Genomic DNA, 57,671 nt, shown 5'->3' on the forward strand with positions numbered 1-57,671 from the left:
GTAAAAGAAATTAGTATCGATATGAATGAATCGTACCGCATGGAAATTCGTAATGTTATTTTTTTGCAACGCCGCTTTTAATGGCGTATGGATGGCGTTGGTGTCAATGGCTACGGGTGGTATTTTTTGGGTGGCCACCTGTGGCTTGATGTTTGTCATCAATGGATGCATAAAACCACTGGCTGCCCATAATAACACCGGTATGGCAATGATCAATGATAAGGTACGGTGCAACCCGTATATATTCTTACGAAGCATTATTTGTAGATAGGGTATTTGTGTTTTAGCCGTATTAATGTTTTCCAAACTTATAACCTACCCCAATATTAAATTCTCTTGGGTCGCCGAGGTTATAACTTAATGCACTGCCCGATTTGCTGGCATAGGTTGAATAATACCTGTTGGTGGCGTTCATGGCATTTACCCATACTTCAAAAGAGTGGATAGTATATCCGGCACGTAAGTTCAACAGATCATAACCACCATATTGTTTGGTATTGGCATTGTCCATATAATAAGGACCGATATGTTGCCATTCGGCACCTACGCGCAATCCTTTTACAAAGACAGGTTTATAGGTTATTTCCGCATTGGCTATAAAACGCGGACCACCTGCCAGTTGGTTGTTGTTATAAGCAACTCCTTTTTCAACATAATCGCCAAAGGTGTGTTTGCTGGTGGCGCCACTGAAACGGACTGACAAGCTATTTACCGGACGATAGGTAATGCCATATTCAATACCGGTATGTTTTGTTTTTCCGGCATTCTGGTTTTCGGTAGAACCGTCGGGGTTCTTCACGCTGATGATCTCATTGGTGCCATTTAACAGGTACCAGCTCCAGTCGGCATACAGCTTATTTTTTAACAAGGAAAACCAGCCGCCCACTTCATAATTGTAAAAGGTTTGCGGGCCCAGGTAAGGCACCTGAACGCCGGTATACAATTCACTGATCTGTGGGGGAACAAAACCCTCACTGTAGTTTGCATACAGGCCGGTTCCTTTATAGTTATAGGTGGCGCCTATTTTGGGGGAGAAACGTTTGAAATTATTTGTAGTAGAAGGAGCGCCCGTATAAGCAGAAGGTGGCAACGCATTGCTGAAGTTGTAATGATAGAAATCATATCGCAAAGCTGCCGTTAATTTCAAACCCCTTACCAATTCTGCTTCATAGTGAACATAGGATGCCAGGTTGTTGATGCGTGTTTTATATTGGCTAAGTACAGAGTCGGTAGTGTTATAGCTGACATAATACCCCCGGTTGTCGCGCTGGATGTAAATGAAATTGGCATTATAGGATGATGGACTGTTGTCGACCGTTATGCCCGCAATTAACTTACTGTTCAGAAAGTTGAATGATTGCTGGTGTTGTGCTACCACCATATATGTATTAAATGCGCTTTCGTTTATCTCTCCATAAGCCAGTGACGGATCACTGGTCACATTCTTCACCCGGTACGATGGATTTTGTTGTACCGAGTTATCGCGGTACACAAACGAAACCTGGGTGCTGCTGTTGGCATTCCATTGATGGAACAGCTGCGATTTATAACGAATGGCCGGCACTTTGCGGTAGGTGAATGTTTGGGGGGTACTGTAATCTTTATTGGCGAAATGCGTGCTGTCGAGAGAGCCCAGCATATCGCTGTAATAATTTACATAGGTGATGTCGTTCACCCATTTGGTTTTATCGCTGATGGCATAATCGCCCCGGACGGTAATGCCGGTTTTATGAAAATCGCTGTGGTCTACGGGACCGTTATGGCGCTTGGCGTAATACCCGCTGATCAGCAAACCAAATTTGCCGAACGTGTTGCCCACCTGTACATCTGTTCTTTTATATCCGGTATTGGTGAGCTGTGCACTTACCTGTCCGGTAAATACAGCCGGTGGTGCCTGGGTAATGATATTCACCGCGCCGCCAATCGCTTCAGCGCCGTATAGCGAAGAGGCTGGTCCTTTTATGATCTCGATCTGCCGGGCTGCGGGCAGGTTCATTTCCAACAAAGCATTGTGATTATAAACACCTGTTGTGCGAATGGGAATACCATCTTCCAGGTATAAGAACAGGCTTTTGGTGGTCATGGGTTGGCGAATGCTCATTTGGTGTTGTTCATTGCCCAGGTTCACCATGTTTACGCCACTCACTTTGTTCACCAGTTGATCAATGCGAATGGCTTTGGAGTCTTCCATGGTTTGCTTGCTGATGGTGGCAATGGCTACCGGTGCTTCGCTTCGTTTCTGCGCTGTTCTGCTGGCGCTGATCACTATTTCCTGTAAGCTGTTATTGTTGCTTTGTAAGTTTACCAGTAGTGAGCTTTGCGCACCTGTGCGGATGGTTACAGGCTGGTATCCCAATGAAGTGATGATGATTTCGGTCGCGGTATCTGCCAATGGGAGGGTGAACTCGCCATTCGTATTGGTAATAGTTCCTTTATTAGTGTGCTTTATTTGTACGGAAGCCCGGGCTATCGGTTCATGCGTGGCGGCGTCCATCACTTTGCCAACGCAATTGGTTTGTGCATTGGAATGGAGGCTGGTAAATATGATCAATAAAGCAGTCAGCCAATTTATAAAAGGTCTCATAGTTGTAACATATTACACATGCAGGTAGCCAATTCAGGCAATACAATGCCTGCTATGCTTACGCATGCTTAAGTTGAAGTGGAATAGGTTGCTGGGAAAGGTTTATTACATTACATACTGTAAAGGGCATTCCTGTATGGACATACCTACAGCAGGTAAGCTAACAACTAAAAAATGAGAATGATTAAAGTGTGTGGTAGCAATTACACTTGTGGAGGATGGAAAACAGCGTCTATTACTTTTTGTGAGATGGGTTCGGTGTACCGTGATACATGTACCAGTTTTTCGTTTATTACCAGGTAGTGCGTTTCAGCCTTCTTTTCACTGTACAATACTACTTCGAATTTTAGACTGGAGCCCCCATTCAGCGGAGCGTCCTGTGATCTTTCGTCTTTATTCAGCTGTTTGGTCAGGTAACATGTACCATGACAGCAGCTCCTGGGTTTATTGCGGTTCTCACACAAATTAGCCGCAATCGTCTTTTGATTAACCTTGAAATTCAGGACGATAAGGCTTTTGCTGAAGGTTTGCCCCAGCATGCCTATCAAGAACACTATCGTCCACCATTTATTCAAGTTTCTAAATTTCAGGCAAAGATATCTGGTTAACGCTTAAAATGCATGAAAATTATCAGTTTAGCGCTTGATATATGTCATGTTATGAGGAAAAGGCAATGGGCAATGGGGAATGGGGAATGGGCAATAGGCAGTAGGCAATGGGCTATCTGCAGACGGCAAACGGCAGACGGCAGACGGCAAACGGCAGATGTGAAAAAAAAAGTCAATCTATTCTCTTCTGCTCAGGACTCTCAGCGCTCGCCTGCGGCTCGCACAATCATCACTTTGTATGTTGCCTAATAACTCAATTCTTACCTCAGGCTCCTTCATCAGAACACTACGAACTATATTAACCCTATCAACTTCCATTCCTGGTCAACTGATCAACTGGTCAACCCAATCAACCATAAACGTGACAACTCTATCAACCTTCTTCCTGATCAACTGAATAACTGGTCAGCATGCCTATTTCCTATATCTTACTTCCCTTATCAACCTTGTTAACTCTATCAACTTCCATCTACCCTCTTTTGACAAAAAAATTGCTATTTCAAAAAAAACTATACCTTTACCTCACTTTAGGGGTGTCCATAACGGACTGAGATAATACCCTTTGAACCTGATGCAGTTCGTACTGCCGAAGGGAAAAGTGAAAGTCTTCTATTATTTCTTCTTTCATTTCTCTTTTGCTGCATGTTCATTCCCTGAAGTGATTAAAAAAGTAGGTATGAACATTTTTATCAATCAACAACCAAGGGATATTCCTGATCAATGTTCGTTGGAGCAATTGCTCACCCAGGTATTAGGCATACCAGTGGCCGGTTTGGCGGTAGCAGTAGACCAAACTGTTATTCCCAATACCCATTGGCAATCGTATGTGCTACAGCCAGCCGATAAAGTAATGCTGATCAGAGCTACACAAGGCGGGTAAGGCTGGTTGCCAGGGTTGATCAGTTGCCAGTTAAACGGGGCGATTGCCGACTGCCTATTGCCGATTCACGAATGACCATTCACCAAAAAAATATTATGAAAAAAGAAGCTATTCCCAATCAAAACAAAATAACTACAGAACCTTTTCCTGCATCGAAAAAGATCTATGTAAAAGGACAACTGCATACTGATGTCGCCGTAGCCATGCGGGAGATCTCGCTTACCGATACGCAATTACATGGTAAAAAGGGCGCTACAGAAAAGAATGCTTCTGTTACCGTATACGATACCAGTGGCGCTTATACCGATCCCAATGTGACCATCGATGTAAAGAAAGGCTTATCACCCTTGCGTGAAAAATGGATCATCGACCGGCAGGATACCGAGCAATTACAACAGGTGTCTTCTTCGTATGGCCTTGAGCGATTGAACAATGAAAAACTGGATGCCTTCCGTTTTGAGCATCTCCGCAAACCACGTCGTGCCAAAAGCGGTTATAACGTAAGTCAGTTACATTATGCCCGCAAAGGCATTATTACACCCGAGATGGAATACATTTCCATCCGTGAGAACCAACGGTTCGATCTGTTAAAAGAACAACTGAATGGCAGCTATGGTCTGTTGTCGCAGCAACATGCCGGCCACAGCTTTGGCGCCAATACTCCCAAAAGTTATATCACGCCTGAATTTGTACGACAGGAAGTTGCCGCAGGGCGTGCCATTATACCCAGCAATATCAATCACCCGGAAAGTGAACCCATGATCATTGGTCGCAATTTTCTGGTGAAGATCAATGCCAATATTGGTAATTCGGCTGTGACCTCCAGCATAGAAGAGGAAGTGGAAAAAGCTGTATGGGCATGTCGCTGGGGCGCCGATACCATCATGGACCTGTCGACCGGTAAAAACATCCATGAAACCCGTGAGTGGATCATTCGTAATTCGCCTGTGCCCATTGGTACTGTGCCTATTTACCAGGCATTGGAAAAAGTGAATGGAAAAGCAGAAGAACTGACCTGGGAATTGTTCCGCGATACTTTGATAGAACAGGCCGAGCAGGGGGTAGATTATTTCACCATCCATGCAGGTGTGCTGTTGCGTTATATTCCATTAACTGCTAAACGCATGACGGGTATTGTATCCCGCGGTGGCAGTATCATGGCCAAATGGTGTCTGGCACATCATAAGGAAAGTTTTCTGTATACACATTTCGAAGAGATCTGTGAGATCATGAAAGCGTATGATGTGGCCTTCTCCTTAGGCGATGGCTTGCGTCCCGGTAGCTTGGCCGATGCCAATGATGCCGCACAATTTGCTGAGCTGGAAACACTGGGTGAACTCACCGATATTGCCTGGAAGCATGATGTGCAAACAATGATAGAAGGCCCGGGTCACGTGCCGATGCACCTGATAAAGGAGAATATGGAAAAGCAATTGAAGCATTGTAAAGAAGCGCCTTTTTACACGCTCGGACCTTTGACCACAGATATCGCACCTGGCTATGATCATATTACATCGGCCATTGGCGCCGCAATGATCGGCTGGTTTGGTACCGCCATGTTATGTTATGTAACACCAAAAGAACACCTGGGTTTACCCAATAAGAAAGATGTAAAGGACGGCGTGATCACCTATAAGATTGCCGCCCATGCGGCTGATCTGGCGAAAGGGCATCCTGGTGCGCAATACCGTGACAATGCATTGAGCAAGGCCCGTTTTGAATTCCGCTGGGAAGACCAGTTCAACCTTTCGCTCGATCCGGATACCGCACGTGAATTCCATGATGAGACGCTGCCGGCTGATGGCGCTAAAGTGGCACATTTCTGCTCTATGTGCGGACCGAACTTCTGTTCTATGAAAATTACACAGGATGTTCGGGAATATGCAGCCGAAAATGGATTGCAGGACGCCGATGCCATACAGAAGGGGATGGACGAGAAGTCAAAGGAGTTTGCTGAGAAAGGAAGTAATATTTATTTATAGTCCTGAGCGGAGCTCTGTAACATACAACAACTTGTTCACTATGTTTACGATAGCCGTTATATCAAATGCTACTGCAGTGCCAAATGAAGCCACCATCATTCAGCAATTATTTGCCGAAGGGCTGGAGGTGTTTCATTTGCGTAAACCTGAGGCCGATGAACAAACAATGCGGCAATTGATAGAAGCTATTCCGGCTGTTTATCATGACCGTATAGCCATGCATGGGTTCTATCATTTGATGGAGGAATACAATATCCATCGCTGGCATTTCAGGGAAGAACACCGGCAGTCAACCACTAAAGAAGAGTTGGTGAAACTGAAAGATAAAGGCTATACGTTGAGTACTTCGGTGCATGAGTTGCCGACGTTACAAAGATTGACATCGCTTTTCTCATATGCCTTTTTTTCGCCCGTGTTCGATAGTATATCAAAGCACCAATACAAGGGCATTGCCGGAGATGATTTTTATTTGAAAGCGGAGCAAAAGCCGGTGCCGGTACTGGCATTGGGCGGCGTTGAAGCGAATAACATTCATTCTTTGGTGACAATGAATTTTGATGGTGCTGCTTTATTGGGGGCCATCTGGCAGGAACCGGAAATGGCAGTTGAAAATTTTAAATTATGCAAACACAACGTCCATACGTATTGACCATAGCGGGATTTGATCCTACCGGCGGTGCAGGGGTGCTGGCCGATTGTAAGACCTTTGAACAGCATGCTGTTTACGGGTTGGGTGTTTGTACTGGCTGGACAGTTCAAACCGATGACAGCTTTTTTAATATTCACTGGCTAACGGCCGAACAGATCATTGAGCAATTGCAGCCGTTGATGAACAAATTTGTTGTATCGGCCTGTAAGATCGGGATCATCGACTCGTTGGAAACTTTGCTGGATGTGCTCGTGTTCTTAAAAGAAAACAGTCCGGCCATGCAAATTGTGTGGGACCCGGTTTTAAAAGCCAGTGCTGGGTATGATTTTCATGCAGTAGAAACCTTTCACAGCCTGGATGCGGTATTAGCAGGGGTTACGTTGATCACCCCCAATTACAATGAATTGCAACAGCTGCAATCCATTTCCGATGTAGCGCTGATAAAAGACGAACAGGCTATGTTTTGTTCCGTGTTGTTAAAAGGCGGTCATCGCCCTGATGCGTTGGGTACGGATACCTTGTATGAACCCACCGGACATACGATAATAGAAGCCGGCGTTGAACAGGTATTTCCCAAACACGGATCGGGTTGTGTATTATCAGCCGCCATTACCGCCCGGCTGGCCCAGGGTCAATCAATGGTGGAAGCTTGCCGGGGCGCGAAACATTATATAGAATCATTTTTAAATAGCAACCAGTCATTACTGGGATATCATACAATATGTTAGAACGGGTATATTTTATTTCACAACAAACCGCCGCAAAAACACATCTGGCGGCCATTGAGGAGGCATTGGAAGCCGGCTGCCGTTTAGTACAACTTCGGGTAAAGGATCAACCGGAAACAGAAGTAATGGCGCTGGCAAAAACAGCCAAAGCCCTGTGCGACCGGTATAATGCAAAACTGATCATCAATGATTATCCGTTGGTGGCCCGGTCGGTAAATGCATGGGGCATACATGTTGGGTTGCAGGATATGGCAGTGCAGGATGTGCGGGCCATTGTTGGTAGCAACATGATCATTGGCGGCACTGCCAATACGTTTGAACATATTCAACAGCGTGTACTGGAAGGGGTTGATTATATTGGTCTGGGGCCTTTCCGTTTTACCACCACCAAAGAGAAATTAAGTCCTGTTTTGGGGCTGGAAGGCTATCAACGCATCATGGAACAAATGCGGGCCGCCTCACTATATACACCTATTGTGGCTATTGGCGGAATATTACCTGATGATGTGCCGGGTTTACGGGACGCTGGAGTGTATGGCGTTGCTGTTTCCGGAGCAATTTCCAATTCTGTTGATAGAGGATCTGCCGTGAAAAAGATCAATGATTGGTATAGTTATTAAGCTAACGGTGCCACGGTTCCAAACCGTGGCACCGTTAGCAAACTAAATTAAACACTATGTTAACTATAGCGAATAAAGTATTTAAATCCCGCCTGTTTACAGGAACAGGGAAGTTCAGTTCAACCGAGGTGATGGAAGATGCCCTGCTGGCATCGGGTTCAGAGCTGGTAACGGTTGCATTGAAACGGGTTGATATGAACAATCCACAGGATGATATTCTGCGTCACCTGCAACATAAACACATCAACCTGCTGCCCAACACCTCAGGGGTGCGCACTGCCAAAGAAGCCATTTTTGCTGCACAGTTGGCACGCGAAGCCTTGCAGACAAACTGGTTAAAGCTGGAAATACATCCTGATCCCAAGTACCTGATGCCCGATCCGGTGGAGACATTACGGGCAACCGAAGAACTGGTAAAGATGGGTTTTGTGGTAATGCCTTATATTCATGCCGATCCGGTATTGTGTAAAAGACTGGAAGAAGCAGGTGCTGCCGCCGTAATGCCGCTCGGTTCACCCATTGGCAGCAACAAGGGGTTAAAAACAATCGACTTTCTGGAGATCATTATAGAACAAAGCAAAGTGCCGGTGGTGGTTGATGCGGGTATCGGTTCACCTTCAGATGCGGCCAAAGCATTGGAGATTGGCGCCGATGCTGTACTGGTGAATACTGCCATTGCTGTAGCCGGTCAGCCGGTACAAATGGCCACCGCATTTAAAATGGGGGTAGAAGCAGGCAGAATTGCCTATGAGGCCCGGCTGGCCAAACCATTGAACACGGCTATTGCAAGTAGTCCATTAACGGCATTTTTAGATGAAACGTCCATGGAAAAATTTTCATTATGACATACAGGGCAATGAAAATTTTTCCATGGTAAGTTCCATCTGGCCAAAACAAAATTGATATTCACAGATGAATAGCATGGATAGTTTTATCAGCATTTTCAATCAGTATAACTGGGACGAGATTAAACAGCGTATCTATAGTAAAACATCTGCAGATGTAGAAGCGGCCCTGGGCCGACAAAGCAGGACCCTGGATGATTTTATGGCGTTGATCTCGCCCGCCGCAGCAGCGTACCTGGAGCCCATGGCCCGATTGAGCCAGCAACTCACGCAGCAGCGTTTTGGAAAAACGATACAGATGTATGTTCCCATGTATCTTTCCAACGAGTGCAATAATATTTGTACGTATTGTGGGTTCAGTCTCGATAACAAGGTGCGGCGCAGAACGTTGTCGGCTACTGAAATTGTACAGGAGGCAACGGCCATCAAGTCGATGGGCTATGAACATGTGCTGCTGGTAACGGGTGAAGCCAATCATACCGTGCATGTGCCGTATTTTAAAAATGCGATCAATCTGTTGAAGAAACAATTTGCACACATTTCTATGGAAGTACAACCGTTAGATGAAGGGGATTACAGTGAGTTGATCGCAGAAGGGCTGCATACGGTGTTGGTGTACCAGGAAACCTATCACCGCGAAGATTATAAAAAGCATCATCCCAAAGGAAAGAAATCAAATTTTCAATATCGCATTGAAACGCCCGATCGCCTGGGTAGGGCAGGGGTGCATAAGATCGGTTTGGGTATACTGATAGGTTTGGAAGACTGGCGCACCGATTCTTTCTTTACCGCTTTGCATTTGCAATACCTTGAACGTACTTACTGGCAAACAAAATACAGTATTTCTTTCCCCCGCCTACGGCCTTTTTCCGGCGGACTGGAGCCAAAGGTAGAAATGGTTGACCGGGAACTGGTACAGTTGATCTGTGCCTGGCGCATCTTCAACCAGGAGGTGGAGTTGTCATTATCCACTCGTGAATTACCCCGGTTCAGGGACCATGTGATGCAGTTGGGCATTACCTCCATCAGTGCAGGTTCAAAAACAAATCCAGGTGGTTATGCCGTGGAACCGGAATCGCTCGAACAATTTGAGATAGCCGATGAACGCAGTCCGGCCGAAATGGCCCGCGTTATCTCCTCCATAGGCTATGAGCCGGTTTGGAAAGATTGGGATGGGGTGTTAACAAGTTGATCAGTTGATCAGGGAGGGCAGAATGCTAAGGGCAGAGAAAGGAAAACAGCGCTGCTTTTTGCTCATTTAATGTCGTTTAGTTAATGTTTGTTTTAAGCAATCCCCTCCTGGGAGGGGCGAGGGGTGGGTTGCCTTACGCACCCTCCAAGGGTGGCTCTCCCTTTTTGGGGATCAGTTGATCAGGGAGGGCAGAATGCAAAGGGCAGAGAAAGGAAAACAGAGCTGCCTTTTGCTAATAATGTCGTTTTAGTTAATGCTTGTTTTAAGCAATCCCCTCCTGGGAGGGGCAAGGGGTGGGTTGCCTTCCGCATGCAAGGTGATAATTGTGCGAGCCGCAGGCGAGCATGTGAGTGGTGGGTGTTACCGTTTGCCGTTTGCCGTTTACCGTTTGCCGTCTGCCGTCTGCCGTTTGCCGTTTGCCGTTTCACGATAACCCACTGTCCATCCCTACTGCCCATTGCCTATTGCCCATTCCCCATAACCTACCTGATCATAATCATTCCTCCCGCTAATAGAGGTCATACCATAAAGCCCGCCAGCAGGATAGCTTTGAATTAAAATCAAGCACCATGAAAAAGATATTACTAGTACTCGATGCTGCACACGTCGATACCGAGATCATCCAATTCGCCTGCAATTTTGCAACACTTTCTCATTCCTCACTGACCGGTTTGTTTGTTGGTAATTATGAAGAAGAGGTGCCGGAGGTAAATATAGAGTTTGGAGCACCCTATATAGAAGAGCCGCCTGTTTACAGTATAGGACCTAATATCACTTTAAAACGACTGGAGGAGCATATAACGCTGTTTAAAAAAGCATGCGCTGTAAGAGGTGTGCGTTGCCAGGTCGAATTCAATAATAATAGCTACGGAGCTGAATCCGTTATTGAAGAAAGCCGTTTTGCTGATCTGCTGATCATAAAAGCTTCTGTAACGCAGGAGAGAAAATTAAAGGATACGCCTACTTCTTTTGTTAAAGATGTGTTGGCCGCTGCAGAGTGTCCGGTATTGGTGGCGCCTAGCAGTTTGGCAGAGATAAAAGAAATTGTTTTTGCATATGATGGTAGCCGTTCGGCTGTTTATGCTATCAAACAGTTTACTTATTTGTTTCCTGAGTTAGCGGAGAAAAAGGCTATTGTATTACAGGTAAATAAAGACGAAGATATGCCGGTTACAGAACAGGCGCACCTGGGTAAATGGCTCCGGTTGCATTATTCAAGCATCGGTTTTCAGGTGTTGCAGGGTAAAGCTTCAGAAGAATTATCTGCTTACCTGTACGACCGGCAACATACCATTGTAGTGATGGGCGCGTATGGCCGTAATGGGTTGTCGGAACTGGTAAAACCAGCAACGGCAAGTCCTCTTTTAAGAAGTATCGATCTGCCTTTCTTTATCACCCATTGTTAGTAGTAGCTTAAACGTCTTATCTATCATGTTGTTATGCGTGTTCAATGAATTGTTCCCTGTTTGAACAACAAGTGTTAAAGCCAATGCTGTCGTGTGTTTTATTGCATTTATAATCGTAACTTAGGATATACAATACTTTATATGGCATTCCGATTTGAGTCAATGATTATTGAGATTCATGCCCCGCATTCGGATGTAAATGAATCCATATTAAAACCAGTAAAGGAGAAGGTACTTTCTTTTTCCCATCTTATTAAGGACATTGTAAAAGCCGAAATTATTCTGCGTGATGATGCTACTGCCTCACCACAGGAAAACAAGGTCTGTGAGATGAGGCTCACGTTGTATGGCGATTCGTTATTCGTGCACCGGCGATCGGGCAGTTTTAACGAAAGCGCCTGTCTGGCGGTTGATGAATTGGAAAAGGCAGTTCAGCAGCAAGCCAAACAGCAACAAGGGTTACCCGATCAAATAACGAGTACAGTGAAGGTGTGAATGGCGGTAGGACTTTCAACTGAGAACAGGGAACTGAGTGAATTTATTTCGGTGGACTAAGCATCGTTATGACATCCTCATCGCTTACCTGAGTAAAATCTGAGTAGAACTCACCTACTGAACGGAAGTGAGAGGGGACCCATGCACAAACAAATTCATCAACCACTTCGCTTAATTTTTGTGCGGCCTGTTTAGAGGCTACGGGCACAGCTATCACCATTTTTTTGGGCGCTTCATTTTTTATCATTTCGATTGTGCTTAGCAAGGTGTGCCCGGTGGCAACGCCATCATCGACAATGATAACCACTTTGCCTTTTACCGGCGTTGGTGGTTTATTGCCCATGAACTTTTTATACATGGCCCTTAATTGCTCTCTTATGTGTAGTGTTTCCTGTTGTATGTATTCGTCCGATGCAAAGGCGTTGGGTGAAATAACCTGACCTGTGAGGCTTACAGCGCCAATGGCGAACTCCTTATGCATGGGATGGCCGATCTTTTTGGAAAGAATGAGCTCAAGGGGCAATTGTAATATTTTGGCAATTGGTAATGCTACCGGCACACCACCGCGGGGAACTGCCAACACAATGCCATCCACATTTTTGTAATGTTGTAAATGCTGGCATAAAGCGAGGCCGGCATCAATGCGGTCCTGGAATATTGGCTGTGAACTCATGTAGTTATTATGGAACAATCATGCCAGCGGTTTGGTTCCTGTTTTTATTGATTTGCGTGGAATGGCTTTTGCAGTTCTGCCCTAAACGAATACTATGGCCAAAAAAACAAATCCTGATAAACCAACCGAAATACCTACACCCGAAAAGCCGGAAATAACGCCCGAAACAGTACCTAGTAATCCACCAGGGCCATTTGAAGAGCCGGAAATAGTGCCTGAGGACGATCCTGGAGGAACATCGCCCAGCGAGATCCCTGTTCCGGAACCGGAGGAGGAACCTGGAAAACAGGATGATCCAAAAACACCGCAAGGGTGAGGTACGGCAGACGGCAGACAGCAGACGGCAATGGGAAATAGGCAATGGGCAATGGGGGAAGGCAGAGGGCAGTAGGCCTCGTGAAAGGGAAAATATCAGTTGTGAGTGGTCAGTTGTGAGTGGGCTCGCCATTACTCGGGATTCGCAAATAATTTTGAGTTCACTCACCACTCACTGCTCACATGCTCGCCTTCGGCTAGCCTATTATCACCTTGCATACTGCCTATTAACTCATTTCTTACCTCAAGCTCCATCATCTGAACACTATAAACTCTATTAACCCTATCAACCTTCTTCCTGATCCCTGGTCCCAATTATTAGGCCTTTTAAAAGTTAGCGAGCCCACTCACAACTCACAACTAACAACTCACCTCATAACCCCCTATTTCTCAAAAGAAAGCGATAGGAAATTAAGTCGTCATTACAATACTAAAACGGGTATTTACGTTGTATACAGCGCCTAAAGTACCAATACACGAGTAATCGAAGTTTAACTGGGGGATTTTTGCATATAGTATTGATACTGTTGCTGATTTCACATATTGAATAATGTAAATATAAAGATGATCTGAATGACGGCTGGTAACAGGCCAGTGCGCATTTATTTTATTTTTTAGCCAGACTATTAAAAAATATCCAATGAAAACCCTTTGTATCCGTTGTATCCTATGGGTCTTTTCTGTGTTGTTTATCCAACGTGCCGCAATGGCGCAGGATGTTCCTACACCACAGACAACCACGTCAAGCACCGCGTCGCCATTGATAACGCTTGAAACCGGAAAACAAAAAAAGCCCAAGGTTAAAAAGCAATGGAAGTTTGCAGTTGACATCGATGCCGGTTTTGCAAATCCTGGTGCAGATCTCGCCGAAGCCTTCAAAGGCGGTCTCAATGTTTCTATAGGCGTTAAAACGGCTTTCTTGAATGATAAATTATGGGTACGGCCAGTAGGTGGTTTGAAATACTACTGGAAGAATGGCAACCTGGGTGAAACCAAACGGGAAGCATTCCGCACTTATAAAGCAGGGCTTGAACTACAATACAAAGCCTATACTGTTAATAAATTTACCTTCTTCCCCATATTAAGAGCTGATAACAACTGGTCGGTAAACCAGGTTACCAAAAAATCTGACGAAAAAACATCTACGGCGCCTTTTACATCAAACGGAAAATTATTGACCGGGACCGGTTATTCGTTTGATGCCGGTATTATGGTAGTTCGTTCAGGTGATCTGTATGTTAAACTGGATTATGAATATTATAAACCCGAACTGACAGTAACTCCTGAACTCGCACAGGAAATGCTGACGACCGGCATGCTGATACAAGAGAAAAAAGTATACAACTGTAGCTCAATAAACCTGAGTGTGGGTGTTAATCTGAATTTCAAAAAATAACTATGAAAAACTTATACTTGCTTTTGGTTATGGGTGCTGTGGCATGGGGTTGTGGTGATAAAGATAGGTTTATGGTGACGAGTATGCCTACAACACCAATACTTGATTCAAAACTCAAAGGATTAATTAAGGACAATAGCATTCTCAATGTGCGGCTCGACAGTACTGTCGGCATCAGAGGTTTTTCTGATAAGAACTATTTTGAAACAGCCGACCAGTTCCTGAACTTTTCTAGCGGTGTTGTTTCGTTCCCCAAAACCAGATTGACCCCTCTCAATTACAGCAGGAATTTTGTTGTATATGCTTCGGGTACAACTGCGTCGCCGGTAATAAACTATTCCCTGGATTATGGAAAAACCTGGGCGGCTGTGGCCCCTAAGTCTATGACCCCGGCGCTTAATACCACCACTTATTATAGTACCGAACTGGTATATACTGCCTTTATAGATAGTAACAATATCATGCTGGCTTATCAGCAAAAAGCAACTACTGATGCAGACAGCCGCCAGTATTACAAGTTTAATATTGCTACCACTGCGGCACAAAGGGTGATTTATTTCGATGATGCCTTTCAGCCGTTGAACATGCAATTCGCTAACAATAAAACTGGCTGGATGTTGCTGTACAAGCCCAGCGCCTTCAGTACTTATATTTCCAAAACAACGGATACAGGCCGTACCTGGAGCGAACCGGTGGTCATTGATAACCACGTGATCAATGGATTGCAGGTTGGTACAAAAGGCAATGTGGCTGCTATAGAAGATGCTGGAAAGGTATACATCTCGCCCGACAGCGGGGTAACCTGGAAGAAACCTGCTGTTGAACTGAAACTTACCCATGCATACATGGTGAACAAAGCGGTTGTATACGGGGTTACCAGCGAAGGTTTCGTAAAAAGTACTGATACCGGCGTTACCTGGAATACGGTTTCCGATAATTGGTATGAATACCTCAATATGAAAAAGATCCATTTCCAGGATGAGCAGAACGGCATCATGTACGGCGATCAGAAGTTGTATATAACTGCTGATGGCGGTGTTAACTGGAAAGTGCTGTTGTATCCTTACCCATATATGTTGGAATGATCAGGCTTTCACTGATCTCCGTTTAATGAATTTTTCCAGCTCCACTGCATGAAAGGTAATGGCGGAAACCAGTACGCAAAATCCCAGTTCCGTAAGTGTAAGTGGAGCTGTATTGAATATTTTGTTCAGGAAAGGAAGATATATTATAGCAATTTGTAAAAGAGAGGTGAGCGCAATGGCGCCAATAAGCGGTCGATTGGTAAATATTCCCATGCGGTAAATGAATTCATATTCGCTGCGTGAAACCAGTGCCTGCGCCATTTGGCTAAAACAAAGTACGGTAAACACCATGGTTTGCCAGTGCGCATCACCTATGTGAATGGCCCATGCCTGCATAATAAGGGTAACGGTAGCCATTAAAACACCCACCCAAATTGTATAAAACCCCAATCCCTGGGCAAAAATGCCTTCACCAGGGTTCCGTGGCGGTCGTTGCATAATTTTAGTGTCCGCCTTTTCACCCGCCAAAGCCAATCCAGGTAAACTATCCGTCACCAGGTTGATCCATAAGATATGGATCGGTAATAACGGAATGGGCAAACCCACCACTGGTGCCATAAATATGGTGAGTATCTCCGCAAAATTGCAAGCCAGCACATACCGGATAAACTTCCTGATGTTATCATAGATACGCCGTCCTTCTTCTACCGCTTTTACGATGGTGGCAAAATTGTCGTCGAGCAGGATCATATCCGCGGCTTCTTTTGATACGTCGGTGCCGGTTATACCCATGGCCACGCCAATATTGGCACGTTTTAAAGCGGGCGCATCGTTCACCCCATCACCGGTCATGGCTACAAACTGATCCTTTTTTTGCAGGGCCTTTACAATGCGAAGTTTTTGTTGAGGCGATACGCGCGCATATACTTTTATATGGGTGATGTTGTTGTCGAGGTCCTCATCGGAGAATTTCGCCAGCTCGGCGCCGGTAACGGTCCTGTCGTCCTTGCTTTGCAAGATGCCCATATCCCGGGCTATGGCTGATGCCGTGGCGGGGTGGTCGCCGGTTATCAGCACCGGTACTATACCGGCTGTTCTACAGGCTGCAATGGCCTGCCGGGCTTCCGGTCGGGGCGGGTCGATCATGCCTGCCAGCCCACAGAAATATTGCTCGCTTTCCAGCGTCTTCTGATCCGTCTCTTTCGGTAATTGTTTGATCAGTTTGCAGGAGTAGGCAATGACCCGTTGACCCGTTTCAGCCAGTTTATTGCTTTGTTCCGTGATGGGTTGTTGATCGGCTGTGTTACATATTTTTAAGATCGATTCCAGCGCACCTTTGGTGATCACCAGAAACTGATCATTGATTGTATGCACCGTGGTCATCATTTTTCGGTCTGAATCAAAGGGTAGTTCCTGCTCCCGGGGATACGCCTGCTGCCATTTGTTGTCGTATCCCTTCTGCTGAAAGGCATATTCTACGAGGGCCACTTCGGTGGGGTCGCCTTTTCGTTTGTTGTTATCGGTATGATCTTCCTGTGAATCGTGATTCAGGCTCATGGCCAGTAATAAGGCTTGCTCTTTCGAAATGCCAGGGATGGCAAGATCAAATTGCCCGGGTTGCCAGATCTCCTGTACCGTCATCTGATTTTGAGTAAGGGTACCGGTTTTGTCGGTACAGATATAGGTAACGGAACCAAGCGTTTCAACTGCGGGCAGTTTTCTGATCAATGCATTTTTACGTACCAGCTTTTTGGCGCCCAGGGCCAGCGCAATGGTAATAACGGCAGGCAGCGCTTCGGGGATGGCTGCTACTGCCAGTGAAATAGTAGTGAGCAACATGGTTAGCGGGTCCTGGCCACGCAACATGCCAATGCCATATAATACCAAACAAATGGCCAGCACTACAAATGATAACTTTTTACTGAAATCGGCCAGGCGTTGTTGCAGGGGAGTGGTAGGTTCTTTTTCCTGCAGCATACCGGCAATTTTCCCGATCTCGGTTTCCATGCCGGTTGCCACCACCACCCCTGTGCCATTACCAGCTGTGACCAGGGTGCTTTTATAAGCCATATTGGTACGGTCGCCCAGCGGCGCATCGTTATCCGCTAGCGGTTGAGAAGATTTATCAACAGCCTGAGATTCGCCCGTTAGCGATGCTTCTTCGATTTTTAAGGCATGGGCTTCCAGAATGCGGAGATCGGCGCCTACCATATCACCTGCCTCCAGCAATACTACATCACCGGGCACCAGCTCGACTGCAGGGATTTGCGTTACTCCTTTGTTTCGCCGCACTCTTACCATGGCTGCCGACAACTGCTTTAAGGCATCGATCGCTTTTTCAGCGCGGAACTCCTGCACAAACCCAACAATGGCATTGATGATAATAATTATCAATATTACGATGGCGTCTTTCAGGTCACCGGCAATACCCGATACAATGGCGGCCACCATGAGTATCAGGATCATGACGTCTTTAAACTGCATGGCAAACAACAGCCATACCGGTCTTTTCTTTTTTTCCTGCAACTGGTTGGGGCCGTATTGCTGAATTCGTTTAGCGACCTCATCGGCCGGCAAACCATCCGAATTGCTTTGAAGTTCCTTGAAAACAGCATCAGAAGTAGAGGTGTGCCAATTCATTTTATAACAAGGTTTTTTTACCAGTAATCTTTATTTAATTTGCTAACGCCTTAAATTCGGTACTGATTTTAAACTGTATGTGAACACATGCAATATTCCGGCCTCGTCCAAACGGTTGTAATCACGATAATCACCTTTCCTGCATATGAAAAATACTATTTTACTGCCTGTTTTATTGCTTTTTTCGATTGTTATTTCCGCGCAGGTAAAAAAAATGCCTGCCTACCCATTGATTACCCATGACCCCTATTTCAGTGTATGGTCATTTACTGATGATCTTACCACCGGTTCTACCAAACACTGGACGGGCGCCGACCAGCCATTGACCGGCTGGTTGACGGTAGATGGACAGTACTATCGTTTTATGGGGAAAGGAGATGCTGCCGAGGAGGCTTCCATCTCAAAACGAAATGTTGCAATGAAGTTTCCGCCAGTGGCCATTGCGCAACAGAAAGAAGTAACAGTAACTGCCACCCGAACCACTTACCGGTTTGTTTGTGGCCCTGTTGATCTTCAATTGCAGTTCACCTCTCCCTTGCTATTGAACAATTGGACGGTGCTAACCCGGCCGGTTTCTTATATAACGGCAATTGTACAGTCAAACGACGGTAAGGTACATACCGCACAGGTTTATATAAGTATACCAACTGCTTTGTGTACCAATAAACAAGAGCAGGATGTGTACATGTATCAATATGTTACACCCGAGGGACTGGAAGTGGTAAAAGCCGGCACAAAAGAACAGCCAGTATTACAAAAGAAAGGCGATGACCTGCGTATTGACTGGGGATATGTATACCTGGCCGCAAAACAGGTGCCCAACACAACGGTGGTTATCCGAATAGATTCAACAAGTTTAATACCCGATGGTCCCAAACCGCAACCAGGTGATCCGAGGTACATTCGTGGTCAGGCAGGCCGGGCCATTTTGCCGGAAATTAAGACAAATGCAACGCCTCAGGAGCAATTCATAATGATTGGCTATGATGATGTATATGCTGTTCAGTATTTTGGTCAGAACCTGCCGCCGGTTTGGCGTACCGAAGGCCGCACTATAGAGAAAGAACTGGCGCATGCCGCCGCAGAATATAAAAGCGTGATGAAGCAATGTACGGCTTTTGATCAGCAGCTTTATACGGATGCCGTAAAGGCCGGGGGCGAAAAGTATGCGCAATTATGTGTGGCAGCCTATCGCCAGAGCATTGCCGCGCATAAGATCCTGAAAGACCCAAAAGGGGAGATCTTATTCCTGTCGAAAGAGAATTTCAGTAATGGGTCTATCAATACGGTGGATGTGACCTATCCCTCGGCGCCGTTGTACCTATTGTATAACCCTGACCTGTTAAAAGGTATGCTGAATGGCATTTTCTATTATACGGAAAGCGGCAAATTTACCAAACCCTTTGCGGCGCATGACCTGGGCACCTATCCATTGGCCAATGGTCAAACCTATGGGGAAGATATGCCCGTAGAGGAATCGGGCAATATGCTCATTTTAACAGCTGCCATTGCCAAGGCGGAGGGGAATGCCAATTATGCCAGAAAGCACTGGAAAACGCTTACAACGTGGGTAGATTACCTGGAGAAGGAAGGGTTTGATCCGGCCAACCAATTGTGTACCGATGATTTTGCCGGCCACCTTGCGCGCAACGCGAATTTGTCGGTAAAAGCAATTGTCGCAATAGGATGTTATGCTATGCTGGCAGAAATGATGCATGATGTGCCTACCAGTATGAAGTATCGCACCACGGCCATAAACATGGCAAAAAAATGGATGCAGCTGGCCAACGATGGCGACCATTACGCCCTGACCTTTTCAGATAAAAACACCTGGAGCCAGAAGTATAATCTGATTTGGGACAGGGTTTTGAACCTGCATTTATTTCCGGCCGAAGTTTATAATAAAGAGATAAAATACTATCTCACCAAACAAAATACCTTTGGGTTGCCATTGGATAGCCGGAAAACCTATACCAAGAGCGACTGGATACTATGGACTGCTTCCCTTACCAGCGATACGACTGCGTTTAAAGCGCTGACTGACCCGGTATACACTTATCTTAACGAAACGCCAACGCGGGTGCCCCTGAGCGACTGGAGCGAAACTACCAATGGAAAACAGGTAGGGTTTCAGGCGCGCAGTGTAGTAGGTGGGTATTTTATGCGCATGCTGGATAAGAAATGGAGGGGAAGAAAGGCCATAGGCAATGGGCAATAGGCAATGGATAGCCAGTTCTTTAGTTATTGAGTTTTAAGTTCAAAGTTATCGCGTCGTGGGTTTGCCGTCTGCCGTTTGCCGATTCACGATTATTCCATTTTCAAATTTGCTAATTTTCACATTAATGAACCGTCGTCATTTTCTTAAAAACACTACACCGGTGCTGCTGTTACTTACAAATGGTAATATGCTGTACCGTTCTGTTTCAGAGCTGGCTTCGCCACGAAATAAAGTTAAGTGTCGCTTTGCGGTGGCCAGCGATGGGCATTTTGGTGAGCCCAAAACTACCTGGGAGAGTAATTATAACAGTATCATTTCCCACATCAATCTTCAGCATAAGCAAAGTAAACTGCAGGCCTGTATCATTAATGGCGATATCATTCATAACGATCCCGCTATGATGCCATTGGCCAAACAGCAGCTCGATCAATTAAAAATGCCCTATTATGTTACGCAGGGCAATCACGACAGGGTGAATGAAGAAGCGTGGCGCAAAACCTGGAACATGCCTTTCAATCATTCTTTCGAAATAGGGAAGCAGGTATTCCTGCTGGCCACTACCTCCAATGAAAAAGGCGATTTTCTTTGTCCGGACCTTGACTGGATGCGAGCCCAGCTGGAAAAATATAAGAAGGCGCCAAATGTGTTCATTGCCATTCATATTACACCGGTTAAATGGACAGAATATGGCGCAGACTGCCCCGAGTTCATTAGCCTGTTGAAAGATTATAAGAACGTTCGGGCGGTTTTTAATGGCCACGATCATGACCAGGACGATATGAAAGAAAGGGAAGGTATCCCGTTTCTGTTCGATTCACACATTGGCGGTAGCTGGGGAACAGCGTATAAGGGTTTTCGTATGGTAGAAGTGATGGATGACAATACCGTCGCTACTTATATTCTGAATCCGGCAGAAAAGATGAATGAACATATGTTGCAGGACCGACAGGCTGCAGTAAGGGCAATAGGCAATGGAAAATAGGCAATAGGCAATGGGCAACTGGGTAAATAGAGAGTTGCCCTTTACAAGGTGCCGGTTATTTAGTTATTAGGTTGGTAAGTTATTAAGTTCGTAAGTTGTCGCGAGTCCTAAACCCAATAACCCAATAACCCAATAACCCAATAACCCAATAACCCAATAACCCAATAACCCAATAACCCAATAACCCAATAACCCAATAACTGATAAACTGGTATCTGGTGTTTTTCTCGTCAACTGATTAACTGGTCAACTGATCAACTCCCTACCAGTACCTTTCAATTAACAACTTATCTATCCCTTTTTTACGGGCGCGGCGGGCGGTGCTTTTTATAAGCGGGTTGAGCAGTGATAGCATACCGGGCAGTCTTGTATCAGTAAGGTCTAACAGCAGGGCCAGGTGAGCAAACTTTTTAGGGATGCCTTTTTTAGAGGTAAGCCCGTCGGATGCAAGTCCATACCCGATAGACAATCCTTTTAGAAAATTATCTTTAGGCGGAACTATCTTTACATGAAACCTGATCACTTCATGGCCGGGGTTATAAAACCGGTGTAGTTGATTAACAGGAGCAATAGCCTGATTGCCGGGCAGCAGCCGTAATTGTTTCTTACCCACATCAATACCAAGGATACCTTCCACTGCTGTAAATTCTTCATTGAACGTTGTGTGATAATGCATGTCGTTGCCTCCACCAGGTTGCAATTCTACTTCCACCAATACATACTGTCCATTGGTTTCGCTGGTAGTTTTCAGCACGGTTACCTTGTCTTTGATCAGGGGATTTTCAAATACTCTTTTTTTCATGGCGAGTTGTTGAGATTACAAATGTTGCGTTTGTTGCCAGTCTGTAAAAGCAGTCAGTGTATGAACTGAGGAATAATGTGGGTGAATTGAAAATTACGGAAATTGCCAGGTAAAAAGGCCATATAGTGCTATAAGACTATAGTTAATAAATTAATATAGTGCTGGAATACTATAATTAAACATTATAGAGCTGTAGTACTATATATATAAACGAAGTTCTTATCGTTATATGAATACATTTTAAAAATAGATCCTTTTTACTATCTTCAGCCAAATGCAAGACAAATCGAATAAGCTGATAATTTTTGATCTGGATGAAACATTGATTCATGCGGATGTTGCAGAGTTGAGTTATCCTTCTCATTTTATGTTTGATACATATTTTGTTTACGAACGGCCAGGCGTGCGTTCATTTCTAAGTGATATTGCTCAGCACTTCACAATAGGCATCTGGAGTTCGGCAAGCGATGATTATGTGGCGGAAATAGTTGGTCATATTATGCCCGCTACAATAGAACCGTTGGTGGTATGGGGTCGTAGTAAATGCACTATGAAGAGGGATTATGACTATGACAATTATTACTACGAAAAGAGGCTCGATAAGCTCAAGAAAAAGGGATTTCCTCTTGAGCAGATCCTTATAGTAGATGATTCACCGGAAAAGGCAAGGACCAACTATGGAAACGCTATTTATATAAGTGAGTTCACCGGCGATGCAAATGATAAAGAACTTCAATTCTTATACAATTACCTGTTGACCTTTAAAACGGTAGCCAATGTGCGGACCGTAGAAAAGCGTGGCTGGCGGCAGTTTCCATCATAATAGAAACATTTACCCGATTCAATCTTCCTGAGTTATAAACCCGGTTAGCCTGGGTATTTTTTTGCCAGCCATGTTGGCGAACCGCTATGGTACGGTTTTTTAAGAATTGTTTAAAATTGTTTAAAGCAAATAATAACAATTAGTTATGGAAACAGTAGTGGACAATATCGCCGGCTACGACTATGGTGCAAATGAATTGGCCACCTCACCGGTTACTATGAAAGACCTGGATCTGTTAAAACAAACTATTACGATCGATTCAGACGATCAAAAGTATTTACGCATGGCGGGTGATGTGTTGGAGGCGCAAACGGAGTCGATCGTAAATATGTGGCGCGGAGTGATCAGTTCAATGCCGCACCTGGCGTACTATTTTAAAAATGAAGCCGGTAAAACCGATGAACAATATAAACAAAAAGTAAAGGAAAGATTCAAACAATGGATCATGGACCTTTGCTATAAACCATATGACCAGGATTGGTTGAATTATCAACACGAGATCGGTTTACGGCATATGTCGGCTAAAAAGAATAAAACGGATGATGCCGATGCGCCAGCGTACATCCCTATGCGATATGTGATTGCATTTGCCGCTGTTGTAAATGATTCTATAAAGCCTTTTATGGCCAAAAATGGACATAGCCTCGGCGTTATTGAAAAAATGCACAAGGCCTGGTGTAAAGCCGTTTTATTACATGTTACGTTATGGACCCGGGCTTATTGCGATAATGAGTGGTAAGAATATTTATCAGCAACAGAGAAAACGTAATAGTGATCGTCATAGGGAAATACTGGTATCTGAAAACGATCGGTGTGGCATAAATGCTGAAGCAAAAATGAACACCCCAGAAAGTACCAGCTAACAACAATGTGCCCAGTAAAACCCGTGAAAGGTGATATCGTTTAGCCCGGACCAAAACCAACACCAAAGCACTGCAAAAAACAATATTTGACAACAACCACAACCATGGCATTGGGCTTAATATACTGGCCTGAATTGTTTTATTAACGCAGGTTACTTTGTCAGTCTTATAATGAAACCATTTCATGGCAACAGAATCCACGGTGTTTTTCTGTTCGTTGTAAGAAAGGAAACACTCCAGCGGTGGTAGGAAAAATACCTTTGCGTTAGGCCAGAGATAATAACGCGTGAAAGCAAAGGGATGTTGTAACATCAGGGAATTGCTGTATTGCGAAAAAACAGGTGCTACTGCATGCCAGGAATTAAAATAGCCATTTATCTTCTTTTGCTTTTGTACCGCGTGCATATATGTTTTCAGCGGCGAATTGTCGTTCCATAAAAAATCGACCGGGCCTGGTTTTACCGACGCTGGCAAGGTATCAAAATATTGCTTCACCATTTTATTGAATGACCTGCAGTCTTCATTGGGCAGGTCTTTTTCCTGCATTTTAATATAAGGGTACACATGCAGGGCATTATTGGCTGCCATCCACCCGCCGAAGGCGGAAAATACTGCTGTGCCGGTTTCTTTTTTAGTAAGTCGTTTAATTTGTTGCATGCCCAAATACATGGGCACCACCACCAGGATAATTCCTGAAACTTTATATATCCAGTTCTGCCTGCTGAAAAATAAGCCCACTATAGCTACGGCAGGCAGGTACAAGGCCGTATATCTAAACAGGAACAGGACGTACAGCAATGCTGCCATGTTTAAAAGCTGGGTCCAGGTGGGCTGGTTGATGATCCAGATCAACAACGTGAACCAGATAATGCTTACGCTTGCAAACACAGCGTCGCTGGTAACATAATTACTGACGTATAAAGTAAGAGGATTAAAGATCAGCAAGGCAAACAATACATGGCTGATACCGCTGCGAAGCGGAAAGAAATAGCGCAGGGTAAAAAAGAAATACAACAGTCCGAGCTGTATGGCCAGATAGTGAATGAAAATGAGCACTGTATCGCTGGTGGTGAGGGCATGCACCAGTGACAGGAAACGGGAGAAGCCTAAGGGACGAACGCTGATGGCAAAATTATTCCTCGCCGCATCGATATAAGTATAGCTGTCATTAAAATAATCGGCAAACGGATAGCAAAACTTGAATAGGATAAATTGAATAAAAATACCTGCCATTGCTATTAGCAGGTATTTTTTATTGAGTGTATTTTTTATCAGGAACCGTGAAAAGGATTCGGAATCTGTTGGTTGATTATTAAAACTATCTTTTTGACGTTTTAACCAGGATAATTTGCTGATCATTGCGCCCTAAAAATAGGAAGTTCTGGTTATAACTTTTCATTTCCAAACGGTAATTTCCTGATCCTTTTTCCGGTGGCAGCGAAAATGGCATTGCATACCACCGCGGCAATGGGTGGCAGCGCAGGTTCGCCCAAACCGGTAGGGGCTTCATGGGTGGCTACAAACTGCACTTCTACCTCAGGTGGTGCATCGGCCATCCGCATCATTTTATAGGTGTTAAAGTTTTTCTGCTGCACAGCGCCTTTGTCAAAAGTAAGCTCGGTATACCAGGCATGGCCCAAGCCGTCAACAATGGCGCCCTGCACCTGATTTTCTGCACCGCTCAGGTTCACTACCTGGCCGCAGTTTACGGCTGCCCATACTTTATGAACTTTGGGTTTGCCGTTCACTACAGATATTTCTGCTACTTCCGCCACATAGGTGTTGAAGGAATAATAAGCAGCAAAACCTTTGAACCTGCCTGGCGTGTTCTTTCCCCAGTTACTCATTTGGCTCACCAGGTTTATAACGCTTTTGAATTTCTCTATATCATAATTCACTTTACCGACCGGACTGGTTTTGGCCTTTTCCAGCAATTCAAGGCGGAAGACAATGGGGTCCTTTTTTAATTCATGCGCTATTTCATCGAGGAAGCTCTGTTCAGCAAAACCAATGGCATTGTGCGTAGGGGCCCGCCATGGACCGGTTTGGATATTAGAGGTAACACCATGGCTGTCGCAACGGTAATTAGCCAGTGCACCTGCCGGGAAGTTTTCCGGGGCGGCGGCACGGCCGGCATTCAGGGCTGCAGCACTCAGGTACCAGCCATCCAGTTCGTTATTGGCATTGATGGCTGCCTGGTAGCGGTACATACCATTAGGCCGGTAAAAATCGCCCTGCATATCATCTTCGCGTGTCCATAGCATTTGTATGGGTGCTTTGGCGGCTGCGGAGATCAGTGCGGCTTCTACCACATTATCGGCGCGAAGTTTTCTGCCAAAACCGCCGCCTTGCCGGGGCAGTCCCAGGGTGATATTGGCTTCTGCAATACCCAGTGCCTTGGCTACATCGCTGATGGCCTTGCCAGGGACCTGGGTAGGGCCATACAGATCGGCTTTGCCATCTTTTACATCGGCAAAAAAGTTGATAGGCTCCATAGGCGCATGGCTGAGCACCGGCACTTCATAAATGCTTTCAATCACTTTCCTGGCGCCGCTTAATGCCTGCTCCACATTCCCGTCATTTCTGTCGGGTTTGTCGCTTTTTTGTTGCACCAGGCTTTTAAAAGCAGCAAGATGATCAGTGGTGCTTTCCAGTTTGCTGGCGTCTTCCCATTCTACTTTCAGGGCATCACGTCCTTTTTTGGCGGCCCAGGTATTGGAGGCAAGAACAGCTACTACGGTGTCTGTTCGCACTACGTTTTTTACACCGGGTATTTTGCGCGTCTCCGTATCATCAAATGATTTCAATTTCTTGCCAAAGGCTGGCGGCCTCGATACCATGCAAAACAACATGCCTTCGCGACGGGTATCTATACCAAACAAAGGTTTACCGGTGAGAATACCTTTGTTGTCAATGTTATTGATGCGTTTCCCGATGATCTTGAAATCTTTCGGGTCTTTTAGTTTTATGTTGTCGGGCACCGGCATGGACGCTGATTTGGTAGCCAGTTCACCATAACTGAGTTTTTTGCCACTGGCTTTATGAAGCACAAAACCATTTTCAGTGGAACATTCCTGTTCCGGAACATTCCAGGTTTGTGCAGCTGCCGCGATCAACATTTGACGGGCGACAGCGCCTGCTTTTCTGATGGGTTCATACCGGCCGCGGATAGCACCGCTGCCACCTGCCGACTGGTTACCATATTTCTCTTTATCAAAAACAGCCTGGGTAACCACTACTTTGTTCCAATCCACATCCAGTTCTTCGGCCAGCAGCATGGGGATCGAAGTCTTTACACCCTGTCCGATCTCTGGATTAGGTGCCAACAGGGTAATAATGCCCTGGGGGTCAATAGAGAGATAGGCATTGGGGGAGAAGAGCGGTGCATCGGCCACCGTTTCTGTAACATTGGCCAGCATTTCAAAACCAAACAGCACGCCGCCGCCTGCTAAAGAAGTTATTTTTAAAAAATGTCTCCTTGATATATTTGAAGGAACCTGTTTCATAATAAGTTTTTTAGTTTTTAAGTTCGTAGGTTGTTAAGTTCTTGAGTTGGAAATCTGAATAACTAAAGAACTTAATAACTCAATAACTCATAAACTGCTATTTACTTCTGAACTGCTATTTGCTTCCGGAATTTCCTGCAGCTAAATGAATCGCTTTTCGAATTCTAACATAAGTACCGCAACGGCAGATATTGCTCATAGCTGCATTGATATCCTCATCGGTGGGGTGAGGTTTTCTTTTTAACAGGGCAACAGCCGCCATTACCTGGCCGGCCTGGCAATACCCGCATTGAGGAACATCCATTTCGTCCCAGGCTTTTTGCACCGGGTGATCGCCATTTTCACTTAATCCTTCAATGGTGGTGATCTTGTTGGTGCCAACCGCTGAAACAGGATAAGAGCAGGAACGGATGGCATTATCATTCATCAGTACCGTACAGGCGCCACATTGAGCAATACCGCAACCAAACTTGGTACCTACCAGGTTCAGTTCATCGCGCAAAACCCAAAGCAGGGGTGTATCAGGCAAAACATCAACTGTAAGCATTTTATTGTTGATGGTAAGTGTATAGGAAGCCATGATATTGGTTTTGATAAAGTTAGTAAAATCAAACCTAAATGACCACCAAATGTGAGCAGCGGTTACTGACTAATAAAAAAATGAGTGTGAGATTGAATTTCGGGGTAATTAAAGTTAATTTTTTGAAGCAGTTTTCCATAAAATCACACAGGTGGACTGATTTTAAGTCCACCTGTGTGAAAGCGTTATATAGCGCTGACTATTACGCATGTTCCGCCAGTTCCTTCACTTTTTCGAGGGCTTTAGGCATAGTTTTAATGAAATAGTCTTTGAATTCGTCGTTCATGTCCATGTCAACGACCAGTTCAGTTTTTCCATTGCGGTCCTTCAAAGTATAGTTTTCGTGAGCGCCGGCAAAGCTTTTAGCTTCATCGCTTGTTACATCTTCCACGCCGTCTTTAATAGAACCAAGGTGTTCAAAGCTCATATATTCATTGGGAATGGTTTCATCAATCCTGGATACCATACCCATTCCTTTGCCATCGAGGAACAGCACTTTGCTTCCCTTCTTCCAGTCGGTAATGGCATGCGAGCCCTCTGTAAAAGCTGCAGTCCATGCCCGATAGTACTCATCGTTCCATAAAACAGTCCATACTTTTTCACGGGGAGCATCAATGGCGATTGTAAATTCCTGCTTTTCCATGAGTGAATAATTTTAAAGTAAAGAAATGGAGTTATATGACAGTATAAAGTTGATGCAATTTTTAAACCTGGGTGGGGTGTGGTCAGGACAAACCTGGGGGGCAATTGCGACAGGGGAGCGAAGGTAATTAACTGATTAAAATAAAGCATTGAAAAAGATCAACTTGCAGACAATAGGGGTTTGCGGTTCGTGAGTTTATAAGTTGTGAGTTTGTGAGTTGTGAGTGGCAATGTTTAGTTAGTGCTTGTTTTAAGAAATCCTCCCGCAAAGCGGGACAGGCTCTCCTGGGAGGGGTAGGGTGGGGCTTGTGTTTCAGATGTCTGAAAAGTTGGTAAGCCATGCCGGCATTTCGAATATTGGGTGACAAGTATCAGACTCCGTCAGAGATGACGACCGATGGGTTCGCCATTGTTTATATTCGCTGTGTATTCGGGTATTCAATTTTGGGAGAAAACTATAATTTTGCAGGGCCTTTATTCTTCTTTCTGATTAATAAGAGCTCTACAGCTGTTTTGCCTAAGAAATATTATATCTGCAAGCAATAGCCGATTAAAACAAGATTTAAATCGATTTAGAAACTCAATGATTACGCGAACTCAATAATTTCGTCTATCTCTTCCATTGAGGCTGCAAAATATTTTCTCTAACGTTATAGCTGATATGAACTTCCTGCCAGGAAAAGCAGTATAACGCGAATGTGTGTATCAACTGTTTGATTTGCTTGTATTTGTCTTCAGTAACTTTGCCGAGATTAGGGTCATCGTATGGCCAAACCCGGCGCCGACTTATAGCAGACTTATAGCAGACCCAGTGTTTATGTACTTCATCTCCCAGCCAACTCCCCGCAATAGGGCACCAAAACGCCACTGCTCAGTGGCATTCCAGTGGCGTTTTGGTGGGGTTTTGGTGGCGTTTTTACCGGGGAAAAGGCTTGTTTTAGTATATCTGGAGAGAGTCTGAAGTGAAGTTTACCCGGACTTAGTATAGTGTTATGGGGGGATTTGCCAGGTGTATCGTTCAAAAGAAAATGCGCTCCTCCCGGAACGCATTTGGCTGAATTGCATTGCTCAACTTAAATCGTTGCATCCTGTATAATGGCATCGGGCGCATTTTTTTTGACCGACAGGATACCATTATGGCGGCTGGTCTCACTTTCGTATAACTCACTGATACCAATTGTTTGGCCATTGGCCGCTTCCAGGATGAAAAATAATTTTCCGTTAGAAGCTACTCTCAGATCATATTTGTTGTCGTCTGAGGCATTGGTCTTTACGGAATCAATTCCGTTCTGACACGTAGATCTGGAAGAATAGCCTTCACTGTAAAGGATCGTTTCGCCATTGCCGGCTTTTAAACTAAATTGGAAATCTCCATCAACACGTTTGGTGATTACAAATTTTCCCATAATAAGCAAGGTTTTCGTTCATAAATCATGTAGGGGATAAAAATAAAGATTGTATTGAATTATGACGCAGCTTTGGGAAGGTGCGGGACAAGTTTTGATTTTAATCAATGTGGTAAATACATATTGTTGCTGAATATTATCTACTGTTTACGATTAGCTGCTTGATGATATTCAATTAAAAGGCGGGCAAAGCCGGAGATTGGTTATTTTATTATTTATAAACTCTTCAATTATTTATGTTGTTAAAATATCCCAATAACTGATTGGAAGTTGTTCAAGGCCTGGAATATCCGGTTGATTAAATTCTATAAGTAAGCCTGAATGGTTGAAAGATTTTTATCGGTCACAAAAGTTGTATTTCCATGCTACACCTTACTACTCCTGTATTGATTCGGCGACATGCCCATTAACTTGGTAAACAACCTGGTAAAATAATAGGGGTCTTCAATGCCCAGTTTATCCGCGATCTCTTTTACCCGCAGTTCAGTAAAATGCAAATACTGACAGGCCAGCTGTATTTTCAGATGATTAAAATATTCTATTGGTGCAAACCCCGTCTTTTTGCGGAACAACGCTGAATAATGCGATGCGGAAAAATTCACCGATTTGGCAATAGCTTCCAGTGACAAAGATTGGGCTATATGCTGTTGCATAAAACTAATGGACAATTCAACGGGATCATCGGCATGGGCCTTCTCTGCCAGGTTAAATTGATCGTCGTACAAAAACGTGCTGATATAATGATATAAACACATGTTGGCATAACTCAGGTTATCGTTCCCATAACCGCGTTCCAGACAGGCATACATATCATCAAAAAGATCAAGCCGTTTTTGTTTGAACGCCACCCGGCTGCTATAGCCGTTTATTTTTTGCTTAAACGACTCCACCATTTTTTTTGAGAGGGAACCGGTAAAATGGATCCAGTAGATTGTCCAGCTATCCTGTTCGCCGGAGGAATAGCTATGGGCCGCGCCTGCAGGTATGATAATGAATGAACCGGGCTGTAGCTCATAACTGTTTTTCAATACCTGTACTTTGCCTTTGCCTTCCAGGCAATAAATAAGAATATGCTGATCACTGCCATGGGTGCGTTGCCGGTAATGGTATTTTGCTTTGGGATAATAACCGATATCGGTAATGTACAGGCCAGATGCAATGGTATTGCTGTTGCTGAATTCTGTCACGATCTTCCGGGGAAGCACAATGGACCGTTGGCCCTGAAAACCTTCTCGTTTTTTAGGTACAGGCATGGCAGGCAGTTTCTTAATTTGGCCTATAAATATAATTGATAAAAAGTACCCCTGAAAATAATATTGTCCATCAAATCCATAATAATCTCTATTTTCCTGCTAATTGCTAACCGGCATATTTGTATAATTATTTTCATACGATCAACCATGCTGCCATTTATGAAAATCAGTTGTTGCTGCTTATTATTTCTATTCAGTATATTATCTGTTTATGCCCAAACGGGCAGAAACAGCATCTCTTTGAACGGGAGCTGGCGGTTCATTTCCGATTCAACCAATACGGGCAACGCCAGGAACTGGGCCGCAGGTTTGCCAGCCAATGCTACGCTTGTTCAGGTGCCCCATACCTGGAATGTAATGAAGGGGCTGGAAGACTATAGCGGATTGGCCTGGTATGAAAAAACGTTTAATATTTCTGCACAAAATCGCCATAAACAACTACGGTTAAAATTCGATGCGGTATATCATGATGCCATTATCTACCTGAACGGTGAGCAACTGGCCACCCATACCAATGCCGGGTACACAACATTTTATGTGGATGTTACCAGGCAGGTTAAATACGGCTCGCCTAATAAACTGGTGGTATCAGTAAGTAATGCATTTTCTGCAAACAACCTGCCTTATAAACAAAAGTTCGACTGGTGTAACGATGGCGGCATCATTCGTGGCGTAAGCCTGCAGGTAACTGGTAAGCCTTCCATTCGATATGTGCATATAACTCCCGAGATCAACTTTACCGATTCAACCGCCAAAGCACAACTGGGTCTGAAATTGTGGGAGCATGATGTAAATGAAGTGCAGGCTGTTGTTCGCATCAATGAAAAACGCTCGGGAAAGAATGTGCTTACCCAGCCTGTATCCCTGACCAGATCGGGTGATGATCTTAACGCATCCCTTGATCTGGGCAAAGTGCACCTCTGGCATTTTAATGATCCCTTCCTGTATCAGGTAGAGGTTACGCTGCTGCAAAACAATCAACCTACGGACCAGGTAACCCAAACTTTTGGTTGCCGAAAAGTTGAATTGCGTGGACCACAACTTTTTCTGAACAATGAAGCCGTGCGTTTGCCGGGATTGGAGTACATGCCATCGAGCCATCCGGCTTATGGCAGCGCAGAACCGCATTGGGTAATGGATTCTGTAGCCAGGATGTTTAAAGACCTGAATGTGACCATCAGCCGGTTTCATTGGCAGGTTGATGAGTATATGCTGGACCAACTGGATGAAAAGGGTATTCTGCTACAGGCTGAAATTCCCTGGTGGCAGCAACCGGCGCGTTTAACACCGCAACTGGAAGAGGTGGCCCGTCAACAATTTACTGAAATGATCGAGCGGGATTATAACCATCCCTGCATTTTTGCCTGGGGCATCAGCAATGAAGTGCATGGCGATGGTCGTGATCCGGAGCAATACAAAAGATTAAAACAGTTTGTACAATCACAGGATAGTTCCCGGCTGGTAAATGTGGTTTCGAATGAAACGTTCCGGCGTAAACAAAACGATGAATCGTTTATCGGCGATCTGCCTACCTGGAATGAATACATTGGCACCTGGTTTGGCAAGAACACCCAGGAACTGCCTGCTTATTTTGCCGAAATTGAAAGCTGTATGGGTGACCGGGCTTTACTGATCACTGAAAATGGTTTGTGTGAACCACGTTTTGCCGGTGGCGATCTTCGAAGGATCGAAGACATGAGCTACCATTATCAGGAGTGGGCCAAACGAAAATACATTGTGGGCTGTATATATTTTTGTTTGAACGATTACCGTACACAAATGGGGGAAGATGGTTCGGATAATTATAAAGCCCGCATTCACGGTATTACTGATATGTATTTTAAAAAGAAAGCGTCTTACTATGTATTCAAACAACTGGCTTCCCCCATCCTAATAACCAATGTAAAGAAATTGAACGATAGCACGGTGCAGGTGCTGTTGCAGAATAAAGATCAGTTGCCATCCTATACCGTTCGGGATTTTTTGGTTACCTGGCCGAATGGCAGGAATAAAATGGTACAACAAAAACTGCCAACGCTAAAACCGGGTGAAACTGCTACTATTACTTTGACTGATATGAACGCCCGGGCCGGTTTTGATATTTGTACGCCGGCTGGTTACCGGGTGATCAGTTATCCATTTGTTCATTAAAAGAATTATCACAACAATTGTTTGCCATGATCCAACATCGTTTTAATGCGAGTTATATTATAGCTATATCTTTTATTTCAGCGCTGGGTGGTTATTTGTTTGGATTCGATTTTGCTGTGATCTCCGGTGCCCTACCGTTCTTACGGACTACCTTTAGTTTAACACCTGCCTGGGAGGGCATTCTAACCGGCTCGCTGGCCCTGGGTTGTATTGTGGGTTGTTTAATTGCCGGTTCCCTCGCCGACAGGTATGGCCGCAGACCTGGTTTAATGACAGCCGCCATCATCTTTGCTTTGTCTTCAATAGGCATGGCTTTATCCGATTCCCTGAAAATTTTTATGACCATGCGTTTTGCCGCCGGTATAGGCGTGGGCATGGCTTCCATGTTAAGTCCCATGTACATTGCGGAAATCTCACCAGCAGCTGTTCGTGGTCGCAATGTGGCCATTAACCAGCTTACCATTGTAATTGGGATCCTGATCACCAACCTGGTGAATTATCTGCTGGCCGATAATGGGGCCAATGCCTGGCGATGGATGTTTGGCCTGGGCGTCGTGCCTTCTTTGTTTTTTCTGATCGGTGTGATCTGGTTGCCTGAAAGTCCACGCTGGTTGATGCAGGCGAACCAACATGTGAAAGCAAGACACATTTTAGCCAAAATTGGGAATGCCGATTATGCGGAACATACAGTAACAGATATAAAAAGATCGTTGCAGGGGGCATCCACTGTTTCCCTGGCTGGTCTTTGGTCTCCCGCCGTACGCAGGTTTTTAATTCCGGGAATAATACTCGCTGTGTTCCAACAGTTCTGTGGCATGAATGTGGTGTTTAATTATACTTCCACCATTTTTGAATCGGTCGGCGCCAATCTCAATCAGCAATTGTTTGAAACGGTTTCTATTGGAGTGGTAAACCTGGTATTTACCGTGCTGGCTATGTGGCAGGTAGATAAAATGGGTCGCAAACCTTTGATGTTAGCGGGTGCTGCTGGTCTTTCAGTCTTACATATTGTGCTTGCTTTGTTATTGCAAAATCAGGCAGCCGCTGGTATTGTTTCTGTTTTTGTGTTGATTGCCATTTCCCTGTATGCCACTTCGCTGGCGCCCGTTACCTGGGTGTTGATCGCGGAAATATTTCCCAATCACATCAGGGCCCGGGCTACCACCGTGGCCGTCGTGTCTTTATGGGCGGCTTATTTTGTGCTGGTATCTACCTTTCCTACACTGGTCAGTAAATTAGGCGCATATGTTCCGTTCTATATCTATGCCGGTATTTGTTTATTAGGTTTTCTGTTTATACGCTTCCGGATAACCGAAACGAAAGGGAAGACTCTGGAAGAAATAAGTAGCTATCATTAAGACCTGTAAGGTGCATCATTTGAGCTTGCTTTAGCTGTGGGTTGATTTGCATCCCGATTCATCGGGGTCTGTTCATCACGCTGGCCCGGCAAGTTCAAAAGTCAGACCTTACAGGTCTGCATAATATTAATTATATAATAACACAATCAAAAATAATGTCTAGTTCAAGCGTTAAAGTGTGGCAGGAAAACGTGGCCATCCCTACCTATGGGATAGGGGCTCCCGATAAAAACCCGATGTTCTTTGAGAAAAGGGTGTATCAGGGGAGTAGCGGTGTAGTGTATCCGCATCCCGTAATTGAAAAGATCTATGATGAAAAGCAAGATAAGGTCTACAATGGGTTGTTCCTCGAAAACGAGTATTTGAAAATAATGGTGCTGCCTGAATTGGGTGGGCGTGTTCAAATGGCATATGATAAAATAAAGCAGCGGCATTTTATATATTACAACCAGGTAATAAAACCCGCGCTGGTGGGTTTGTGTGGTCCCTGGATCTCTGGTGGTATTGAATTCAATTGGCCACAACACCATCGCCCCAGTACTTTTGAAGCGGTTGACTGGTCAATTGAAGAACATGAAGATGGCAGTAAAACCATTTGGGTGAATGAAGTGGAGCGGATGTTCCGCACCAAAGGCATGGCCGGTTTTACGCTGCATCCCGGTAAGGCGTATCTCGAAATAAAAGCACAATTATATAACCGTACGCCATTACCGCAAACGTTTTTATGGTGGGCCAATCCGGCGGTAAAAGTGAATGATGATTACCAAAGCGTTTTTCCACCCGATGTAAATGCGGTGTTCGATCATGGTAAACGCGATGTGTCTACTTTTCCAATAGCAACAGGCACCTATTACAAAGTAGATTACTCACCGGGCACAGATATTTCCCGATATAAGAATATTCCGGTCCCCACTTCTTACATGGCCATCAACTCCGATTATGATTTTGTGGGTGGTTACGAACATGATACCCAAGCCGGAGTATTGCATGTGGCCAATCACCATGTGTCGCCGGGAAAAAAACAATGGACCTGGGGGTATAGTGATTTTGGGGTGGCCTGGGACCGTAACCTTACTGATGAAGATGGTCCGTATATTGAATTGATGACCGGCGTATTTACTGATAACCAGCCCGACTTCTCCTGGTTAATGCCTTATGAGGAAAAGACCTTTACCCAGTATTTTATGCCTTACCGCGAACTGGGACTGGTAAAGAATGCCAGCAAAGACCTGCTGGTGAATATTGAGAAATACAATGCAAGCCTGGTCATAAAATTGTTTGCTACCTCTATACAGAAGGGGCTTACGTTACAGCTGTTTAATAGCGCGGGTGAAAAAATATTGAGCGAAGTGATTGATGTGTCGCCTGAAGAGTTATATACTACTTCTATAACAGTAGAGAAAGAAACAACTGCCGGCAATGTGTTGTTTGTTCTTACCAATGCAGCCGGTAAGGAAATCCTTCGGTATGAACCGGTGAAGAACAGAATAAATGAAATGCCGCAGCCGGCCAAAGCAGCGTTACCACCGGCAGCCGTTGCCAATAATGAACAATTGTTTCTGACCGCACAACACCTGGAACAATACCGCCATGCTACCTACAGTCCCGTGCCTTATTATGAAGAGGCCTTGCGTCGCGATGCAGGTGATTTTCGTAGTAACAATGCATTGGGTGCCTGGTACCTGCGGCGCGGACAGATTGCAAAAAGCGAACCCTATTTTAGAACAGCCATTGCTACCGGTACGCAACGGAATCCCAACCCGTACGACAGCGAGCCCTATTATAACCTGGGTCTTTCCCTGCAATACCAGCAACGATATAAAGAAGCATATGAAGCCTTTTATAAAGCAACATGGAGCAGCGCCTGGCAAAGCAGCGCGTTTTTCTCCCTTGCACAGCTCGATCTGTTACAAGGCGATCCCGGTAATGCGGTGAACCATGCGCAATTGTCGCTCGACCGGAATATGGGTAATTGCAAAGCCTGGGCATTGAAAGCGGCAGCTTATAATGAGCTGCAACAACGTAAACGCGCCTTGCAGGTTTGTGCAGAAGGGCTGCAACGAGATGCATTCAATCTTTCCCTGTATGTAGAACAATATAAAGCCAATGAGGCATTGGGAGATAGAGCAGCCGCACAGCAGGCATTGGAACTGTTACAACACCATGCGCGGGGTTATGTACATAATTACATTGAATATGCATTGGATTATGCAGCGAGTGGTTTATTTGAAGACGCTATTCAATTACTACAACACTACGTTGATAATACCAGAGAGCCGGTATATCCCATGGTATGGTATTACCTGGGCTGGTTGCATTACGTAAAAAACGACCAGGAAAAAGCAGTTGGTTTCTTTACCCTGGGCGCTAACGCTGACAGCCAGACCTGTTTCCCTAACCGGCTGGAAGATATAGCCGTGCTGCAACTGGCTTCCACCCTCAACCCCAAAGATGCCAAAGCGCCGTATTATCTGGCCAATCTGTGGTACGATAAAAGACAGTATGAAGAAGCTATAGCCCAATGGGAGTTGTCGGCCCAACGGGATGATAAATTTCCCACTGTATTCCGTAACCTGGGCATCGCTTATTTCAACAAACAACAGGATCACTCAAAGGCACTGGCCTGTTATGAAAAAGCCTTTGCATTGGATACAAGTGATGCACGCGTACTGATGGAGCTGGACCAAATGTATAAACGATTAAATAAAGACGTAGTAACACGCCTGCAGTTGCTGGAAAAACATTTATCTGTGGTAGAACAACGGGATGATCTGTACCTGGAACGGGCATCCCTGTACAACTTCGTTGGTCAATATGAAAAAGCTTATCAACTGATCATGGACAGGCAATTTCATCCATGGGAGGGGGGCGAAGGGAAAGTATCGGCGCAATACCAGTTCAGTTTAATTGAGGTTGCAAAAAAATGCCTCCAGGCAAAGGATTATGAAAAAGCGATCTGGTTGTTACAACAGGCACAGGAGTTTCCGCATAACCTGGGAGAAGGCAAGTTGTATGGCGCGCAGGAAAATGACATCTATTACTGGTTGGGAATGGGATATATGGGATTAGGGAATAGTGGAAAAGGGATGGAATGCTTCGCCAGGGCAACGAATGGGTTATCACAACCCAGTGCTGCCTTATTCTACAATGATCAACAACCCGACAAGATCTTTTACCAGGGAATGGCCTGGCAACAACTCGGTAATAAAGAGCAGGCAGCTGCCATTTTTAATAGCCTGATCGAATATGGTAGGGCACACCGGGAAGATGACATCAGGATCGATTACTTCGCTGTGTCGTTACCAGATCTGCTGATCTTTGATGTTGACCTCAATACCCGCAATAAGATCCATTGTGATTATCTGTCTGCCCTGGGATTTTTGGGATTGGGAGATACCCTGGGCGCGAAGGCATGTTTTGAACGGGTATTGGCGAATGATAATATGCATTTTGGTGCTAAGATCCATTTGGCGATGATATAGAGGTGGGTCGCCTTTCAAAGGCGGCTCACCTTGAAAGGGTGAGCCGCTCTTTAAGAGCGACCCACCCTTGGGCTTTTAACTAAAGAGGTACTTAATATCATCTTCTGTCAATGACTTAACAAACCCTTCGTCTTCAGAGATCAATTCCTCGGCCAGTTGTTTTTTATGCTGTTGCAGCGAAATGATCTTTTCCTCGATGGTGTCTTTGCAGATCATCTTGTAAGCAAAGACATTCTTGGTTTGTCCAATACGATGAGTACGGTCAATGGCCTGTTGTTGTACCGCAGTATTCCACCAGGGATCGAACAGGATCACATAGCTGGCGGCGGTAAGGTTCAAACCAGCATTACCTGCTTTTAAGCTGATCAAAAATACATTGGTAGTATTGTTGGGGTCCTGGAACTGATTGACCAGGTCCTGCCGTTTTTCAGGCGGCGTTGATCCGTCAAGGTGATAATAGGCTATCCCTTGCTCGCGGCAGTTTTCAGCCAGCAGGTTCAGCATACTGGTAAATTGGGAGAACACCAGCACTTTATGATCTTTCAGGTTGTTTTGCAATTCATTCATCAGCAGATCGGTCTTTACCGAGTCGTTGCAGGTTTGTTCTTCGCTGGGCAACAACAACGGTGAGTTACAGATCTGACGCAGCTTTAACATGCCTTGTAAAACTGCCAGCTTGCTTTTATTAAGCCCTTCCTGCTCAATGTTCAGGAATACGCTTTGGCGAATGCTGTCCTTTATTTCGTCGTACAAACGTTTTTGGGCCATGCTCATTTCGCACCACATTACCATTTCGGTCTTGGCTGGCAGATCGCCGGCTACCTGTTCCTTGGTCCTGCGCAAAACGAATGGCGCCGTGATCCGTTGCAGGGTTTTGATCTTATCGGTATCGCGGCGGTGATCGATGGCATCGGCATATTCACGTCTGAAAAATTCCCTGCTGCCAAAGATGCCAGGTAACAGGAAGTTCAATTGTGCATACAGATCAAAGGTATTATTCATGACCGGGGTACCGCTCAGTGCAACACGGAAACCGGATTGTAGTCTTTCCACTGCCTTTGTGATCTGTGCTGCCGGGTTTTTGATATTATGGCTTTCATCCAGCACGACGGTGCCGAAGTTGATCGTGCACATTTCCTCAATATCCTGGCGCACGGTACCATAACTGGTAATGATCACCTGGAAATCGCCCATGGCTGCCTCCTGCACCGCGCGGTTGGCGCCATGATAGATCAGCACCTTCACATGCGGGGCAAATTTTTGCAACTCCTGCGACCAGTTATAAATAAGCGAGGAAGGACAAACGATCAGGTGACGCTGGGTAGCTTTTTCATGCAGCTGATGGGTTAACACACTGATCGTTTGCAGTGTTTTACCTAACCCCATATCATCTGCCAGACACGCGCCTGCGCCTGCTTCGGCCAGCAGCAACATCCATTCAAATCCTTTCTGCTGATAGGGGCGCAGTTTTGCATTGATCACAGCAGGTACTTCATATACCGTTTCACCATCCTTTTGCCACAATTGCCATTTTTCCAGCCAGCTATTGTGTAACGTAGGTTTCAAAACAGAGGAGCCATCGGCTGCTTCTTCTTCGCTAAATGCCAGCCAGCGGGGAACCTGTATTTCCTTTCCGGAAATTTTTCCATGGCGAATGATGGTGCCATAGGTTTGCAACCACTCATCGTTTAAAATGCCCAGCGAACCATCCTGTAAAAGGATAGCGCGTTGTCCGGCCTGTACGATCTTTTGCACTTCCACCAACGATACTTCTTCTTCGCCAAATGAAATGATCATCTGGAGAACCAGCGCGTCGGTCACTTCAGTTTTTATGGTAACGTCTGCCTGGATCTTATGCTGTGAATACCGGAAATGTTGCAGCATATCCATCCCAATTACCTGGATGTTCAGATCGAGCAGTTTGTGATATACTTTCAGGAACCATTGTTTTTTCTGGGCCTCTTCAAAGGACAGGTAATAGTATCCGTTCAGCTGTTTGCCAAAATTAGGGTGCAGGTCTTCCAGCAATTGCCACAGCGCTTTTTCATCCTGCTGATTGCGATAGATAGCATATGACTGGCCATTACGGGTTATGTCATAGGTCTCTTTCCAGGGGCCTTCAATGATAAATCCATCGTAATCCCATTGTGGCGTTAACACCAGGAACGACTGGCTGATCTCACTCAGCATAACCCGGTTCACCGGGGTAATGCGTAACTCATTTTTCTCGAACAGATTATTGCGATTAACCGGATAATCTGTTTCCAGTTTGGCCAGGATGTTCTCTCCCAGTTCAGCGGGCTGATGGCTGTATTGTTGTGGATCGTTTTCCTTCAGCCATTCCAGCGTTTGATAATCTTTAAAAGAAAGAATAAAGTATTCGTTTCCGCTCAATAACAGGAACTGGAAACGACTGAACTCACCCAGTGTATAGGGCGTTCCGTTTATGGAGATAATAGTATTTAACTGAAGACCGGTCCCGTTTTTCACCACCTCGAATTCCAGTTTCGGTTTAAAGGTGCTGAAGCTGCCCGGCGCTGTTTTAAAACTTCCTTTTTCACCGGGTATTTTGTGATACCATTTTACCAGGGCGGCAAATGGTTTCATTCTTTCCAGATGTTCGTGCAACCGGCGGCTAATGGCAGATTTGGAATATACCTCATAAGAAACACCCGCGCGTTGCAGCGTGAACTTTTTCTGAACATCCTCTTTCATGAGGGTAATCTTCTCTTTTCCGAAGATCAGCAGCACGTCTTTCACTTCTTTGGGAAGCTTGGGGAAGTTCTTGTTTAATTCGGAACTGTTCAACTCACTGTTTACATATTTGGGAACACCCTTTTCTTTGGTGATCTGTAAACATTCCATCAGGTTATGATCTGACAATAAACGATGAGGCTGAAACAATAACACATTTTTCTGATCGCTTTTTGTAGATATCATTTGCGCTAAATTACATTATAGGGTAATTGGCAAAAATAGGGGCGTAGGGGCATTTGTGCACAACAGTTTTTGCACAATTTGTGGATAGAAAAGCAGTATGACATTTAGTCGGAATTACGTGCTAAATACGCTAACTTAAATTCCAAAACGACTGCTATGCAAGTTTCTTTCGATACCAGGACTACTGCACAAACTGGCAGTTCCTCATCGGCTGCTAATTTATTCGGCATTTCATTGATCGCGGCCCTTGCCGGTTTTATTTTTGGGTTCGATACGGTAGTGATATCCGGGGCCAATTTGCCTATTAAAGAATTATGGCATACTACGCCCTGGTTTCACGGTTTTTTCATTATGTCCATGGCTTTGTGGGGTACTGTAGCCGGGGCGTTGCTGGGTGGCTGGCCCACCCAAAAATATGGGCGCAAAAAGGTGTTGTTGTGGATAGGCATTTTCTTCAGTATCTCGGCCCTGGGTTCGGCACTGGCGAATGATCCGTACGTGTTTTCTTTTTTCCGTTTTATCGGTGGTTTGGGCATTGGGGTTTCTTCAGTGGCAGCACCTACGTATGTGTCGGAGATCTCCACGCCTTCGACAAGAGGACGGCTCGTAGCCATGTATCAGTTTAATATTGTATTTGGCATCCTGGTGGCATTCCTTTCCAATTATTTTTTACAGGGTGTGGGCGGTAATAACGACTGGCGTTGGATGTTGGGCGTTATGGCCATCCCTTCCCTTATCTATACCTTGATGGTATTAAGTATTCCTGAAAGCCCGCGCTGGCTGGTAGCCGTAAAGCGGGATACCAATACTGCCAGAAATGTAATGGCACGGTTGGGCATGAACAACATCGATGAAGAAATAGCCCTGATCACAGCCAGCGTGCAACATGAATCGGGTGGAACGAATGCCGATCGTAACAGTCGTCGCTTTTTCAGCAGAAAGTATTCAGCCATTCTTTGGCTGGCGTTTATGGTCGCCTTTTTTAACCAGTGGTCGGGGATCAATTTTATTTTATACTATGCGCCGGAGATCCTGAGCCGGGCCGGCCTGGCAGCCCGGGAATCTTTATTCAACTCTATTGCTATTGGCGGCACTAATCTGCTTTTCACTTTTTTGGGTCTGTACCTGATTGACAGACTGGGAAGAAAAACGTTGCTGATCATTGGTTCTGTAGGATATATTGTGAGTCTGGCCATGGTAGCCTGGTGCTTTTATGCACAAGCCAGCGCCGGCATGTTGATGGTGTTTTTGTTATTGTTCATTGCAGCACATGCCATAGGACAGGGTGCGGTGATCTGGGTGTTCATATCTGAAATATTTCCCAATAAAGTACGGGCAATGGGACAATCGTTTGGTGCCAGTGTGCATTGGGTATTTGCAGCATTAATTACGCTTATAACGCCTGTATTCCTGGATGAAAAGGATGGGATCTTCAAAGATAATCCCTGGCCCATCTTTGCCTTTTTTGCATTTATGATGGCGTTGCAATTGATCTGGGTGCTGAGCAAGGTGCCGGAGACGAAGGGCGTGTCGTTGGAGGAGCTGGAGCGGAAGCTGGTTAAGGAAGGGCAATAGGCATTGGCATTGGGCAAGGGGCAACCAGGTAAATAGAGGGTTGCCCTTTACAAGGTGCCGGTTATTTAGTTATTAGGTTGTTAGGTTCTTGAGTTGGTAAGTTATTAAGTTAGTAAGTTATCGCGAGTCATAACCCAATAACCCAATAACCCAATAACCCAATAACCCAATAACCCAATAACCCAATAACCCAATAACTAAAGAACTTAAAAACTTGTATTCCTGATCAACTTAAATTTTCTCCCCTCTGCCTTTATTCATGCAACCGTTTGCGTGAAAATTATGATTTTCCATAGGGAATTAATAGCTTTAAGCAGCATTTGCTAGGCTCTTGTGATCTTGGATGTGGAAACTGAAAAGCCTAAAACCAAACTGTTGCTAACTGCTGTGATACAAGCCACCGACACTGAACTGCTTGATTTGCTTACCCTGGATAACAGAGATGCGTTCAATACCCTGTATGACCGCTATTGGGAGCTCTTATACAATGCAGCGTACAAGCGATTGAAAGATAAAGAACAATGCAAGGATATTATACAGGATGTGTTTATTGATCTGTGGTGCAGAAGGGGACAGGTGACTATCAGTAACATAAAAGCCTACCTGTTGACTGCCGTTCGCTTTCAGATCTATAAGCTGGTTGCCAAAGAAAAAGCAGGTCCCGCCTTTTTTGAATTGTATGAAACCATTGCCTCGTCTACATCCGGTGCAGAAGGAACATTGATTGAAAAAGAATTCCTGGACCATGTAAAAGCCTGGATCGATGAACTGCCCGAAAAAAAACGTACTATGTTTTTATTACATACGCAGTACGATAAATCTACTAAAGAGATCGCTAACGAGTTGAGCCTTTCCCAGAAAACAGTCCAGAACCAATTGGGTTCCATCATTTACCGCTTACGTTTACATATTGCCCACTTCTTTATGATGTTATAACATTGCTCAAGCCTCCCCTCCGTAGGTGCGGGGGAGGCCAAAAAAATCTTTCAGTCACGAGGGAGTTTTTGCCATTTCCGGTACTTATTATAAAAGTCACCGCATAATGGCTCAATCAAACGCCAGAAAAAAATTTATCCGGCTTATACAGAAATTTCTGGCAGGCAAAACCTCGCCCGAAGAAGAACAATTCATCGAAGCTTATTATGAAAGTTTTGATACAGCCAGCGAGCAATCGCCATTGCAGTCAGACGATGAAAAGGAATTGTTAGCACAGGAAATGAAAACCGCCATCTGGCAGCAGATAGAAGAAAGAGAACGATCTCATCCTGTTATTCCTATCAATAAACACAGCTGGCGTCGTATTGCCGTGGCCGCTTCAATAGTGGTGCTGGCCTCTATCCCCGTATATTATTTTATTATTCATAAACCCGCACCCCAGGTAATTGCAAAGGTTCAACAGCAAACATCGGTGGTGCAGGATGCGTTGCCTGGCGGTAATAAAGCCACCCTCACATTGGCAGACGGAACAGTGATCGATCTTGACAAGGCTGCCAATGGCACAATTGCAAATGAAGGGGAAACAAAAGTCAAGAAACGATCAGACGGTCAGCTCGAATATAAAGAGATCCTGAGCGAAGTCGAAGGGGTTGCTCAAAACTCTGAGCGTAGTCGAAGGGCTGTTTATAATACATTAACAACCCCCGCCGGTGGTCAATATTATTTAGAGTTACCCGATGGCAGTAAGGTTTGGTTGAATGCTGCTTCTTCTATTAGGTATCCCACTGTATTTAACAGTAATGAGCGATTGGTGCAGCTGTCGGGTGAAGCCTATTTTGAAATAAAGAAAAACCACGATAAACCTTTCCGGGTACATTTTACTGCTCCTATAGCTGGCGGCGGAGCACGGGAGGGACTTATTGAAGTGCTGGGAACACACTTCAATGTGAATGCCTATGGCGATGAGGCTATGATCAAAACAACGTTGCTGGAAGGACAGATCAGGGAATGGGCCAACCCCAATGACGTGCATCGGCCGGAACGCTCCGTTGTACTTAAACCCGGCCAGCAGGCGCAAATAAAGAACACTGCAATTGGAAGTGACCACATTCGGGTTATTAATGATGCGGACACAGAGGGTGCCATAGCCTGGAAAAATGGCATATTTTATTTTGATAACGTAGACATACAGGCGATCATGCGGCAACTGGCTCGCTGGTACAACGTGCAGGTGGTCTTCAAGGGCAAGGTCCCTACACGCCGCTTCGCCGGACAGGTTTCACGCAGTATGAATCTGTCACAGGTGCTGAAGATACTAGAGTTGAGTAAGGTGCATTTTTCTATTGAGGGAGAGGTGGTTACTGTGTTGCCTTAAGGGCAAAAGGCAGAAGGCAGAGGGCAGAGGGCAAACGGCAATAGGCAATGGCCTCGTCGCGGCCAGGTCCTTCGCTGCGCTCAGGGCCTGCAATTTTTCAAAGAAGCAACACCATAAACTGAAACATATGGATCCTTGAAAAACCACCCTTGCTGTTTACCCAATAAAAAGCCGGAAACATTGGCGTGTTCCCGGCCGAAGATTGGGGTCAACAGGTAACAATTATTTCGTAACTGCTAAACATTAACCAAAGGAAAGCGCTTCCGATTTGAGAGCAGGAGCTCTTTCCGCAATCAACGCAAAACTATGTCTTTGAAGGTTTATTGCCAAGCACCTTCTCCCCAACGGGAGCGGAGGGTGAAACAATTACTATTTAAAACCGCGTGCTGTATGAAATTTAGCGCTGTTTTTTTACTGGTTGCCTGCCTGCAGGTACATGCTGTTGGGTTCTCCCAGAAACTAAGTTTGTCGCGCCGTGAGATGTCGCTGGAACAGGTGTTCAAAGAGATCAAAAAACAAACCGGCTACTTGTTTTTCTATGACCTGGAATGGTTGCAAAAAGCAAAACCCGTAACGATCGATGTGAAAGATGCACCATTGAAAGAGGTGCTCGACCAGTGTCTTGCTGGTCAACCTTTAACTTATAGCATAGTAGATAAAACTATTGTGCTGAGTTTAAAAGAAGAATCCAAACGGCCAATAGTGAAAGCTGTTGTGATGGGCGAATTGCATGGTCATGTATACAATGGCATGACCAAAGAGCCAATAGAAGGCGTTACAGTAACAGTACGCGGTCAGTCACGCGGCGGCCGCACCAATGCCAAAGGTGAATTTACCCTCAGGAATATGGAACCCGGGATGGTGCTGGTGTTTTCATACGTTGGTTTTATAACGTATGAAGTGAAAGTGGTGGATGTAGACAAAGAAATGAATGTAACCCTGCAAATAGATTCAAAAGGCCTGGAGAACGTAGTGGTGATCGGCTATGGTACGGTAAAAAAGAAAGACCTTACCGGCTCCGTGTCTCAGGTAAGTATGGAAGATCTTACAAAAGCGCCGGTCCGTTCATTTGAAGAAGCGCTGGCTGGCAGAATGCCGGGTGTTGTTGTTTCTTCTACTGAAGGACAACCTGGGGCTGCCACCAATATCATTATCCGCGGAAATAATTCTATTACGCAGGATAATTCTCCCTTGTATGTGATCGACGGATTTCCTATTGAGAACCCCGACAACAACATCCTCAATCCAAATGATATTGAATCGATCGATGTACTGAAAGACGCCTCCGCTACCGCGATCTATGGCGCCAGAGGCGCTAATGGCGTTATTATTATCACTACTAAAAAAGGGAAAGATGGTCCGCCTGTAGTGCGGTACAGTGGCTACTATGGAATACAGCAAAATCTTAAGACCATTCCCCTGATGAGCCCGTATGAATTTGTAAAGCTGCAACAGGAGATCGGATTCTCTGACGTTAACGCTACTTATCTGGCCAATGGAGTAACCCCCGAGGATTACAAAGATGTGGAAGCGGTTGACTGGCAAAAGAAACTGTATCGTGATGCATATATGATGGACCATAGCGTATCGGTGACCGGCGGTTCGGCTAAAACAAGGTACGGTGCATCCGGAGAAGTGTTTGATCAGGATGGGATCGTAGCAGGGTCCAACTTCAAACGCTATCAGGGTAAAGTAAGTATCGATCAAACATTCGATAAAGCCAAAGTAGGGGCGTATATCCTGTTTACCAATACCAAACGTACCGGGATGATCCCTTCAAGTCTGTCAGGTTCTTCCATGAACAACCTGTTGTACAGCGCCTGGGGGTATCGGCCTGCATCGCCACTTAACCCTTCGAAAGTAATAAATACCGATTATGAGCAGGAGTTAATGGATGATATGGTAAGCGAAGGCACTGATTACCGCATGAACCCTGTTGTTATTGCTGAGAATGAATACCGGTTAAAGAACATCAATAATTTTATTGCCAATGCCTATGCCGAGTATTCCATTTTTAAAAATCTGAAACTTAAGGTAACGGGTGGTATTAACAGGAACATGCAGCGAAGCGATGCATTCAATAACCGGTATACCCGTACGGGTCACCCCGGCACTATTTATGGAATAAATGGTTCTGTCAGTTATTTTGAGACTACCAACTGGCTGAATGAAAATACCCTCAGTTTTGATAAGCGCTTTAATGCCAATCACAAAATAAATGCAGTGGTAGGGGTAACGCTGCAGGGCAACCGGTATGAATTTAACGGGATGGCCGCCAATCTGCTGCCCTATGAATCATTGGGCTTGTCGGGGTTGGGTTACGGCGCCATTCAGCCTGTGTATCCCGAATTGTCGGAATGGTCGCTGGTGTCGGGTTTGTCGCGTATAAACTATGCATTCAAAGACCGCTATCTGTTCACTGCTTCTTTCCGGGCAGATGGTAGTTCCAAATTCAGACCTGACCATCAGTGGAGCTTCTTCCCCTCGGGTGCAGTTGCCTGGAAGCTGATCAATGAGCCTTTCATGAAAGACATTTCCTTTCTGTCTGATGCCAAGATCAGGGCCAGCTGGGGTATCACCGGAAACAACCGGGTAAGCGAATATGCTACGTATGCAAAAGTTGATTTTCCCGCCGCCGCCTATTATACTTTTAACAACAATCTGCAACAGGGAGCAGTGCTGGCCAATATGGCGAACGAAGACCTGAAATGGGAAAACACTGCCCAGACAGATGTAGGAGTGGATGTTGGCCTGTTGAATCAACGGCTATCCATTACACTTGATTATTATAAGAAAACAACCAACAACCTGTTGTTGAATGCGGCGCTGCCACCCACAACCGGTTATCCCACTGCTTTTAAAAATGTAGGCAAAACCAGCAATGAAGGTTTTGAGATAGGCATTGCCTCGAATAATATCACGAACCAGGATTTTTCCTGGAACACTACCTTCAATATTTCTTTCAATAGAAGTAAAGTGCTGGCGCTGGCGCAAAATCAGGAGAGTATGACCTCTGTGATCAACTGGGACCAATGGTATGCTACCGTTCCCTTGTATATAGCGAAGCTGGGTCAGCCATTGGGACAGATATATGGTTATATCAGCGATGGCGTATACCAGTATGATGATTTTGACAAGCTGGCCAATGGGAATTACATTTTAAAGGACAATGTTCCTGCTAATGGGAATACCCGCGCCGCCATACAACCCGGCGATGCAAAATACCGTGATCTGAATAATGATAAAGTGCTGAACGAAAACGACCGTACGGTGATCGGTCAGGGTTTGCCCCGTCATATTGGTGGGCTTAGCAATAATTTCAAATATCGTGGGTTCGATCTGAACATCTTCTTCCAGTGGTCATATGGTAATGATATTATCAATGCCAACCGGTTGAATTTTGAAACAGGTAATAAAGCCTATTTAAATCAGTTCCAAAGCTTCCAGGCCCGCTGGACGCCGGAAAATACCAATACTACCATGCCGCGTGCGGGTGGACAGTATGGTTATGTATATTCAACCCGCATCATTGAGGATGGTTCTTACCTAAGGTTCAAAACCGCAGCATTGGGTTATACGTTATCGTCGAAATTATTGCGAAATGCAAAGATCAAAAGCTGCCGCTTTTATGTCTCGGCGCAAAACCTGTATACCTGGACACATTACACCGGTTCAGACCCCGAAGTGTCGATCGGTTATTCAGCCCTTACACCCGGGTTTGATTATTCTTCTTATCCAAGGGCCAGAACGGTTACACTGGGTGTGAACCTGGGACTGTAATTAAATAGTCATTTCAAAGCAAACCAATTGTTCAGATCATTAACGACAATCATATGAAACGAAGAATTTTTTTACTGGGTCTGCTGGCAGTTATGATAGTAGTAGCAGGCAGTTGCAAAAAATTCCTGGAGAAGAAGCCGCATTTTCTGGAACCGAATAATTATTATTCCAATGAGGCAGAAGTAAAATCTGCGCTGGCTGGTATATATGATATAATATCTAATGAAAGCATGTGGGGTGGACAGATCCCAATCCGGCACAACGCTACCACAGATGAATCGTTTTTTTCGTATACCACTTTCACCTCCGGGCCGTTCCGCTATAATTATGATGCTTCAGATACCTATGTTGGTAGCCTCTGGCGCAACCTGTATACCGGTATTGAAAGGGCCAATTCACTGCTGGCCAATATGGACCAGGCCGAAATGAAAGAAGATGCAAAAAGAGTAACACGTGGTGAAGCCCTGTTCCTGCGGGCATTCTTTTATTTTACGCTGGTGCAGTATTATGGCGATGTGCCGTTAAAGCTGGACCCTTCTTATTCTGTAGATGTGGTAGACATTGCCCGTACGCCAACCAAAGAAGTGTATGCACAGATCGTGGCCGATATGAAGGAAGCTGAGTCCCTTGTAAAAACAGCTGCGCAGATCGGTAATTCCGGTGAAATATCCAAATCAACGATCAGAGGTATTTTGGCACGGGTATTTCTTACCATGGCCGGAGCCCCCCTGCATGATACAGAGAAATTCAAGGATGCACGCGAATGGGCATTAAAAGTGAAAGAATCAGGTGAACATGCGTTGAACGCAGAATACAAACAGATCTTCATCAATGAGGTGCAGGATATAGAAGATTATAAAGAGTGCATCTGGGAGGCGGAATGTTATGGTACTAATAAAGACCCTTATCGCGAAGGCGGCCGTATCGGCAATGAGAACGGGGTGTATTGCAGAGCGGACGCAGATATATTAGACTCTGTTGGGTATGCATATGGATTTAACAGCACCACCCAGAAACTGTATTATTTATATGCCCCCAATGATGTACGCCGCGACTGGGCCATTTCAACCTACAGCATGAATACACTTGGAGTTAAAACCAATTTGGCTGCCTCAAATATTTATGGCCGTAATACGAACAAGTGGCGTCGGGAGTATGAATTGATCTTCCCCAAGAATAAAAACTATACTTCAACCAATTTTCCCATCCTGCGGTATGCCGACGTGTTATTGATGCTGGCCGAAGCAGAGAACGAAGTTACGGGTGCTACGCCGCTGGCGCATGAAGCCCTTAACCTGGTACGCAAAAGGGCAGGTTTGGCAGATACCACTATTGCCTCGCAAGATGGTTTTCGCGATGAGATCCGCGATGAGCGGGCCCGTGAATTATGCTTTGAGGGACTGCGCAAACCCGATCTGATCCGTTGGGGCATATTTGTAGAGACGATGCAGGTGGTGGCGGATGAGTTTAAAGCAAAAGGCGGTACTACTTATGCCTATGCTGCCGTAAATGCGGCCAATGTTTCTCAACGGCATTTGTTATACCCTATTCCTTTAAGTGAAATGTCATTGAATAAAAAAATGGTGCAGAATCCTTATTGGTAATCTTGTGAGTTGTGAGTTGTCAGTTGTGAGTAAGCTCGCCGCGGTTCAAGATCTCTTATTAATCTCAATTATCGCGAGGCATTCACCATTCACCATTCAATATTAAGCAGTCTCTAAAATATTAACATGCAAAAATATTTCATCATAGCAGTGCTCATCGTGTTTGGTGCAGCCTGTAATAAGAAAACGGTGGAGGCAACGGGCTTTACGGTAACCACCGATAAAGACAGCTATGTCCTTGCCGACACGATACGATTTTCATTTACCGGGAATCCTTATTATCTGACCTTTTATTCGGGCGAACCTTATCATAAGTATGAATACATTGACCGGGTAACAGCGCCGGGCGTTCCGCAATTGCAGTTCACTACTGCAATAACTACCGGAACACCAAAGAACACCTTGCAATTATTGGTGTCTACCGATTTTTCGGGAGTGTACGATTCAGCAAATATTTACCAGGCCACCTGGACGGATATTACTATTACCAGCAAGGTAAAGCTGGCTACCAGCACTACTACCGTTGCCTCTGGCGTTATCGATCTGTCGCAATTTGTTACCGATGATCATCCGGTATATGTTGCGTTTAAATTTACCGGAGCGGCTAACAAAGCCCAGGGACAATGGACCGTTAAATCTGTGGCGCTGGCCAATGTGCTGGCAGACAGTACCAGCCATTCGTTGTTAGGAATAGCCGAGTCTACAGCCGGTTTTAAGGCTGTACCCATGAAAGCACCCGGAGTGGCCTGGACGATCTCTACTTCCCAATTGCAGATAAAAGGTGGCACTACCACCAGCAGTCCGGAAGCTGAAGGCTGGGTTATTTCAAAGCCCTTGAACTTACGCAAAGTGTTACCTGATACCGGTACGCCTTTGAAGAACATGACCACGACATTGTCGTCGTTTTTATATACCTATGATGTGCCGGGCACTTACAATGCAACATTTGTTGCTGCCAACATTAACCGGTACGATGAAAAAGGCGATATAAAGGAAGTTTCGATAACCGTTCAATAATGTAGTGCGATCCCTGCACATCTTCCGTACTTTCTATGCGTTTATCAAGAACTTTTTCGAGGCAGTTGGCCTGGGAAAAGTTCTTGTTTTTGCACTACATTTAGGATACTACAATTTGCCTTTGCACAGGGAACAATAAGTATCGCCGCTCTGATCAACCGTCTGGATCCGTTCATTGGCGTCATTCATAATGCATTTGGGGGTGGGGCAGTGCGGCAGACCCTGATTATGCCCTAACTCATGAATAACTATGGTGCGAAGCCGGTGTTTGAAACATGGGATATTGCTTGTTTGCAGGCGATGATCACTGATCACCGATGAGCGACCGGGTTGGTAGCCCAGGCCAAAGATGCCCCATACTGCATAGCTGGCCGCAGGTCCTTTAATGTGCCCATTCTCTTTTACAGTAGTGAAAATGTCTTTATGAGTAAGACCTACTATTTTCGTGATGGAGTCAGGCGCATTATCCGCCAGCCATTTGATGAGGGTATCTGCCGAGTAACGTTCACCCTTCGATCTATTGATAAAAGAGACCGGCATGTCTTTTCCTTTTAAAATAACTACCGGGACCTTGAAGAATGCGTGTAACTCCTTTTGTATAAATTGCAATTGACCAGGGGCGTACTGTCCGATGGGTTGCAGTCCAATGATGTGGTGCTGGTTAGGTTTTATGGGGCTGGTACAATGGGTGATAAGGAAAGCGAAGAGTATCGGGATAACCAGACGGATGAGGTTATATTGCATTGGTTGGAGAATGGTTTTTGAGGTTTGACTCAAATGTAATTCAACAATTATTAATTAATTGAAAAATCTAATGTTGGCTACTCTTGTAAGCGAGGCTTTATACTACCTTGTCGGGGTTTTAATATTATAACTTACGAAGCCAATAACTAAAAACACCTTATACATTGAACAAACTGTTTTTATCCCTGTCATTATTTATTACCACACTGGCGTACTCGCAACCTGCTCAATATACCGTTGCAAACGCCCATTCGCACAACGATTATGAACAGCCTGTTCCCCTGTTAACTGCCTATAATGAAGCCTTCGGTTCAATAGAAGCGGATATCTTCTGGCACAATGGCGAATTACTGGTGGCGCATAGCAAGGATGAACTGGCATTGCACAGAACGCTGGAAAATATGTATCTGAAACCGCTGCAATCTTTTATAGAAAAGAACAAAGGCCATATTTATGCAGATGGCGCCCGCCGCCTGCAATTCATGATCGATATAAAAACAGATAGTGTAACTACCCTGAACAAACTGGTAGAACTGTTGCAAAAATACCCGGTGCTTACAACATGTTCAACATTACAGATCGCGATCAGTGGCAACCGGCCCGATGTATCGGCTTATGCTTCTTATCCGGCCTTTATCTGGTTCGATGGGGAGTTGCAAAAGGAATATCCGGCCGAGGCATTTTCGCGTGTAGTGATGTTAAGCGCCGATCTGAAACGCTATACCATGTGGAATGGAAAAGGCATCATCCCTTCATCACAATGGTATATCTTACATAAACTGGTCAATCAGGCGCATGCACTGAATAAACCGGTGCGTTTTTGGGGCGCGCCTGATAATAAAGCCGCCTGGCGCCAATTGATGAAACTGGGAGTGGACTATATAAACACTGACAGTATCAAGGCATTATCTGGTTTTTTAGGGAATCTGAAACAGTAAATTTTCAGCAGGTCCCCACAGTTGTTTGTCTGTTCGGTTGAAATGATTACTTTCGGATTGTTCCGGTAATTACTGCTACACCAACTTTAAACTGACATGCAACAACAAAAACGATTCCTGGCCCTCGATGTGTTCAGGGGCATGACCATTTGCTTCATGATCATTGTAAATACCTCGCCTGATGGGGCCCATACCTATGCGCCGCTGCTGCATGCCCAATGGCATGGTTTTACGCCCACCGACCTGGTTTTTCCATCCTTTCTATTTGCAGTAGGTAATGCGTTGAGCTTTGTGATGCCTAAATGGGAGCATGCTTCTACTGCTTCCGTACTTGCAAAAATTTTCAAACGAACATTACTCATTTTTATACTGGGTTACCTGATGTACTGGTTCCCCTTTGTGCGGTTGGATAAAGCAACGGGTGAATATGCTTTTTATCCATTTGAGAAAACGCGCGTTTTTGGCGTTTTACAACGGATAGCGCTGGCGTATTGTTTTGCCTCCTTAATGATCTACTTTTTTAAATTTCGAACTGCGGCTATTATTACCGGGGTCATCCTGTTGTTGTACTGGCCGGTGTTGTATTTCTTTGGCGATGCCGCTGATCCCCTGTCGTTGCATGGCAATGCCGTTTTAAAGCTCGATCTGTGGCTGCTTGGTCCAGATCACCTGTATCATGGTGAAGGGGTGCCTTTTGATCCGGAGGGGCTTTTAAGCACGTTTCCGGCTATTGGTAACGTAGTGGCCGGCTTTTGGGTGGGTAAGTTCCTGCAACAAAAAGGTGGTACCTATGAGGCGCTTACCAAATTGATGCTGGCGGGTTTTGCTCTGTTGGTACTGGCCCATTTCTGGAATTATTCTTTTCCGGTCAATAAAAAACTTTGGACCAGCTCCTTTGTGTTACAAACCGTAGGGATCGATTGTCTTCTTATAGCTGCTATTGTTTATATAGCCGATATTCAGCAAAAAACTTCGTGGACACCTTTCTTTCAGGTATTTGGCAAGAACCCATTGTTCATATATCTGTTGTCGGAAGTGCTGGTTATTTTATGGAATGTTTTCCGGTTACCATCTGGTACAACCGTCTTCAAATGGTTATATGATAACATATTTATTTACCTGGCTTCGCCCTATTTCGGGGCCTTTGTGCAAGCGGTTTTGTATATGCTGCTTTGCTGGGCAGTGGGGTATTGGATGGATAAGAAGAAGATCTATGTGAGGGTGTAGGGGGCAATGAGCAATACCAGGACCTGTAAGAGCCTGCCCGCCTTTGGCGGATTCGCCATTTGAGCTTGTAATTTTAGTGAGTTTATGCGATCCTGACAGGTCTGGTTTTATCGGCAGACGGCAGACGGCAGACGGCAAACGGCAGACGGCAAACGGCAGACGGCAAACGGCAGACGGCAAACGGCAGTGCCAAGACCTGTAAGGTTCGCCATTTGAGCTTGCAATTTTAGTGGGTTTATGCGATCCTGACAGGTCTGGTTTTATCGGCAGTCGGCAGTCGGCAATGGAATACAAGAGTATGCTCCACGCTGCGCGTGTCGCTCACCACTCACCATTCACGTGCTCACCTGCGGCTCTGCAAACTGATTGCTGGTATTTCCTGATCAACTGATCAACTAGTCAATCCCGTTCTCTCCATAAACTCATTGGTAAATACTTTCTGCGTAACATCATCCAACAGTTTATGTCTGGCGGTAAGCCATTTGTTTATGGCGGCATCGCCATACATGTGGCGGAGACGTGCTTCAGTTAGATTAAAATTGATCTTGCCCCAATGTAAGGTATAGGGAAGATCGATTGCTTCAAAGCGGTCCCACACGGAGCTAAAGAACTTACGGCTGGAGGCCGATTCAACACCATCCATTTCCAGTACACAGGTCTTCTCGAATTTGGTAAAGCCTAACGTAGCTTTGGTGCCTTTTACAAAGCGAAGTGCCATGGCGCCGGCAAATGGTGTTTTCTTATTCAGGGCTACGATCTCTTCAATGGCACGGCTGGCATTGGCCGTGTCAATGGCAATGGCTGCGCTGGCTGCCTGGCCCCGGAATTTGGTGTTGGTAAAGATCTCGCCAATAGTACCTGTAGCCTGTTCATTGGCCGCAAATGCCAGGGGAAATAGTTTAGTGACCAATGGTGGTACCAGTTTTTGGGTGACCTTCTTACCGATATTGTCGAGAACGGTTTGTATCAATCCCAGCAATTCATCGCCATATTGAAACTTACCGGCGGGTAGGGTGGGTTTGTCGTAATTGGTTCGATATGGCGATTTATACATTGCTTTCAGGTATAGCCCCTGATCTGCATCATCGATGGCAAAACGATGGGGATTCACGAGCACTTCAAAATGATATAAACTACGGCCAGGGCTTTCGGGCGGGAAGGGGAGAAAATCATTGAGTGCTTCAAACTTCCATTCATTGATGGCTTGTTTCAATTTATCGTTATAAGGGATGTTGGCGGAGGTGTATTTTTCCAGCAGGTAAATAGGTTCGGTTTCCAGCAACACGCCATGAATAAAACCAAAACTGCCAAAGCTTACTACGGCAGCATTGAACAGATCGTCATCGCGAAACACTTCGGCCCCCAGCCAGTCAGTAAATGCCGGTGATGCCATAGGGTAGGTTGCCCGTTCGAGCCACACATGACGGTTGGGGCCGGTGACAATATGTAAACCGACAATAGCGTCATGTACGGCGCCTACTTTAAATCCGGCCCCATGGGTGCCGGTAGCAGTGGCGCCTGCAATGGTTTGTCCGTTGCTGGCGCCGGAGGCACGTAAGCTGCGCATCCAGCCATTTTCTTCTTCCAGTTCCTTGTTCATTTGCAAAATGCTCATGCCGCATTGGGTAAAAATAACGTCCTGTGCGGTTTTACCAGTGGCTAGGTATTGAGGTGATAAAAAGCTGTTACCAATACTAAAGAAGGTGCGCAACTCACGGGTATCAACCAGTCCGCCATTACAAACGGCCACATCGCTAAAACTCCAGCCATTGCCAAGCGCCCGCAAGCGACAATTGTTGTCAATAGCATGTTGTATCAACCATTGAAAATTTTTAGTAGTAGCCTGGTAATTCTTTTCTTGTTGGGAGAAGTCGAAAGGCAGCCGCAGGTTAAAGCTGGCATCTTTTGTTAATGTAACCGTGAAGTTCTGATGACCGTTTTGCCAATCGGTAATAGGGAGGGCTAGTATACCTTCTGGAAGTGCCATGTTTTTGAGTTGATAGGTTGATAAGTTGACGAGTTAATCAGTTGATCAGGAATACCCCGCCTTGCGGGGTTGATGAGGGTTGATCAGTTGATGAGATGATCAGGAATACAAGTTGATAAGGTTTTTTCTTTCATCTATCCGACTATTTTATTGCCTGGTCAATCGGTCAACTGATCAACTTTTATCCTAATTGCCCAGGTGGCCGGGTTGCAGGTTGGGCGGGGCGCAACACCAGGACACTTTCTGGGGAATTACAATGCCCAGCGTAATAACTGTTAATAGCACATGTGCTGGTGTTGATTTTACAACTACTTTATTGAGGTGATTGTTCCGTTTGTCGCATTGTGGCCTGATGTCTTTCGACTGGATCAGTCCCCAGCAATAATGCCAAACGGTAGTGTCTTTGTTGATGTTGGCCGCATCAGCGCAATCGTATTCGGTGATTATTTTGGTGCTGCTGCAACTGGAAAAAATGCAGGTTGTTGCAGGTAATAAGACAATAAGAAAAACTGACAGTGTTTTGGTGAATATGGCAGGCAATTGCATATGATTTGTTTATTAGTGTGCGGGTAGGAGAGTGGGGGCCGGTAAAGTAAGCTCAAATCTAGGGCTTTGTAACGGGGATAAAAATACCATTAACCAGTTAACAAAATTTAATGATGATCGTCAAATTATTCATTAATTACAAAACGGTATCAAACAGTGCGTTATCATTTCCGTAGAGAAATGTGTGAAAATTATGACGACTACTTTTGTATAGTTGTATATCAAAATGCGTTTACTTTACAGGTCCGGGACAACTGCTCGTAAAACAAATTAGAAACGATTGTTCAACCCCAGGTAACCCTGTTCTAACCCAGTCACAACAATAAATAGATCGGTATGCAAACGCTCTCTCCCCGAAAATATGTGCAAACAAAGGCACGCACATTACCTGTGATTAAATGTATGGTGAATAAGGACTGGGAAGAAAGCCAGATCGCAAACGTATCGGTGATGCGGAAACATACGAACGGGAATGTTACTATTGGTCTGTATCGGGTTGATCTATTGTGTCTGGGGGTAAAAGATACTGTATTTTTTTTCAATACATCGGAAAATGATTTTTTTGAGGAATACCAACATGAGCTCGCAGATTTCAAGGAAATAGATTATGCGCTTGCACACAACATCATCTATGCCGGTCATGATTTTGCGCTTGAGTTTGATATTCATCCCCATCACAACTTTGAAATTACCCGTTTTATACTGGAAGAAGACAATAATGCAGTGCCGGTGATCGATGTGCCTTTGGGTACTGACGGTTTGCCACATTTGATTGTAGAAAGAACTGGTCAGTTTGCAGATATTCTCGCCAAGCTGAAACAATATGCCGGCGAAGGGAACTATTATTATACCGTCGAGGAGCCTGGGGTGCCGCCCCGGTTACGGGAGGAAGACGATG

Annotated in this window: 44 protein-coding genes and 1 riboswitch (2 of these 45 only partly in view); of the genes, 28 read left to right on the forward strand and 16 right to left on the reverse strand. The window is 45.1% G+C overall.

The window, feature by feature from the left end; translation table 11 throughout:
• The 3 genes from J7I42_RS27595 to J7I42_RS27605 form a co-directional block, all read right to left on the reverse strand.
• Nucleotides 1-258, reverse strand: partial view of a hypothetical protein gene (locus J7I42_RS27595; protein WP_209142291.1) — the beginning only. 1,269 nt of this gene lie to the left of the window's left edge; the window shows 258 of its 1,527 coding nt (coding positions 1-258); the start codon lies at nucleotides 256-258; its stop codon lies off the left edge, out of view.
• A gap of 34 nt (nucleotides 259-292) precedes the next feature.
• Nucleotides 293-2,584, reverse strand: a complete 2,292-nt coding sequence (locus J7I42_RS27600; protein WP_209142293.1) for a TonB-dependent receptor — start codon at nucleotides 2,582-2,584, stop codon at nucleotides 293-295.
• A gap of 203 nt (nucleotides 2,585-2,787) precedes the next feature.
• On the reverse strand, nucleotides 2,788-3,159 hold the full coding sequence (locus tag J7I42_RS27605; RefSeq protein WP_209142295.1) for a hypothetical protein: 372 nt from the start codon (nucleotides 3,157-3,159) through the stop codon (nucleotides 2,788-2,790).
• Between the two features lie 552 nt (nucleotides 3,160-3,711).
• A riboswitch (TPP riboswitch) is annotated at nucleotides 3,712-3,804 on the forward strand.
• A gap of 64 nt (nucleotides 3,805-3,868) precedes the next feature.
• Between J7I42_RS27605 and thiS the strand changes: the two genes are divergently transcribed.
• The 9 genes from thiS (at nucleotide 3,869) to J7I42_RS27650 (ending at nucleotide 11,989) form a co-directional block, all read left to right on the forward strand.
• On the forward strand, nucleotides 3,869-4,072 hold the full coding sequence (gene thiS, locus J7I42_RS27610; protein ID WP_209142297.1) for a sulfur carrier protein ThiS: 204 nt from the start codon (nucleotides 3,869-3,871) through the stop codon (nucleotides 4,070-4,072).
• A gap of 95 nt (nucleotides 4,073-4,167) precedes the next feature.
• On the forward strand, nucleotides 4,168-6,054 hold the full coding sequence (gene thiC, locus J7I42_RS27615; protein WP_209142299.1) for a phosphomethylpyrimidine synthase ThiC: 1,887 nt from the start codon (nucleotides 4,168-4,170) through the stop codon (nucleotides 6,052-6,054).
• Between the two features lie 40 nt (nucleotides 6,055-6,094).
• On the forward strand, nucleotides 6,095-6,703 hold the full coding sequence (locus J7I42_RS27620; protein WP_209142301.1) for a thiamine phosphate synthase: 609 nt from the start codon (nucleotides 6,095-6,097) through the stop codon (nucleotides 6,701-6,703).
• Nucleotides 6,676-7,431, forward strand: a complete 756-nt coding sequence (locus J7I42_RS27625) for a hydroxymethylpyrimidine/phosphomethylpyrimidine kinase (protein WP_209142303.1) — start codon at nucleotides 6,676-6,678, stop codon at nucleotides 7,429-7,431. The genes J7I42_RS27620 and J7I42_RS27625 overlap by 28 nt, the downstream gene beginning before the upstream one ends.
• Entirely contained in the window at nucleotides 7,425-8,051 is a 627-nt protein-coding gene (locus J7I42_RS27630; protein WP_209142305.1) for a thiamine phosphate synthase, read from the forward strand. Before J7I42_RS27625 ends, J7I42_RS27630 begins: the two co-directional genes overlap by 7 nt.
• 56 nt (nucleotides 8,052-8,107) lie before the next feature.
• Entirely contained in the window at nucleotides 8,108-8,896 is a 789-nt protein-coding gene (locus J7I42_RS27635; RefSeq protein ID WP_209142307.1) for a thiazole synthase, read from the forward strand.
• Between the two features lie 67 nt (nucleotides 8,897-8,963).
• Nucleotides 8,964-10,088, forward strand: a complete 1,125-nt coding sequence (gene thiH, locus J7I42_RS27640) for a 2-iminoacetate synthase ThiH (RefSeq protein WP_209142309.1) — start codon at nucleotides 8,964-8,966, stop codon at nucleotides 10,086-10,088.
• Nucleotides 10,089-10,657: 569 nt separating this feature from the next.
• The gene (locus J7I42_RS27645; protein ID WP_209142311.1) at nucleotides 10,658-11,494 is read left to right on the forward strand and encodes a universal stress protein; all 837 of its coding nucleotides are present in this window, start codon (nucleotides 10,658-10,660) and stop codon (nucleotides 11,492-11,494) included.
• Nucleotides 11,495-11,635: 141 nt separating this feature from the next.
• Entirely contained in the window at nucleotides 11,636-11,989 is a 354-nt protein-coding gene (locus J7I42_RS27650; RefSeq protein ID WP_209142313.1) for an HPF/RaiA family ribosome-associated protein, read from the forward strand.
• 43 nt (nucleotides 11,990-12,032) lie between these two features.
• On the opposite strand, the gene J7I42_RS27655 is transcribed toward J7I42_RS27650, so the two are convergent.
• Nucleotides 12,033-12,662, reverse strand: a complete 630-nt coding sequence (locus J7I42_RS27655; RefSeq protein WP_209142315.1) for a phosphoribosyltransferase — start codon at nucleotides 12,660-12,662, stop codon at nucleotides 12,033-12,035.
• 94 nt (nucleotides 12,663-12,756) lie between these two features.
• On the opposite strand from J7I42_RS27655, the gene J7I42_RS27660 reads away from it, so the two are divergent.
• The 3 genes from J7I42_RS27660 (at nucleotide 12,757) to J7I42_RS27670 (ending at nucleotide 15,458) form a co-directional block, all read left to right on the forward strand.
• Nucleotides 12,757-12,978 carry a hypothetical protein gene (locus J7I42_RS27660; protein ID WP_209142317.1) on the forward strand — a complete coding sequence of 74 codons (222 nt, stop codon included), beginning with the start codon at nucleotides 12,757-12,759 and terminating at the stop codon, nucleotides 12,976-12,978.
• Between the two features lie 639 nt (nucleotides 12,979-13,617).
• Complete coding sequence (locus tag J7I42_RS27665; RefSeq protein WP_209142319.1) at nucleotides 13,618-14,373, forward strand: hypothetical protein; 756 nt, start codon at nucleotides 13,618-13,620, stop codon at nucleotides 14,371-14,373.
• A gap of 2 nt (nucleotides 14,374-14,375) precedes the next feature.
• Entirely contained in the window at nucleotides 14,376-15,458 is a 1,083-nt protein-coding gene (locus J7I42_RS27670; RefSeq protein WP_209142321.1) for a sialidase family protein, read from the forward strand.
• Here the strand turns inward: J7I42_RS27670 and J7I42_RS27675 are convergent, their stop codons facing one another.
• Nucleotides 15,459-18,038, reverse strand: a complete 2,580-nt coding sequence (locus J7I42_RS27675) for a calcium-translocating P-type ATPase, PMCA-type (protein ID WP_209142323.1) — start codon at nucleotides 18,036-18,038, stop codon at nucleotides 15,459-15,461.
• A 145-nt stretch (nucleotides 18,039-18,183) separates the two neighbouring features.
• Here J7I42_RS27675 and J7I42_RS27680 point away from each other — a divergent pair, with 145 nt between their 5' ends.
• Both J7I42_RS27680 and J7I42_RS27685 read left to right on the forward strand, forming a co-directional pair.
• Complete coding sequence (locus J7I42_RS27680; RefSeq protein ID WP_209142325.1) at nucleotides 18,184-20,256, forward strand: glutaminase family protein; 2,073 nt, start codon at nucleotides 18,184-18,186, stop codon at nucleotides 20,254-20,256.
• 124 nt (nucleotides 20,257-20,380) lie between these two features.
• Nucleotides 20,381-21,238 (forward strand): metallophosphoesterase family protein, encoded by an 858-nt coding sequence (locus J7I42_RS27685; RefSeq protein ID WP_209142327.1) that lies wholly within the window; start codon nucleotides 20,381-20,383, stop codon nucleotides 21,236-21,238.
• Between the two features lie 262 nt (nucleotides 21,239-21,500).
• On the opposite strand, the gene J7I42_RS27690 is transcribed toward J7I42_RS27685, so the two are convergent.
• Nucleotides 21,501-22,040 (reverse strand): cupin domain-containing protein, encoded by a 540-nt coding sequence (locus J7I42_RS27690; RefSeq protein ID WP_209142329.1) that lies wholly within the window; start codon nucleotides 22,038-22,040, stop codon nucleotides 21,501-21,503.
• A 274-nt stretch (nucleotides 22,041-22,314) separates the two neighbouring features.
• Between J7I42_RS27690 and J7I42_RS27695 the strand changes: the two genes are divergently transcribed.
• Nucleotides 22,315-22,863, forward strand: coding sequence for an HAD family hydrolase (locus tag J7I42_RS27695; RefSeq protein WP_209142331.1), 549 nt, complete (start codon nucleotides 22,315-22,317; stop codon nucleotides 22,861-22,863).
• Between the two features lie 145 nt (nucleotides 22,864-23,008).
• Nucleotides 23,009-23,602 carry a protoglobin domain-containing protein gene (locus J7I42_RS27700; RefSeq protein ID WP_209142333.1) on the forward strand — a complete coding sequence of 198 codons (594 nt, stop codon included), beginning with the start codon at nucleotides 23,009-23,011 and terminating at the stop codon, nucleotides 23,600-23,602.
• Here J7I42_RS27700 and J7I42_RS27705 read toward each other — a convergent pair.
• The 6 genes from J7I42_RS27705 to J7I42_RS27730 all read right to left on the reverse strand — a co-directional run bounded on the left by J7I42_RS27705 (nucleotide 23,562) and on the right by J7I42_RS27730 (nucleotide 31,113).
• Nucleotides 23,562-25,085, reverse strand: a complete 1,524-nt coding sequence (locus J7I42_RS27705; protein WP_209142335.1) for a beta/alpha barrel domain-containing protein — start codon at nucleotides 25,083-25,085, stop codon at nucleotides 23,562-23,564. The genes J7I42_RS27700 and J7I42_RS27705 overlap by 41 nt on opposite strands.
• A gap of 26 nt (nucleotides 25,086-25,111) precedes the next feature.
• On the reverse strand, nucleotides 25,112-27,232 hold the full coding sequence (locus J7I42_RS27710; protein ID WP_209142337.1) for a xanthine dehydrogenase family protein molybdopterin-binding subunit: 2,121 nt from the start codon (nucleotides 27,230-27,232) through the stop codon (nucleotides 25,112-25,114).
• 115 nt (nucleotides 27,233-27,347) lie between these two features.
• A complete protein-coding gene (locus J7I42_RS27715; RefSeq protein ID WP_236065597.1) occupies nucleotides 27,348-27,812 on the reverse strand; it encodes a (2Fe-2S)-binding protein in 465 nt (154 codons plus the stop codon).
• A gap of 202 nt (nucleotides 27,813-28,014) precedes the next feature.
• Entirely contained in the window at nucleotides 28,015-28,455 is a 441-nt protein-coding gene (locus J7I42_RS27720; protein ID WP_209142339.1) for an SRPBCC family protein, read from the reverse strand.
• A gap of 1,072 nt (nucleotides 28,456-29,527) precedes the next feature.
• A complete protein-coding gene (locus J7I42_RS27725; protein WP_209142341.1) occupies nucleotides 29,528-29,860 on the reverse strand; it encodes a YegP family protein in 333 nt (110 codons plus the stop codon).
• 365 nt (nucleotides 29,861-30,225) lie between these two features.
• A complete protein-coding gene (locus J7I42_RS27730) occupies nucleotides 30,226-31,113 on the reverse strand; it encodes an AraC family transcriptional regulator (protein WP_209142342.1) in 888 nt (295 codons plus the stop codon).
• Between the two features lie 159 nt (nucleotides 31,114-31,272).
• Here J7I42_RS27730 and J7I42_RS27735 point away from each other — a divergent pair, with 159 nt between their 5' ends.
• The 3 genes from J7I42_RS27735 to J7I42_RS27745 all read left to right on the forward strand — a co-directional run bounded on the left by J7I42_RS27735 (nucleotide 31,273) and on the right by J7I42_RS27745 (nucleotide 38,104).
• Nucleotides 31,273-33,264 carry a glycoside hydrolase family 2 protein gene (locus J7I42_RS27735; protein ID WP_209142344.1) on the forward strand — a complete coding sequence of 664 codons (1,992 nt, stop codon included), beginning with the start codon at nucleotides 31,273-31,275 and terminating at the stop codon, nucleotides 33,262-33,264.
• A 26-nt stretch (nucleotides 33,265-33,290) separates the two neighbouring features.
• Nucleotides 33,291-34,622 carry a sugar porter family MFS transporter gene (locus tag J7I42_RS27740; RefSeq protein WP_209142346.1) on the forward strand — a complete coding sequence of 444 codons (1,332 nt, stop codon included), beginning with the start codon at nucleotides 33,291-33,293 and terminating at the stop codon, nucleotides 34,620-34,622.
• A gap of 155 nt (nucleotides 34,623-34,777) precedes the next feature.
• Complete coding sequence (locus J7I42_RS27745; RefSeq protein WP_209142348.1) at nucleotides 34,778-38,104, forward strand: tetratricopeptide repeat protein; 3,327 nt, start codon at nucleotides 34,778-34,780, stop codon at nucleotides 38,102-38,104.
• Nucleotides 38,105-38,179: 75 nt separating this feature from the next.
• Here J7I42_RS27745 and J7I42_RS27750 read toward each other — a convergent pair whose 3' ends face one another.
• Complete coding sequence (locus tag J7I42_RS27750) at nucleotides 38,180-41,044, reverse strand: DEAD/DEAH box helicase (protein WP_209142350.1); 2,865 nt, start codon at nucleotides 41,042-41,044, stop codon at nucleotides 38,180-38,182.
• A gap of 156 nt (nucleotides 41,045-41,200) precedes the next feature.
• Here J7I42_RS27750 and J7I42_RS27755 point away from each other — a divergent pair, with 156 nt between their 5' ends.
• The 6 genes from J7I42_RS27755 to J7I42_RS27780 all read left to right on the forward strand — a co-directional run bounded on the left by J7I42_RS27755 (nucleotide 41,201) and on the right by J7I42_RS27780 (nucleotide 51,331).
• On the forward strand, nucleotides 41,201-42,619 hold the full coding sequence (locus tag J7I42_RS27755) for a sugar porter family MFS transporter (RefSeq protein WP_209142352.1): 1,419 nt from the start codon (nucleotides 41,201-41,203) through the stop codon (nucleotides 42,617-42,619).
• Between the two features lie 375 nt (nucleotides 42,620-42,994).
• Entirely contained in the window at nucleotides 42,995-43,555 is a 561-nt protein-coding gene (locus J7I42_RS27760) for an RNA polymerase sigma factor (RefSeq protein ID WP_209142354.1), read from the forward strand.
• Nucleotides 43,556-43,661: 106 nt separating this feature from the next.
• Nucleotides 43,662-44,930: a FecR family protein gene (locus J7I42_RS27765; RefSeq protein WP_209142356.1), complete on the forward strand. Its 1,269-nt coding sequence runs from the start codon at nucleotides 43,662-43,664 to the stop codon at nucleotides 44,928-44,930.
• 390 nt (nucleotides 44,931-45,320) lie between these two features.
• Nucleotides 45,321-48,710, forward strand: coding sequence for a TonB-dependent receptor (locus J7I42_RS27770; protein ID WP_209142358.1), 3,390 nt, complete (start codon nucleotides 45,321-45,323; stop codon nucleotides 48,708-48,710).
• 53 nt (nucleotides 48,711-48,763) lie between these two features.
• The gene (locus J7I42_RS27775) at nucleotides 48,764-50,314 is read left to right on the forward strand and encodes a RagB/SusD family nutrient uptake outer membrane protein (RefSeq protein WP_209142360.1); all 1,551 of its coding nucleotides are present in this window, start codon (nucleotides 48,764-48,766) and stop codon (nucleotides 50,312-50,314) included.
• 126 nt (nucleotides 50,315-50,440) lie between these two features.
• On the forward strand, nucleotides 50,441-51,331 hold the full coding sequence (locus tag J7I42_RS27780) for a DUF5017 domain-containing protein (protein WP_209142362.1): 891 nt from the start codon (nucleotides 50,441-50,443) through the stop codon (nucleotides 51,329-51,331).
• A gap of 108 nt (nucleotides 51,332-51,439) precedes the next feature.
• On the opposite strand, the gene J7I42_RS27785 is transcribed toward J7I42_RS27780, so the two are convergent.
• On the reverse strand, nucleotides 51,440-52,075 hold the full coding sequence (locus tag J7I42_RS27785) for a matrixin family metalloprotease (protein ID WP_209142364.1): 636 nt from the start codon (nucleotides 52,073-52,075) through the stop codon (nucleotides 51,440-51,442).
• Between the two features lie 164 nt (nucleotides 52,076-52,239).
• Between J7I42_RS27785 and J7I42_RS27790 the strand changes: the two genes are divergently transcribed.
• Both J7I42_RS27790 and J7I42_RS27795 read left to right on the forward strand, forming a co-directional pair.
• Entirely contained in the window at nucleotides 52,240-53,013 is a 774-nt protein-coding gene (locus J7I42_RS27790) for a phosphatidylinositol-specific phospholipase C/glycerophosphodiester phosphodiesterase family protein (RefSeq protein ID WP_209142366.1), read from the forward strand.
• A gap of 96 nt (nucleotides 53,014-53,109) precedes the next feature.
• Nucleotides 53,110-54,240, forward strand: a complete 1,131-nt coding sequence (locus J7I42_RS27795; RefSeq protein WP_209142368.1) for an acyltransferase family protein — start codon at nucleotides 53,110-53,112, stop codon at nucleotides 54,238-54,240.
• A 391-nt stretch (nucleotides 54,241-54,631) separates the two neighbouring features.
• Here J7I42_RS27795 and J7I42_RS27800 read toward each other — a convergent pair whose 3' ends face one another.
• Together J7I42_RS27800 and J7I42_RS27805 are read right to left on the reverse strand one after the other, a co-directional pair.
• A complete protein-coding gene (locus tag J7I42_RS27800) occupies nucleotides 54,632-56,227 on the reverse strand; it encodes an FAD-binding protein (protein ID WP_209142370.1) in 1,596 nt (531 codons plus the stop codon).
• Between the two features lie 186 nt (nucleotides 56,228-56,413).
• Nucleotides 56,414-56,773, reverse strand: a complete 360-nt coding sequence (locus J7I42_RS27805) for a hypothetical protein (RefSeq protein WP_209142372.1) — start codon at nucleotides 56,771-56,773, stop codon at nucleotides 56,414-56,416.
• Nucleotides 56,774-57,109: 336 nt separating this feature from the next.
• Here J7I42_RS27805 and J7I42_RS27810 point away from each other — a divergent pair, with 336 nt between their 5' ends.
• A protein-coding gene (locus tag J7I42_RS27810) for a hypothetical protein (protein ID WP_209142374.1) crosses the window boundary here: on the forward strand, nucleotides 57,110-57,671 show its 5' end (the start). It continues 827 nt past the right edge of the window; 562 of the gene's 1,389 nt are visible here — the first part of the coding sequence; it begins with the start codon at nucleotides 57,110-57,112; its stop codon lies beyond the right edge, outside the window.

Source organism: Niastella soli (assembly GCF_017742245.1).
GTDB lineage: Bacteria > Bacteroidota > Bacteroidia > Chitinophagales > Chitinophagaceae > Niastella > Niastella soli.

What these genes read in the sequence shown, in the direction of transcription:
- J7I42_RS27665 (WP_209142319.1), top strand. Translation starts at nt 13,618, where the DNA reads ATGAAAACCCTTTGTATCCGTTGTATCCTATGGGTCTTTTCTGTGTTG.
- J7I42_RS27685 (WP_209142327.1), top strand. Translation starts at nt 20,381, where the DNA reads ATGAACCGTCGTCATTTTCTTAAAAACACTACACCGGTGCTGCTGTTA.
- thiS (WP_209142297.1), top strand. Translation starts at nt 3,869, where the DNA reads ATGAACATTTTTATCAATCAACAACCAAGGGATATTCCTGATCAATGT.
- J7I42_RS27620 (WP_209142301.1), top strand. Translation starts at nt 6,095, where the DNA reads ATGTTTACGATAGCCGTTATATCAAATGCTACTGCAGTGCCAAATGAA.
- J7I42_RS27785 (WP_209142364.1), bottom strand. Translation starts at nt 52,075, where the DNA reads ATGCAATATAACCTCATCCGTCTGGTTATCCCGATACTCTTCGCTTTC.
- J7I42_RS27740 (WP_209142346.1), top strand. Translation starts at nt 33,291, where the DNA reads ATGATCCAACATCGTTTTAATGCGAGTTATATTATAGCTATATCTTTT.
- J7I42_RS27780 (WP_209142362.1), top strand. Translation starts at nt 50,441, where the DNA reads ATGCAAAAATATTTCATCATAGCAGTGCTCATCGTGTTTGGTGCAGCC.
- J7I42_RS27770 (WP_209142358.1), top strand. Translation starts at nt 45,321, where the DNA reads ATGAAATTTAGCGCTGTTTTTTTACTGGTTGCCTGCCTGCAGGTACAT.
- J7I42_RS27700 (WP_209142333.1), top strand. Translation starts at nt 23,009, where the DNA reads ATGGAAACAGTAGTGGACAATATCGCCGGCTACGACTATGGTGCAAAT.
- J7I42_RS27720 (WP_209142339.1), bottom strand. Translation starts at nt 28,455, where the DNA reads ATGGAAAAGCAGGAATTTACAATCGCCATTGATGCTCCCCGTGAAAAA.
- thiH (WP_209142309.1), top strand. Translation starts at nt 8,964, where the DNA reads ATGAATAGCATGGATAGTTTTATCAGCATTTTCAATCAGTATAACTGG.
- J7I42_RS27600 (WP_209142293.1), bottom strand. Translation starts at nt 2,584, where the DNA reads ATGAGACCTTTTATAAATTGGCTGACTGCTTTATTGATCATATTTACC.
- J7I42_RS27755 (WP_209142352.1), top strand. Translation starts at nt 41,201, where the DNA reads ATGCAAGTTTCTTTCGATACCAGGACTACTGCACAAACTGGCAGTTCC.
- J7I42_RS27680 (WP_209142325.1), top strand. Translation starts at nt 18,184, where the DNA reads ATGAAAAATACTATTTTACTGCCTGTTTTATTGCTTTTTTCGATTGTT.
- J7I42_RS27695 (WP_209142331.1), top strand. Translation starts at nt 22,315, where the DNA reads ATGCAAGACAAATCGAATAAGCTGATAATTTTTGATCTGGATGAAACA.
- J7I42_RS27670 (WP_209142321.1), top strand. Translation starts at nt 14,376, where the DNA reads ATGAAAAACTTATACTTGCTTTTGGTTATGGGTGCTGTGGCATGGGGT.
- J7I42_RS27750 (WP_209142350.1), bottom strand. Translation starts at nt 41,044, where the DNA reads ATGATATCTACAAAAAGCGATCAGAAAAATGTGTTATTGTTTCAGCCT.
- J7I42_RS27650 (WP_209142313.1), top strand. Translation starts at nt 11,636, where the DNA reads ATGGCATTCCGATTTGAGTCAATGATTATTGAGATTCATGCCCCGCAT.
- J7I42_RS27795 (WP_209142368.1), top strand. Translation starts at nt 53,110, where the DNA reads ATGCAACAACAAAAACGATTCCTGGCCCTCGATGTGTTCAGGGGCATG.
- J7I42_RS27765 (WP_209142356.1), top strand. Translation starts at nt 43,662, where the DNA reads ATGGCTCAATCAAACGCCAGAAAAAAATTTATCCGGCTTATACAGAAA.
- J7I42_RS27705 (WP_209142335.1), bottom strand. Translation starts at nt 25,085, where the DNA reads ATGATCAGCAAATTATCCTGGTTAAAACGTCAAAAAGATAGTTTTAAT.
- J7I42_RS27800 (WP_209142370.1), bottom strand. Translation starts at nt 56,227, where the DNA reads ATGGCACTTCCAGAAGGTATACTAGCCCTCCCTATTACCGATTGGCAA.
- J7I42_RS27630 (WP_209142305.1), top strand. Translation starts at nt 7,425, where the DNA reads ATGTTAGAACGGGTATATTTTATTTCACAACAAACCGCCGCAAAAACA.
- J7I42_RS27730 (WP_209142342.1), bottom strand. Translation starts at nt 31,113, where the DNA reads ATGCCTGTACCTAAAAAACGAGAAGGTTTTCAGGGCCAACGGTCCATT.
- J7I42_RS27710 (WP_209142337.1), bottom strand. Translation starts at nt 27,232, where the DNA reads ATGAAACAGGTTCCTTCAAATATATCAAGGAGACATTTTTTAAAAATA.
- J7I42_RS27625 (WP_209142303.1), top strand. Translation starts at nt 6,676, where the DNA reads ATGCAAACACAACGTCCATACGTATTGACCATAGCGGGATTTGATCCT.
- J7I42_RS27725 (WP_209142341.1), bottom strand. Translation starts at nt 29,860, where the DNA reads ATGGGAAAATTTGTAATCACCAAACGTGTTGATGGAGATTTCCAATTT.
- J7I42_RS27645 (WP_209142311.1), top strand. Translation starts at nt 10,658, where the DNA reads ATGAAAAAGATATTACTAGTACTCGATGCTGCACACGTCGATACCGAG.
- J7I42_RS27805 (WP_209142372.1), bottom strand. Translation starts at nt 56,773, where the DNA reads ATGCAATTGCCTGCCATATTCACCAAAACACTGTCAGTTTTTCTTATT.
- J7I42_RS27660 (WP_209142317.1), top strand. Translation starts at nt 12,757, where the DNA reads ATGGCCAAAAAAACAAATCCTGATAAACCAACCGAAATACCTACACCC.
- J7I42_RS27675 (WP_209142323.1), bottom strand. Translation starts at nt 18,038, where the DNA reads ATGAATTGGCACACCTCTACTTCTGATGCTGTTTTCAAGGAACTTCAA.
- J7I42_RS27715 (WP_236065597.1), bottom strand. Translation starts at nt 27,812, where the DNA reads ATGGCTTCCTATACACTTACCATCAACAATAAAATGCTTACAGTTGAT.
- J7I42_RS27635 (WP_209142307.1), top strand. Translation starts at nt 8,108, where the DNA reads ATGTTAACTATAGCGAATAAAGTATTTAAATCCCGCCTGTTTACAGGA.
- J7I42_RS27655 (WP_209142315.1), bottom strand. Translation starts at nt 12,662, where the DNA reads ATGAGTTCACAGCCAATATTCCAGGACCGCATTGATGCCGGCCTCGCT.
- J7I42_RS27690 (WP_209142329.1), bottom strand. Translation starts at nt 22,040, where the DNA reads ATGAAAAAAAGAGTATTTGAAAATCCCCTGATCAAAGACAAGGTAACC.
- J7I42_RS27745 (WP_209142348.1), top strand. Translation starts at nt 34,778, where the DNA reads ATGTCTAGTTCAAGCGTTAAAGTGTGGCAGGAAAACGTGGCCATCCCT.
- thiC (WP_209142299.1), top strand. Translation starts at nt 4,168, where the DNA reads ATGAAAAAAGAAGCTATTCCCAATCAAAACAAAATAACTACAGAACCT.
- J7I42_RS27775 (WP_209142360.1), top strand. Translation starts at nt 48,764, where the DNA reads ATGAAACGAAGAATTTTTTTACTGGGTCTGCTGGCAGTTATGATAGTA.
- J7I42_RS27735 (WP_209142344.1), top strand. Translation starts at nt 31,273, where the DNA reads ATGAAAATCAGTTGTTGCTGCTTATTATTTCTATTCAGTATATTATCT.